The 57,671-nt window shown below is 54.5% G+C and carries 58 protein-coding genes, 1 riboswitch and 1 other annotated feature; of the genes, 8 read left to right on the top strand and 50 right to left on the bottom strand.

Going from position 1 to position 57,671, the window contains the following annotated elements:
* Window positions 1-273: 273 nt before the first annotated feature.
* From B4113_RS09765 to B4113_RS09715, 10 genes are all read right to left on the bottom strand, one after another.
* Window positions 274-789, bottom strand: a complete 516-nt coding sequence (locus tag B4113_RS09765) for a metallophosphoesterase family protein (RefSeq protein WP_061912438.1) — start codon at window positions 787-789, stop codon at window positions 274-276.
* Window positions 786-1,400: an XTP/dITP diphosphatase gene (locus tag B4113_RS09760; RefSeq protein WP_033020311.1), complete on the bottom strand. Its 615-nt coding sequence runs from the start codon at window positions 1,398-1,400 to the stop codon at window positions 786-788. The genes B4113_RS09765 and B4113_RS09760 overlap by 4 nt, the downstream gene beginning before the upstream one ends.
* Window positions 1,397-2,167 carry a ribonuclease PH gene (rph, locus tag B4113_RS09755; protein ID WP_033020364.1) on the bottom strand — a complete coding sequence of 257 codons (771 nt, stop codon included), beginning with the start codon at window positions 2,165-2,167 and terminating at the stop codon, window positions 1,397-1,399. Before rph ends, B4113_RS09760 begins: the two co-directional genes overlap by 4 nt.
* A 141-nt stretch (window positions 2,168-2,308) precedes the next feature.
* Window positions 2,309-3,382 carry a GerMN domain-containing protein gene (locus tag B4113_RS09750; RefSeq protein ID WP_033020313.1) on the bottom strand — a complete coding sequence of 358 codons (1,074 nt, stop codon included), beginning with the start codon at window positions 3,380-3,382 and terminating at the stop codon, window positions 2,309-2,311.
* 105 nt (window positions 3,383-3,487) lie between these two features.
* Window positions 3,488-4,282 carry a glutamate racemase gene (racE, locus tag B4113_RS09745; RefSeq protein ID WP_033020315.1) on the bottom strand — a complete coding sequence of 265 codons (795 nt, stop codon included), beginning with the start codon at window positions 4,280-4,282 and terminating at the stop codon, window positions 3,488-3,490.
* 9 nt (window positions 4,283-4,291) lie between these two features.
* On the bottom strand, window positions 4,292-4,735 hold the full coding sequence (locus B4113_RS09740) for a MarR family winged helix-turn-helix transcriptional regulator (RefSeq protein ID WP_033020316.1): 444 nt from the start codon (window positions 4,733-4,735) through the stop codon (window positions 4,292-4,294).
* Window positions 4,736-4,946: 211 nt separating this feature from the next.
* Complete coding sequence (locus B4113_RS09730) at window positions 4,947-5,171, bottom strand: response regulator transcription factor (RefSeq protein ID WP_033020318.1); 225 nt, start codon at window positions 5,169-5,171, stop codon at window positions 4,947-4,949.
* A 171-nt stretch (window positions 5,172-5,342) separates the two neighbouring features.
* Window positions 5,343-6,104 carry a succinate dehydrogenase iron-sulfur subunit gene (sdhB, locus tag B4113_RS09725; protein WP_033020319.1) on the bottom strand — a complete coding sequence of 254 codons (762 nt, stop codon included), beginning with the start codon at window positions 6,102-6,104 and terminating at the stop codon, window positions 5,343-5,345.
* Window position 6,105: 1 nt separating this feature from the next.
* Entirely contained in the window at window positions 6,106-7,863 is a 1,758-nt protein-coding gene (sdhA, locus tag B4113_RS09720; protein ID WP_061912436.1) for a succinate dehydrogenase flavoprotein subunit, read from the bottom strand.
* 185 nt (window positions 7,864-8,048) lie between these two features.
* Window positions 8,049-8,657 carry a succinate dehydrogenase cytochrome b558 subunit gene (locus B4113_RS09715; RefSeq protein WP_033020324.1) on the bottom strand — a complete coding sequence of 203 codons (609 nt, stop codon included), beginning with the start codon at window positions 8,655-8,657 and terminating at the stop codon, window positions 8,049-8,051.
* A gap of 241 nt (window positions 8,658-8,898) precedes the next feature.
* On the opposite strand from B4113_RS09715, the gene B4113_RS09710 reads away from it, so the two are divergent.
* Window positions 8,899-9,381 (top strand): YslB family protein, encoded by a 483-nt coding sequence (locus B4113_RS09710; RefSeq protein ID WP_033844256.1) that lies wholly within the window; start codon window positions 8,899-8,901, stop codon window positions 9,379-9,381.
* Between the two features lie 88 nt (window positions 9,382-9,469).
* On the opposite strand, the gene uvrC is transcribed toward B4113_RS09710, so the two are convergent.
* The 26 genes from uvrC to zapA all read right to left on the bottom strand — a co-directional run bounded on the left by uvrC (window position 9,470) and on the right by zapA (window position 36,674).
* Entirely contained in the window at window positions 9,470-11,242 is a 1,773-nt protein-coding gene (gene uvrC, locus B4113_RS09705) for an excinuclease ABC subunit UvrC (RefSeq protein ID WP_033844982.1), read from the bottom strand.
* A 10-nt stretch (window positions 11,243-11,252) separates the two neighbouring features.
* Window positions 11,253-12,680, bottom strand: coding sequence for a hypothetical protein (locus tag B4113_RS09700; RefSeq protein WP_033844985.1), 1,428 nt, complete (start codon window positions 12,678-12,680; stop codon window positions 11,253-11,255).
* Window positions 12,681-12,735: 55 nt separating this feature from the next.
* Entirely contained in the window at window positions 12,736-13,662 is a 927-nt protein-coding gene (locus B4113_RS09695) for an FTR1 family protein (protein ID WP_033020329.1), read from the bottom strand.
* A gap of 26 nt (window positions 13,663-13,688) precedes the next feature.
* On the bottom strand, window positions 13,689-14,450 hold the full coding sequence (locus B4113_RS09690) for a hypothetical protein (protein ID WP_033844257.1): 762 nt from the start codon (window positions 14,448-14,450) through the stop codon (window positions 13,689-13,691).
* Window positions 14,451-14,544: 94 nt separating this feature from the next.
* Window positions 14,545-15,306: a glycosyltransferase family 2 protein gene (locus tag B4113_RS09685; RefSeq protein ID WP_033844259.1), complete on the bottom strand. Its 762-nt coding sequence runs from the start codon at window positions 15,304-15,306 to the stop codon at window positions 14,545-14,547.
* Window positions 15,263-16,762: an alkaline phosphatase family protein gene (locus tag B4113_RS09680; protein ID WP_061912435.1), complete on the bottom strand. Its 1,500-nt coding sequence runs from the start codon at window positions 16,760-16,762 to the stop codon at window positions 15,263-15,265. The genes B4113_RS09685 and B4113_RS09680 overlap by 44 nt, the downstream gene beginning before the upstream one ends.
* Window positions 16,759-17,691 carry a lysylphosphatidylglycerol synthase transmembrane domain-containing protein gene (locus B4113_RS09675; RefSeq protein ID WP_082799308.1) on the bottom strand — a complete coding sequence of 311 codons (933 nt, stop codon included), beginning with the start codon at window positions 17,689-17,691 and terminating at the stop codon, window positions 16,759-16,761. Before B4113_RS09675 ends, B4113_RS09680 begins: the two co-directional genes overlap by 4 nt.
* On the bottom strand, window positions 17,681-18,625 hold the full coding sequence (locus B4113_RS09670; protein WP_061912433.1) for an NAD-dependent epimerase/dehydratase family protein: 945 nt from the start codon (window positions 18,623-18,625) through the stop codon (window positions 17,681-17,683). The genes B4113_RS09675 and B4113_RS09670 overlap by 11 nt, the downstream gene beginning before the upstream one ends.
* A gap of 303 nt (window positions 18,626-18,928) precedes the next feature.
* Complete coding sequence (locus B4113_RS09665) at window positions 18,929-20,128, bottom strand: hypothetical protein (protein WP_061912432.1); 1,200 nt, start codon at window positions 20,126-20,128, stop codon at window positions 18,929-18,931.
* Window positions 20,129-20,266: 138 nt separating this feature from the next.
* Window positions 20,267-21,385: an FMNH2-dependent alkanesulfonate monooxygenase gene (gene ssuD, locus B4113_RS09660; RefSeq protein WP_061912431.1), complete on the bottom strand. Its 1,119-nt coding sequence runs from the start codon at window positions 21,383-21,385 to the stop codon at window positions 20,267-20,269.
* Window positions 21,386-21,400: 15 nt separating this feature from the next.
* Entirely contained in the window at window positions 21,401-21,943 is a 543-nt protein-coding gene (gene ssuE / locus B4113_RS09655; protein ID WP_061912430.1) for an NADPH-dependent FMN reductase, read from the bottom strand.
* 213 nt (window positions 21,944-22,156) lie between these two features.
* Window positions 22,157-22,939 (bottom strand): ATP-binding cassette domain-containing protein, encoded by a 783-nt coding sequence (locus tag B4113_RS09650; RefSeq protein ID WP_061912429.1) that lies wholly within the window; start codon window positions 22,937-22,939, stop codon window positions 22,157-22,159.
* Window positions 22,940-22,972: 33 nt separating this feature from the next.
* Window positions 22,973-23,761 carry an aliphatic sulfonate ABC transporter permease SsuC gene (gene ssuC, locus B4113_RS09645; RefSeq protein ID WP_061912428.1) on the bottom strand — a complete coding sequence of 263 codons (789 nt, stop codon included), beginning with the start codon at window positions 23,759-23,761 and terminating at the stop codon, window positions 22,973-22,975.
* Window positions 23,762-24,046: 285 nt separating this feature from the next.
* Complete coding sequence (locus B4113_RS09640) at window positions 24,047-25,042, bottom strand: sulfonate ABC transporter substrate-binding protein (RefSeq protein WP_061912427.1); 996 nt, start codon at window positions 25,040-25,042, stop codon at window positions 24,047-24,049.
* A 223-nt stretch (window positions 25,043-25,265) separates the two neighbouring features.
* Entirely contained in the window at window positions 25,266-25,583 is a 318-nt protein-coding gene (gene trxA, locus B4113_RS09635; protein WP_033020343.1) for a thioredoxin, read from the bottom strand.
* A gap of 151 nt (window positions 25,584-25,734) precedes the next feature.
* The gene (locus tag B4113_RS09630; RefSeq protein WP_033020344.1) at window positions 25,735-26,712 is read right to left on the bottom strand and encodes an electron transfer flavoprotein subunit alpha/FixB family protein; all 978 of its coding nucleotides are present in this window, start codon (window positions 26,710-26,712) and stop codon (window positions 25,735-25,737) included.
* A 186-nt stretch (window positions 26,713-26,898) separates the two neighbouring features.
* Window positions 26,899-27,675: an electron transfer flavoprotein subunit beta/FixA family protein gene (locus tag B4113_RS09625; RefSeq protein WP_033020346.1), complete on the bottom strand. Its 777-nt coding sequence runs from the start codon at window positions 27,673-27,675 to the stop codon at window positions 26,899-26,901.
* 66 nt (window positions 27,676-27,741) lie between these two features.
* Window positions 27,742-28,515 carry an enoyl-CoA hydratase gene (locus tag B4113_RS09620; RefSeq protein ID WP_061912426.1) on the bottom strand — a complete coding sequence of 258 codons (774 nt, stop codon included), beginning with the start codon at window positions 28,513-28,515 and terminating at the stop codon, window positions 27,742-27,744.
* 27 nt (window positions 28,516-28,542) lie between these two features.
* Entirely contained in the window at window positions 28,543-29,130 is a 588-nt protein-coding gene (locus B4113_RS09615; RefSeq protein ID WP_061912425.1) for a TetR/AcrR family transcriptional regulator, read from the bottom strand.
* Window positions 29,131-29,190: 60 nt separating this feature from the next.
* The gene (locus B4113_RS09610) at window positions 29,191-30,891 is read right to left on the bottom strand and encodes a long-chain-fatty-acid--CoA ligase (RefSeq protein ID WP_061912424.1); all 1,701 of its coding nucleotides are present in this window, start codon (window positions 30,889-30,891) and stop codon (window positions 29,191-29,193) included.
* A 233-nt stretch (window positions 30,892-31,124) separates the two neighbouring features.
* Window positions 31,125-31,289 carry a hypothetical protein gene (locus tag B4113_RS20115; RefSeq protein ID WP_172418443.1) on the bottom strand — a complete coding sequence of 55 codons (165 nt, stop codon included), beginning with the start codon at window positions 31,287-31,289 and terminating at the stop codon, window positions 31,125-31,127.
* 14 nt (window positions 31,290-31,303) lie between these two features.
* Window positions 31,304-31,711 (bottom strand): DUF350 domain-containing protein, encoded by a 408-nt coding sequence (locus B4113_RS09605; protein ID WP_061912462.1) that lies wholly within the window; start codon window positions 31,709-31,711, stop codon window positions 31,304-31,306.
* Window positions 31,712-31,725: 14 nt separating this feature from the next.
* Entirely contained in the window at window positions 31,726-34,080 is a 2,355-nt protein-coding gene (locus B4113_RS09600; protein ID WP_348537085.1) for an endonuclease MutS2, read from the bottom strand.
* Between the two features lie 20 nt (window positions 34,081-34,100).
* A complete protein-coding gene (polX, locus tag B4113_RS09595) occupies window positions 34,101-35,825 on the bottom strand; it encodes a DNA polymerase/3'-5' exonuclease PolX (protein WP_033844270.1) in 1,725 nt (574 codons plus the stop codon).
* A gap of 41 nt (window positions 35,826-35,866) precedes the next feature.
* Window positions 35,867-36,406 carry a CvpA family protein gene (locus B4113_RS09590; protein ID WP_033844271.1) on the bottom strand — a complete coding sequence of 180 codons (540 nt, stop codon included), beginning with the start codon at window positions 36,404-36,406 and terminating at the stop codon, window positions 35,867-35,869.
* On the bottom strand, window positions 36,399-36,674 hold the full coding sequence (gene zapA, locus B4113_RS09585; RefSeq protein ID WP_033020359.1) for a cell division protein ZapA: 276 nt from the start codon (window positions 36,672-36,674) through the stop codon (window positions 36,399-36,401). Before zapA ends, B4113_RS09590 begins: the two co-directional genes overlap by 8 nt.
* A gap of 111 nt (window positions 36,675-36,785) precedes the next feature.
* Here zapA and rnhC point away from each other — a divergent pair, with 111 nt between their 5' ends.
* From rnhC to B4113_RS09570, 3 genes are all read left to right on the top strand, one after another.
* The gene (gene rnhC, locus B4113_RS09580) at window positions 36,786-37,721 is read left to right on the top strand and encodes a ribonuclease HIII (protein ID WP_033844272.1); all 936 of its coding nucleotides are present in this window, start codon (window positions 36,786-36,788) and stop codon (window positions 37,719-37,721) included.
* A gap of 156 nt (window positions 37,722-37,877) precedes the next feature.
* Window positions 37,878-38,120 (top strand): hypothetical protein, encoded by a 243-nt coding sequence (locus B4113_RS19530; protein ID WP_153017148.1) that lies wholly within the window; start codon window positions 37,878-37,880, stop codon window positions 38,118-38,120.
* 175 nt (window positions 38,121-38,295) lie between these two features.
* Window positions 38,296-38,904, top strand: coding sequence for a VanZ family protein (locus B4113_RS09570; protein WP_051962730.1), 609 nt, complete (start codon window positions 38,296-38,298; stop codon window positions 38,902-38,904).
* Window positions 38,905-39,218: 314 nt separating this feature from the next.
* On the opposite strand, the gene B4113_RS09565 is transcribed toward B4113_RS09570, so the two are convergent.
* Entirely contained in the window at window positions 39,219-42,383 is a 3,165-nt protein-coding gene (locus tag B4113_RS09565) for an MMPL family transporter (RefSeq protein ID WP_033844275.1), read from the bottom strand.
* Window positions 42,380-42,832: a MarR family winged helix-turn-helix transcriptional regulator gene (locus B4113_RS09560; RefSeq protein ID WP_033019522.1), complete on the bottom strand. Its 453-nt coding sequence runs from the start codon at window positions 42,830-42,832 to the stop codon at window positions 42,380-42,382. Before B4113_RS09560 ends, B4113_RS09565 begins: the two co-directional genes overlap by 4 nt.
* 352 nt (window positions 42,833-43,184) lie before the next feature.
* On the opposite strand from B4113_RS09560, the gene B4113_RS09555 reads away from it, so the two are divergent.
* Window positions 43,185-44,474: an alkaline phosphatase gene (locus B4113_RS09555; RefSeq protein WP_033844276.1), complete on the top strand. Its 1,290-nt coding sequence runs from the start codon at window positions 43,185-43,187 to the stop codon at window positions 44,472-44,474.
* 459 nt (window positions 44,475-44,933) lie between these two features.
* On the opposite strand, the gene crcB is transcribed toward B4113_RS09555, so the two are convergent.
* From crcB to modA, 3 genes are all read right to left on the bottom strand, one after another.
* Window positions 44,934-45,284 (bottom strand): fluoride efflux transporter CrcB, encoded by a 351-nt coding sequence (gene crcB, locus B4113_RS09550; RefSeq protein ID WP_033844277.1) that lies wholly within the window; start codon window positions 45,282-45,284, stop codon window positions 44,934-44,936.
* A gap of 17 nt (window positions 45,285-45,301) precedes the next feature.
* Window positions 45,302-45,667 (bottom strand): CrcB family protein, encoded by a 366-nt coding sequence (locus B4113_RS09545; RefSeq protein ID WP_033844278.1) that lies wholly within the window; start codon window positions 45,665-45,667, stop codon window positions 45,302-45,304.
* Window positions 45,668-45,713: 46 nt separating this feature from the next.
* A riboswitch (Fluoride riboswitch) is annotated at window positions 45,714-45,776 on the bottom strand.
* 180 nt (window positions 45,777-45,956) lie between these two features.
* Entirely contained in the window at window positions 45,957-46,748 is a 792-nt protein-coding gene (gene modA, locus B4113_RS09535) for a molybdate ABC transporter substrate-binding protein (protein WP_033844279.1), read from the bottom strand.
* A 545-nt stretch (window positions 46,749-47,293) separates the two neighbouring features.
* Between modA and B4113_RS09530 the strand changes: the two genes are divergently transcribed.
* Entirely contained in the window at window positions 47,294-48,217 is a 924-nt protein-coding gene (locus tag B4113_RS09530) for a helix-turn-helix transcriptional regulator (protein ID WP_033844280.1), read from the top strand.
* 237 nt (window positions 48,218-48,454) lie between these two features.
* On the opposite strand, the gene pheT is transcribed toward B4113_RS09530, so the two are convergent.
* The 6 genes from pheT to B4113_RS09500 all read right to left on the bottom strand — a co-directional run bounded on the left by pheT (window position 48,455) and on the right by B4113_RS09500 (window position 54,825).
* Window positions 48,455-50,869 (bottom strand): phenylalanine--tRNA ligase subunit beta, encoded by a 2,415-nt coding sequence (gene pheT, locus B4113_RS09525; RefSeq protein WP_033844281.1) that lies wholly within the window; start codon window positions 50,867-50,869, stop codon window positions 48,455-48,457.
* Between the two features lie 21 nt (window positions 50,870-50,890).
* Complete coding sequence (gene pheS, locus B4113_RS09520; RefSeq protein ID WP_031407773.1) at window positions 50,891-51,925, bottom strand: phenylalanine--tRNA ligase subunit alpha; 1,035 nt, start codon at window positions 51,923-51,925, stop codon at window positions 50,891-50,893.
* Window positions 51,926-51,965: 40 nt separating this feature from the next.
* Window positions 51,966-52,207 (bottom strand) — a binding site (T-box leader).
* A gap of 54 nt (window positions 52,208-52,261) precedes the next feature.
* Entirely contained in the window at window positions 52,262-52,633 is a 372-nt protein-coding gene (locus tag B4113_RS09515) for a hypothetical protein (RefSeq protein WP_033844282.1), read from the bottom strand.
* A 41-nt stretch (window positions 52,634-52,674) separates the two neighbouring features.
* On the bottom strand, window positions 52,675-53,430 hold the full coding sequence (locus B4113_RS09510; RefSeq protein ID WP_033844283.1) for an RNA methyltransferase: 756 nt from the start codon (window positions 53,428-53,430) through the stop codon (window positions 52,675-52,677).
* On the bottom strand, window positions 53,427-53,951 hold the full coding sequence (msrA, locus tag B4113_RS09505; protein ID WP_031407770.1) for a peptide-methionine (S)-S-oxide reductase MsrA: 525 nt from the start codon (window positions 53,949-53,951) through the stop codon (window positions 53,427-53,429). Before msrA ends, B4113_RS09510 begins: the two co-directional genes overlap by 4 nt.
* Before the next feature lie 130 nt (window positions 53,952-54,081).
* Entirely contained in the window at window positions 54,082-54,825 is a 744-nt protein-coding gene (locus tag B4113_RS09500; RefSeq protein WP_033844284.1) for an HI0074 family nucleotidyltransferase substrate-binding subunit, read from the bottom strand.
* A 140-nt stretch (window positions 54,826-54,965) separates the two neighbouring features.
* On the opposite strand from B4113_RS09500, the gene sspI reads away from it, so the two are divergent.
* Together sspI and B4113_RS09490 are read left to right on the top strand one after the other, a co-directional pair.
* On the top strand, window positions 54,966-55,175 hold the full coding sequence (gene sspI / locus B4113_RS09495) for a small acid-soluble spore protein SspI (protein ID WP_033019442.1): 210 nt from the start codon (window positions 54,966-54,968) through the stop codon (window positions 55,173-55,175).
* Window positions 55,176-55,336: 161 nt separating this feature from the next.
* Window positions 55,337-55,864: a hypothetical protein gene (locus B4113_RS09490; RefSeq protein ID WP_231559851.1), complete on the top strand. Its 528-nt coding sequence runs from the start codon at window positions 55,337-55,339 to the stop codon at window positions 55,862-55,864.
* A gap of 446 nt (window positions 55,865-56,310) precedes the next feature.
* Here the strand turns inward: B4113_RS09490 and B4113_RS09485 are convergent, their stop codons facing one another.
* From B4113_RS09485 to B4113_RS09475, 3 genes are all read right to left on the bottom strand, one after another.
* Window positions 56,311-56,595, bottom strand: coding sequence for a hypothetical protein (locus B4113_RS09485; RefSeq protein ID WP_033019443.1), 285 nt, complete (start codon window positions 56,593-56,595; stop codon window positions 56,311-56,313).
* Window positions 56,596-56,606: 11 nt separating this feature from the next.
* Entirely contained in the window at window positions 56,607-56,954 is a 348-nt protein-coding gene (locus B4113_RS09480) for a hypothetical protein (protein ID WP_033844286.1), read from the bottom strand.
* A gap of 91 nt (window positions 56,955-57,045) precedes the next feature.
* Window positions 57,046-57,671, bottom strand: a 626-nt coding sequence (locus B4113_RS09475; RefSeq protein WP_235597985.1) for a hypothetical protein, incomplete at its 5' end; no start/stop codon positions are given.

Raw genomic sequence — 57,671 nt, 5'->3', positions numbered from 1 at the left:
CTGCTTACGCCGCGAAAAAGCCGGTCATGAACGAAGCAGACGGCTTTCAGCGCCTGCAAAAATAGCGGCGAAAAGCAGACCAGACGGCTTTAACCACTTGGAAAAATAGCGGCCAAGGAGCGGCTGGCTTTAACCACTTGGAAAAATAGCGGCCAAGGAGCGGGCGACCGGCTTTAACCGCTTGCGAAAATAGCGGTGAAAAGCAGACCAGACGGCTCCGTCACGTCTGTTCGCGAAGCTTCTTCAAACGACATTTTTCGACTATCGGTCGCGTCATGTCCGTTCAAGCGAAACAGTTCGTTCCATTTCCGCGATCGGCCGCCCGCTGACATCATAAAACTGCACGTGAGCCCGTCCACCGTCGATCGAAAGCACCGCATATGTCTTTTCCGTTCTTCCCCGCGGCAGCGCAATGCTGCCGGGATTGATGAACAGGCGGCCGCCCATCTTCTCCACCCCGGCGAGATGGGAATGCCCGAAGCAGATGACGTCCGCCCCTGCTTCCTCGGCCCGATCGCTTAAGCGCGACAACGACGTTTTCACGCCGTATAAATGGCCGTGGGTGATCAAAAAACGGATGCCGGCCGCCTCCACCATGCGCTCATTCGGAAACGCTGCCCAGTCGCAATTGCCGCGCACGACGGCAAATGGGGCGATTTCTTCCGCTTCGGCCGCTAGTTCGGAATCACCGCAATGGATGAACATATCCGCTTCGTGGCGATGGCGGGCGGCGATTTGCGCCAGTTCGTCCGTCAGTCCATGACTGTCGCTGACAATGATCGCCTTCATTCGCTTTCCCCCTTCTCCCCGATGATGTCGTCCCACTGCTCTTCCAGCTTGGCCAGCGCTTTCGCCCGGTGGCTAATCACGTTTTTTTCGTCCGGCGCGAGTTCCGCCATTGTTTTCCCCCGTTCAGGCACGTAAAACACCGGATCGTAGCCAAAGCCGCCTTCCCCGCGCGGCGCCTCGGTGATATAGCCGTCGCACGTCGCCTCAACAACAGCGGTCGGCCGCCCGGGGATCGCGACGGCGAGCGCGCAATGAAAGCGGGCGGTGCGCTTTTCCATCGGCACCCCTTCGAGTTCACTGAGCAATTTGGCGATATTGCGAGCATCGTTTTTCTCTTCCCCCGCGTAGCGGGCCGAATAGACGCCCGGCCGACCGCCGAGCGCATCGACCGCCAGTCCCGAATCGTCGGCGATCACCGGCCGCCGCAAGCGATCCGCGGCCGCTTCCGCCTTGATTTTGGCGTTCTCAGCAAACGTGCTTCCCGTTTCTTCGACATCGGGAACATCCGGGAAATCAAGGAGCGATTTCACTTCGATGCCCCGCTTTTCGAACAAGGCGGCAAACTCCCGTACTTTACCGGCATTTTTCGTGGCGATGACGATTTCGGTCATTCCGCCCCCTCCTGTTCCGTTATTCGTTTCTCCCCGACGCGTGCCGCCCACTCTCCCAACGCCTGCCGCTGAACGGCGATCAGCCGTTCGATGCCGGCTTGCGCCGTTTCCAGCAGTTCATCGAGCTCGGCGCGCGAAAACGCCGCTTCCTCTCCCGTGCCTTGAATTTCGACAAATTGGCCAGCTCCCGTCATCACGACGTTCATATCGACTTTCGCGCGGGCGTCCTCGCTGTAATTCAAGTCAAGAATGACCCCAAGTTCGGGATCAATGCCCACGGACGTCGCCGCAAGAAAATCGCGAACCGGAAGCGATTCAAGCTTCCCGTCTTCGACCAGCCGGGCCAACGCCAACACAAGCGCGACGTAGGCGCCGGTAATCGACGCGGTCCGCGTTCCGCCGTCCGCCTGAATGACGTCGCAATCGATCCAGACGGTTCGCTCGCCGAGCTGTTGCAAATCGACGACGGAGCGGAGCGCCCGGCCGATCAGGCGCTGAATTTCCATCGTCCGCCCCGCCACTTTCCCTTTGCTCGCTTCCCGCGCGTTCCGCTGTTCCGTCGCCCGCGGCAGCATGCCATATTCGGCCGTAATCCATCCTTTTCCGCCGCCGCGCATGAACGGCGGCACCTTTTCCTCTAGCGTCGCCGTACAAATGACTTTCGTATCGCCTACTTCGATCAGCACAGACCCTTCGGCGTGTTTCAAATAGTGTGGATGTATATGCACCGGCCGCAGCTCACGGCTGCTTCGTCCATCGATTCTCATCGGCGCGACCTCCTTTTTCCGTTCCATGGCGGCGCCAAGCCGCAACGTTTTTCCAGCAAAAAAAGAAAGAGGCGGAATCCGTTCCCCCTCTTTGTTATACCATAATCGCCCATTCCTTTCCAACCTGCCGCTCCAGCGCGGCTAAAAGGCAGCCGTATTGACGGTTTGCGGCCGAGCCACCGGCTTGGTCAGCGGTTTGCCGTCTTCGGTGACGAGATTCGCCTTGCCGTTGACCGTAATGGCGACGCTTTCGATCCCTTTTTGCTCGGTGAGTGATAACACGAGCGAATTCAAGACGACATCGGAAATGACGTTTTTCTTGTTGCTTCCATAAATCGCCTCGTTGAAGTTAAGCGTCACTTTGCCGTCTTCATACTTTGGGGCGTCAACCAACTTGGCGTCCGGCTGGAAGACGCCGACCAGTTCGCTCCCTTCGTCCGGTCCTTGAATGAGCTCGTTGACAGCGGCGGCAATGTCGTCTTTTTCCCGATTCGATACGCGTCGCGTCACCGGCACGTAGTACGTGTTGCCCCCTTGTTGGGCGACAAAATAAACGGTGACGGGATGCGTGTTTGTAATATCCGGCACGCCGTTGGCTTCGATATTGATGCCATCGGCCCGGCTCACACCGCCTTGGATCGGCGTTTTATTGACCGGCATCACTTCTTGGTCATAGCCGTTGATGCGAATTTTGACGCGCTTAATGTTGTCGAATTGCGTCAACGTCCACGTAATGGCTTGCAAAATCCGCTTTTCATCTTCCGGTTTATAGTTTTTGAATTCCGGCGAAAAGTCGGCGATCAATGTTCCATCTTTCTCTAATTTTGTCCCAAGCACGGTGGTGCCGGCCGGAATGACCGCGCGAAAGCCGTTTGGCAGCACTTGCGAGACCGGACCGTCTTCAACCAAGTATTCAAGCACCTGCTTGGCGACAGCCTGCGTTTTCGGCAGCTCGACCGTTTGCGGCACAACGAAGCCGTTTTTGTCAATGAGATACAACTCTCGTTTCACCGTCTCCGTTGCTTTCGCTTGTTCGTTGGACTTGGTTTTGGTTTTGCCCGCTTCTTGCAGCGCTTGGCCGTCTTTGACATAGCTTGTGTGTTGCGGCGGATCGATTTCCTTCACCGCCCCATCCTTGCCGAACAACCCGCAGCCGCCGAGCAATAACACGGAAGCAAGCATCGGCGCCACCCATATGTGAGTCGTCCGTTTCATTGACGTTCCCTCCTACTCGTAGTTTGTACTACTATGTATACGAGCCGTTTGGCAAAATAGAATAAAAAAATCCTCCAGCGCAACACGCTGAAGGATTTTTCTTCGCTAAAGCCGGATCGCCCCGACGGTGCCGATCGGTTTTCCAAACCATTTGCCGGAAATTTTTTCGAACAGCTCTTTCGGCCCCGTCGTGAAAAACAAATGCTCCGGTTCACGCTCGCCGGTATAGAGGAGATGGCTATGGTGCAAAATCGCGCTCACCTCGCGGGCCGTTTCGCCGCCCGAGCAGATGAGCTTTACCGTTTTCCCCATATACGCGCGAATGAGCGGAGCAAGCAACGGATAATGAGTGCATCCTAAAATGAGCACATCCATCGGCAGCGGGCGGAGCGGAGCAAGCGATTCAGCGACGATTGCCATCGCCTCCTCCCCTTCAAAGTCGCCGCTTTCGACAAGCGGAACAAACTTTGGACAGGCCAAACTCTCGACGTGAACGCGCGGGTTGATCGACTGGAGCGCCGTCTCGTACGCCCGGCTGCGAATGGTGGCGACCGTGCCGATCACGCCGATATGCCCGCTTTTGGTCGCCTTCAAAGCGGCGCGGGCTCCGGGATGAACGACGCCAAGCACCGGGATATCAAGCTTCATCCGCACTTCGTCAAGCGCGACCGCCGTCGCCGTGTTGCAGGCGATAACCAGCATTTTCAACGGATATTGCTGCAAGTAATCGATCATTTGCCACGTAAACCGCCGGATGTCTTCCACCGGACGCGGTCCGTACGGACAACGGGCGGTATCGCCAAGATAGATAATTTGCTCTTTTGGCAGCTGCCGCATAATTTCTTTGGCGACCGTCAAGCCGCCGACTCCTGAATCGATGACACCAATTGCTCGTTCCAAGTGATCGCCTCATTCTTTCGTCATTTCTTGATGCAATTTGCGCAAACAGTGTTCAAACATAGTTATTTCGTCGTCTGAAAAACGTTCTAGCACTCGCGCCAAATCGCGCTGGCGTTTTTCAATCACCTCTTCGATAATCCGCTCTCCTTTTTCCAACAGATGAATGCGGACGACGCGGCGGTCGTGTTCATCGCGAACCCGGGCGACAAGGCCGTTTCGCTCCATGCGGTCAATCAAATCCGTCGTCGTGCTGCACGCCAAATACATTTTGTTCGATAACTCGCCGACCGTCAAGTCCCCTTCTTCAAGCAGCCACTGGAGGGCGACAAACTGCGGTGGGGTGATCGGGTAGTTCGTTAAAATTTCGCGGCCGCGCTGCTTTAAATTGGCGGCGATATAGCGAAGCAATTTCTCCAACTCGGCAACCGTTTTTTCATTCATCGCTGACGGCATACAATCTCCCCTTGATCATTTTCGCGGCCCAGCCCCGAACGGCGGCTTGCGCCAACGGCTCTCCTTTGTTTTTTATTTTACACCACCGCATCGTAGAAGCAAATAGAAAAATGCGGCCATCGCCGCACAGAAAGGCCGGCTTGGCATCGAGCCTCGTCCGGCCGCAATCGAACATAACAGCCGGCTGTCCTTCATGGAAAGCCGGCATCGTTTATAATTCAAGTTCGCCCATTCGAAGCAATTCGATGACCGCTTGTGAGCGCCCCTTGACCCCAAGCTTTTGCATCGCGTTCGAAATATGGTTGCGAACCGTTTTCTCGCTGATAAACAGCTCTTGGGCGATTTCCTTGGTCGTCTTGTCTTGCACGAGCAATTCAAACACTTCTTTTTCTCTTTTTGTCAAGAGCGGCTTCGCTTGAAACGATTTGTCCTTCAACGCTGGTAACCCTCCTTGCTCTCAATGGGCCGAACTGCCGGATGGGTATTTCCTCGCCATATCGTATGTGAGAACAAGAACGGCGGTGACGAAAATTTGTTTATCTAATAGAAAAATAGGAAAAAAATACGACCTCCCCTTCCTGCCGAACAAGAAGGGGAGGTCGTGCGGTTAGACTTCGTCGCTGCCAAAGAAGTCGCGGAACATTTGAATCGTTGTGTCCCGGTTTAAGGCGGCGATCGACGTGGTCAGCGGAATGCCTTTCGGGCACGACTGCACGCAGTTTTGCGAGTTGCCGCAGTTCGCCAGCCCGCCGTCGCCCATGATCGCCCGCAATCGCTCCGCCTTATGCATCGCCCCGGTCGGATGGGCGTTAAACAGCCGCACTTGCGACAGCGGAGCCGGGCCGATAAAGTTCGACTTGCTGTTGACGTTCGGGCACGCTTCGAGGCAGACGCCGCACGTCATGCATTTCGACAGCTCGTACGCCCATTGCCGCTTCCGCTCCGGCATGCGCGGCCCCGGGCCAAGGTCATACGTTCCGTCGATCGGTATCCACGCTTTGACCCGTTTTAAGGCGTCAAACATCCGGCTCCGGTCGATGACCAAATCGCGAATGACCGGAAACGTGCGCATCGGCTCGAGGCGGATCGGCTGCTCGAGCTTGTCAATGAGCGCGGCGCACGCTTGGCGCGGCTTGCCGTTAATCACCATCGAACAGGCTCCGCACACCTCTTCCAAACAGTTCATTTCCCAAGCGACCGGCGTCGTTTTTTCCCCTTTGGCGTTGACCGGGTTGCGCCGAATTTCCATGAGCGCGGAAATGACGTTCATGTTCGGGCGGTACGGAATGACGAATTCTTCTTCATACGGCGCGGAATCCGGACGATCTTGGCGCGTGATGATGAATCGAACCGTTTTGTTCTCGCTCATCTTACTTCACTTCCTCTTTCTTTTTGCTATAGTCGCGCTTGCGCGGTTTAATCAACGAGACGTCGACATCTTCGTAGTGGAACGCCGGACCGTCTGGCGTGTAGCGAGCCATCGTCGTTTTCAGCCACTCTTCGTCATTGCGCTCCGGAAACTCCGGTTTGTAATGCGCGCCGCGGCTTTCGTTCCGGTGGTAAGCGCCAAGCGTAATGACGCGGGCGAGCTGCAGCATGTTGTGCAGCTGACGGATAAACGTCGCCCCTTGGTTGCTCCATCTTGACGTGTCGGTGACGCTGATGTTTTTGTAACGCTCCATCAGCTCTTGAATTTTCTCATCCGTCTTCAGCAGCCGGTCGTTGTAGCGGACGATCGTCACGTTCGCCGTCATCCACTCGCCGAGCTCTTTATGCAGCACGTAGGCGTTTTCCGTGCCGTCCATCGCCAAAATGGCTTCCCACTTTTCTTGCTCCCGTTTTACATAGCTGTCATACAGCGTCGACGGCATGGCATCCGCCGATTTCTCAAGGCCGCGGATGTAGCGAACCGCGTTCGGACCGGCGACCATTCCGCCGTAGATGGCCGATAAGAGCGAGTTCGCCCCAAGGCGGTTGGCGCCGTGAATGGAGTAGTCGCACTCGCCGGCGGCAAACAGCCCTTTGATGTTCGTCATTTGATCATAATCGACCCATAAGCCGCCCATCGAATAGTGAACGGCCGGGAACACTTTCATCGGCACTTTGCGCGGGTCTTCACCCATGAACTTCTCGTAAATTTCGATAATGCCGCCGAGCTTAATATCCAGCTCTTTTGGATCCTTGTGCGACAAATCCAAATACACCATGTTCTCGCCGTTGATGCCGAGCTTCAAGTCGACGCACACATGGAAAATTTCCCGGGCAGCGATGTCACGCGGCACCAAGTTTCCGTAAGCCGGGTATTTTTCTTCAAGAAAATACCACGGTTTGCCGTCCTTGTACGTCCAGACGCGGCCACCTTCCCCGCGCGCCGATTCGCTCATGAGGCGAAGCTTATCATCGCCTGGAATGGCGGTCGGATGGATTTGAATAAACTCGCCGTTCGCGTAGTAAACGCCTTGCTGATAGGCGATCGAAGCCGCGGAACCGGTGTTGATGACCGAGTTCGTCGATTTCCCGAAAATGATCCCCGGGCCGCCGGTCGCCAAAATGACGGCATCGGCAGGAAACGCTTTAATTTCCATCGATCGCAAGTCTTGAGCGACGATGCCGCGGCAAATTTGCTCCTCATCCAAAACGACGCCTAAAAACTCCCAGTGCTCGTACTTCGTGACGAGCCCAGCCACTTCATGACGGCGCACTTGCTCATCAAGCGCGTACAAAATTTGCTGGCCGGTCGTCGCGCCGGCGTAAGCGGTGCGGTGATGCTGTGTTCCCCCAAAGCGGCGGAAATCAAGCAATCCTTCCGGCGTCCGGTTGAACATGACGCCCATCCGGTCGAGCATGTAAATGATCCCCGGCGCCGCCTCGCACATCGCTTTGACCGGAGGTTGGTTGGCCAAAAAGTCACCGCCGTAGACGGTATCGTCAAAATGTTCCCACGGCGAGTCGCCTTCCCCTTTTGTGTTGACCGCTCCGTTAATGCCGCCTTGGGCACAGACGGAGTGAGAACGCTTCACCGGAACGAGCGAAAACAACTCGACAGGCACCCCTGCTTCGGCGATTTTAATCGTGGCCATCAAACCGGCCAAGCCGCCGCCGACAACGATGATTTTCCCTTTTTTCATAGCTACTCACTCCCTAATAGATTGCTGCTTCTGCTTCTATGCCGCGCGTTTGGCCTTGCCGTCCCGCCATCGACCAAGCGATCGTTCGGCGAACGGCGAGGGCGCGATCCGTCACGAGCCCACGCAGCGATTCCCAACGAAAATGTCCGCGTCAAATCCGCTTTTCCCATCCAGCCAAGCTGTTTTTACGCGAACGCCAAAATGGCGCGAATGCCGACAATCGAAAGGGCGACAAAAATGAGCATCGTAATGTACGTGAACACTTGCTGCGAACGAGGGGTCACCGTCAAGCCCCAGCTGACGCAGAACGACCATAAGCCGTTGGCGAAATGAAACACGGTTGATAAAATTCCGATAATATAAAACCAAAGCATGAACGGATTATTTACAATATTCGCCATCATCTCGTAATTCACTTCGGCGCCAAACGCGGCTTGTACGCGCGTTTCATACACATGCCAGACGACAAAAATCAATGTGATGATGCCGGTGATCCGCTGAAGCATGAACATCCAGTTGCGGAAATAGCCGTACTGGCTCGTATTGAACTTGGCCGTAAACGCGATGTAAATGCCGTATACCGCATGAAACAATAGCGGAAGGAAAATGACGAAAATTTCAAGAAAATAGCGGAACGGCAAGTTTTCCATAAACGCCGCCGCCCGGTTAAACGCTTCCGGCCCACGCGTTGCAAAATGGTTGACGACCAAATGCTGCACTAAAAAGACGCCAACGGGAATGACCCCGAGCAACGAATGGAGCCGGCGGTAGTAAAACTCCCGATTCCCTGCCATATGGAAACCCCCTTCAGTTGATGAAAAATATGCCCTTCTCGCTCGCAGCGCGGAAACGGAAACAACTTCCATTCCCTCATTCGCTTTGTCACATTCATTGTACTCCCACAACGTACGAGCGTCAAGAAAACACCGCCACAAAATGTTCAAACATTCTCATAGTTGCGCTCTCCCGGAAAGAGGATGCACATCGGCGGCAATTCCGCTATAATGGGGAAATGGATAGAAAGAGGGGGCTGCAATGAAACTGCCGTCATTAGAGAAGCTGTATGAAACATTTGGATCGATTTCCGATTCGGCGTTTGGCGCTGAGCTGCTCCGCCATGCGCTTCTTCCTGAGCTGCTTGGCAAGGACGTTGACTCGCTGCTGTATTGGGCCGGCAAACAGCTGGCGCGGCGCTACCCGCTCGACACGCTCGATGAGGTCAAAACATTTTTTGAACGGGCCGGGTGGGGAACACTATCGATCGTCAAAGAACAAAACGACGGTCTGTCCGTCGAGCTGTCCGGCGCCATCATCGCCGCCCGCTGTTCCGTTTATGAGCGCTGCGCGTGCCAGCTCGAAGCCGGGTTTCTCGCCCAGCAGATTGAGCGGCAAACGCGATTGGTCACCGAAGCGATCGAATTGCCGCCAAAACGGGACGGCAAGGCGCGCATTTTCGTCAAATGGGACCGAAAGCAGCGAATCGATGAACAAGAAGCGCAAGCGAAGGGGGATGAATAAAGGCGAAAAGGGCGTCTCATCAAAACGCCCTTTTCGTCTATTCCCGTTTCTCCCCGCTTCACTCGTCTTCCCCTTCAAACGTTTTCGGCTATTCATGCAGCTTTTCGTAAATTTTCTCCGCCACCGCCCGCGGAATGTTCGCCTGCTGCAACTCTTCAATCGACGCTTCTTTCATCTTTTTCACCGAGCCAAAATAGTTTAATAGCGCTTTTTTCCGTTTGGCGCCGACACCGGGGATGTCATCGAGCACCGAATGGAACATCGTCTTCTGCCGCGTCTTTCGGTGGAAGGTGATCGCAAACCGGTGCACTTCATCTTGAATGCGCTGCAGCAAATAAAACTCTTGGCTTTGCCGGTCAAGCGGCACAACAGCGGGCGGGTCGCCGGCCCAAAGCTCCGATGTGCGATGTTTGTCGTCCTTCGCCAGCCCGGCGAGCGGCACATCGAGGCCGAGCTCGTTTTCGAGCACGTCGCGCACCGCCGACAAATGGCCCTTGCCGCCGTCGATAATGATCAAATCGGGAAGCGGCAGCCCCTCTTTCAGCACGCGCGTATAGCGGCGGCGCACGACTTCGCGCATCGACTCGTAGTCGTTCGGCCCCGCGACCGTTTTCACCTTATATTTGCGGTACTCTTTTTTCGCCGGTTTGCCGTCTAGAAAGACAACGAGCGCCGAGACCGGATCGGCCCCGTAGATGTTTGAGTTATCGAACGCCTCGATGCGGCGCGGCGCCGGAATGCCGAGCCGCTCGCCGAGACGCTCGATGGCTTTGATCGTCCGTTCTTCGTCCCGCTCGATGAAATAAAATTTTTCTTTCAGCGCAATGGCCGCGTTTTTGCTTGCCAGTTCGACAAGCTCTTTTTTCTTTCCTCTTTTCGGCTGGACGACATGGACGCCAAGCAGCGCGCGGGCGAGTTCGCCGTCGATGTCGGCCGGCAAGACGACTTCCTTTGGCTTCAAATGGTGCGCTTTCGCGTAAAACTGACCTAAAAACGTCAGCATCTCCTCATCCGGATCCTGATAGAGCGGAAAGATCGACACGTCGCGCTCGATCAGCTTCCCTTGGCGGAGGAAAAACACTTGCACGCACATCCAGCCTTTGTCATAGGCATAGCCGAACACATCGCGGTCGATAAAATCGTTGAGCATCATTTTTTGCTTTTCCATCGTCATCTCAATCGCTGCGATTTGGTCGCGGTATTCTTTTGCCCGCTCAAACTCGAGCGCCTCCGCCGCCTCGTGCATTTTCTGGCTCAGCTCCCGCTTCACTTCTTCATGGCCGCCGTTTAAAAAGCGGACGATTCGCTCGACGATCGCCTTGTTTTGCTCGTCTGACACCGGATGGATGCACGGGGCGAGACATTGCCCCATATGGTAATACAAACACGGACGCGCCGGCAGCGTCGAACATTTGCGGAGCGGATACAAACGGTCGAGCAGCTTTTTCGTCCCGTTCGCCGCCTGCACGTTCGGGTACGGGCCGAAATATTTGCCGCCGTCTTTTTTCACTTTACGGGTGATCAAGAGGCGCGGATGTGTTTCCGCGGTAATTTTAATAAACGGATAGCTTTTATCATCTTTCAGCATGACGTTGTATTTCGGATCATGCTTTTTGATCAAGTTCATTTCCAAAATGAGCGCCTCGGCGTTTGACGAAGTGACGATGTATTCAAAATCGGCGATATCCTCGACGAGCCGCTGCGTTTTGCCGTCGTGCGTCCCAGTAAAATACGAGCGGACGCGCGCTTTTAGCGACTTCGCCTTGCCGACGTAAATGACCGTTCCGTATTTGTCTTTCATTAAATAGCAGCCCGGCTGTTCCGGGAGCACGGACAGCTTTTCCTTCAGCCGGTCGTTCATGGCCACCACCTCACTGCTCCATCCATTCGTACAGCGTAATCGTTCCGTACACCGGATCGGCAAGCGGACTGGAACGATACGTTTTCACTTGGCGCACATGGCGGGAAACATCGACGCCTTGGGCGCGAAACCCGTCAACAACATGATTGGTCATATAAATTGTAGCATGGCGATAGTTTTCTTTGTCTTGCAAAAAGAAGGAAAAATGGAACACCTCTTTATGCGGAAACGGCACATGCAAATAGTCGAACACGCGCGTTTCTTCCCACGTATATACCACAAACGATTGCCGTTTGTCACGCAACTCGTCCGCCAACTGGTATACAGCCGGCGGCGTCGCCACTTGCTCGCGCAGCTGTCCGATGCCGACGGCCGCCTGCAACAGCACGACCGCGGCCGCCAACGCTAATCCCCATCTCCGCGGCGCGGCCAACAAGCGGCCCCACACATACAACAGGGTAAAATGGATCAACGGAAGAAGGTGGCGGGGCTTTTCGATGTTTTGCGCCAATAACGCCCAGACGGCATATAGCAGGGCGGAAACGACGAGCGCGCGCGGCAGCCGAAACCGACCGGCGCGCCAAGCGATGGCTCCGATTGCCGCATAGGTGGCGAGCAGCCAAGCGTTTTGGCAGCCGATGCCGGTCCAAAGAAAGTTATCGAGCAAAAAGCGGCGCACCCGCTCGGAAAACGGAAGCGGGCTCACCGCCGCCGTTCCGCCCCACTCGCTGAAATGGCCATGGACAAACGCCCAGCCGAGCTTGAAAAACGGGAAAAGGCCGCCTTCCGTGCGCGCCACTGCCGCCACCCAAATCAGCTGAAACAACGCGGCCGCCAAAACGGAAGCCGCCACCCGGCCCAAGCGGCGGTGCGTGTTCCAGTCCTCATACCAAAGGAACAACAGCGCGGCGCCGAATGGGGCATACGACAGGCGCACTCCCATCAGCACGCTGAACAAGGCGGCCGGGAACAGCTGCGCCTTCCATGTCGTCTGTCGGTGCGCCCATTCCACCGCCCACATGTACCACCAGAGCACGCCGAGCGCCGCACCGTCGGACATCGGCCGGGCGGCGGCGAGGAGCGCATAGCTTGAAGAGAGCACGGCCAAAGCGGCGAGCAGCGCCGCCGGCAGCGCCATCTTCCGGCGCAGCAGCCACACGAGCGGAAAAACGGCGGACAAGAGAACAAGAACATTCAACACGGAAAGCGCCTTAGCCGGATTGGCGACGACCGCGTGCACCGCCATGCCCCCGAGGACGAAATACGGATAGCCTGGGAAATGCGGCTGCATGGCTAACACGTCATAGCGCTGAAGCGCCAGGGAAAAATCGACTTCATCCCATGTGGCCGCATACGGGCTCGCCCAATACAGCCCGGCGCCGGCCAAAACGGCGGCCAGCCCGATACTGAAACAAATCCAAAGCCGGTCGGGCAACATTCGTTTCACGAGCTTCCCTCCAAAGAAAAAATACAAGGCGCAGCTGCCTTGTACGTTACATGACGTTTTTTGCTTTTTCCTCCAAAGCGGCAATCGCCGGTTTCTCGACCACAGCGCTCTTTTGACCGCGGCGGCTCGTCACGAGCAAGAAAACGACGACAAAGTAGCCGATATAGGCGATTACTTCCTCGAGCGACGGCATCGACGAGTAGCCAAACAATGCTTTGAAAAAGACACCGACTTCACCGGAGAAAATGGGAGCGACGCCGTGGTCACGCACATAGTGCTCATAATCGATCGGGTGTTCCGGAAGCAGCCAAGTCAAATCGTACACGTGCGGCATGACGCTGCCGATCAGACCGATGTCTTGCATCATGGAAATGGCTTGCACGAGCAAGCCGGCGGCGATCAAGACGATAAAAGCGCCGGTCACTTTAAAGAATGTCTTGAGCGGGATGCGCATCGTTCCTTTAAAGAAGAAATAGCTGACCAACGCGGCGACGGCGATGCCTGTCGCCGCTCCCCAGCCTTGCAGCGCCGCACCGATGTTGCCGTGCGTGATGGCGGCGAAGAAGAAGACGGTTTCCACGCCTTCGCGCAAGACGACTAAAAACGAGTGGATGACCATGCCGGCGACATTGCCGGCGGTGATGAACCGATCCATTTTCCCTTCGACACTTTTTTTCATGTCGCGGCTATGCTCGGCCATCCAGAACACCATTTGCGTCAACAGCAGCGTCGAAATGATCATGATGCCGATTTTCAAGTACGTTTCGCTGCCCATGGCGGCAAACCCGGTAAAGACAAGCTGAAACAACATGGCGACACCGACGCTGGCGGCCACTGCCAAGGCGGCGCCAAGCCACACGTATTTCGTATACTCGCGATGGTTCACCCGTTTCAAATACGACGTAATAATTCCGACGATCAGCAGCGCCTCGAGCGCTTCACGAAACGTAATGAGCAGCGCTTGAACTTCCATGCCCCCGTCTCCCCTTCACATGTAGACTAAATCCGTTTCCGCCGTCGTACGTAAATCCAACCAGCGCCAATGATGATGGCAACGATAACGATGAGAGGGACCCAGTTTTTCGAGTTTGACAAATCGGTCCATTCCTTTTTTTTCACTTCATCCGGTTTTTCGGTGGCGCTTTCCGAAAAATGGCCAACTTCTAAGCTTTTCAAACCGAATTGCTTTTGCAGCGTTGTTAAAATCGTCTCTTTGCTTTTCTTAAAGGCGTTGATGTCCGATTTTTTCTCGCCGACGCCGAACAGCCCCGGGTTGCCAAGCGACTGCAATGCGTTGTCAAACTCGGTGCGCAGCTGTTTGTCAAGCGCTGCGTCTTTTCCTTGAATGATCGGCGACAGCGCCTCATACGTGGCAAACGCCTTCGCCAACAGCCGCTTGCTCGTATCGTACTGGTCAAAGTTTTTCTCAATATTGTCTAAGCGGCGGGCGATATTGAGCACTAAAATTTTTTCCATATTTTCAGTCACCGCTTGGCGGTCTTTGGCTTCGAGGGCTCCAAGCACCGCTTTGGCCGGCTCCGGCCCCATATGCATGTCGATCTCTTCTTTTACCGTTTCAAAAATTTCTTTAGCCGCGGCAAAATTCGGCGGCTCCTCATTCAGCTTTTCCTTCATCTGCTTGTAAGCTTCAGCGACCGCCTCTTTGTTCGGATCCCCGTATGAATAAGCGAACACGTTGAGCGGGATGAGATTGAAAATAACTATCATTGCTATGTAAAAAAAGAAACGCGGCCTTTTCACTTTTTCGTTCCTCCCATCAAGACTAATGATAATCATTATCATCCTTTCTGTCAATACAGGGACATCAAAAATGCGACCGCCGGAGACGGCGGCCTCACGAACAATGCCGGGCCCGCTCCGGGGAGCGATCGTGCGCCTCGCGGTCGCCGGCGACTTTGGCAACCGGGCGGCGCATTTCCTTCCATATGGCCGGGATGACCGCGGTCATATAGGCGGTGAACTTGATGAACGAACGGCCGGTCGTCCGCACTTGATAGCGGATCGGCACTTCTTGCAAGCGAAATCCTTTGCGCACCAAGTTGAGCGTCAGCACTTGGGCATAGTTGTAATCGTGGATGATTTCCGCCTCCTCCATCGCTTGGCGCGAAAAGGCGCGCATCCCTGACTGTCCGTCATAGAGCCGCTGTCCGAGCAGCAGCGACTGCAGCCAAGTGAACAAATAATTCCCGAGGCGGCGATGCCATTTCATGCCGCGAATCGTGCCAAGGAAGCGCGAGCCGATCGTATAATCGGCCTCGCCGGCAACAATCGGCGCCAACAGGTCGGGAATTTGTTCCGGCGGATATTCGTTGTCCGCGTCGATCATCACGCCGATATCGGCGCCGAGGCGGACACACTCTTCAAGCCCCCGCCGCACCGCCGCACCGAGGCCGCGGTTTTCCGGCAAGCGGCAAATGATATCGGCCCCCGCTTCTTTCGCCACTTCGACCGTTCGGTCCGTCGATCCATCATCCATGACCAAGACGATGACCTCTATATCGGGATGAAAATGACGCGGAATGCGGCGGATGACGTCGCCAATCGCTTCTTCTTCATTGTGCGCCGGCAAAAAGACGATGACGCGCTGCTTCTTCATCGCGCTCCTCCTTTCGGACCGCCTCAATTAACACCGGGCCGCGGCTATGGCTCGGATACGGCGCCCCAAGCAAATAGGCGATCGTCGGCGCCAGCGAAACGAGGCTTCTTTTCTCGTCGATTCGTTTTCCTCGCTCAATCGCCGGACCGTATAGAAAAAACGGCACATACCGCTCCCCTTCATCGAGGTGGCCGTGGCCGCCGATGCCATCCGCTTGGCCATGGTCGGCGCAGACGATCAATGTCGCGCGCTCGAGCTCGCCCCGTTCCGCAAGCCAGCTGACAAACTCAGCGATCAAGGCGTCCGCTTCTTCAATTTTTTCGATATACTCATCATACAAGACACCGCGGCTATGGCCGGTCTGATCGGTGGCGATCAATTGCACGACGAGCAAGTCCGGGTTTTGTTCCTCGACGATGCGCTTCGCCCGCTCGATAATATAACGATCGGCCAGGTCGTTCGGCATGACGGCCGTCACCGTTTCGACATCGTCGCCGAACGAATCGACCAAATGGGCGATGCCGAGCAAGCGGCCGGTTTTTCCGATTTTCCGAAGCGAATCGAAAATCGTCTCCACTTTCGCCCCAAGCTTCCATACCATATTGGACCGGATGCCGTGCTCAAACGGATACGTCCCCGTCAGCATCGAGGTGAAGCAAACGACGGTGCGCGCCGGATAGACGGTTTCCATTTGCGCAAATTCCGTTCCTTGCGCGCGCAGCCGTTTCAAAAACGGGGCGTTCGCCGCTTCAAACCGGTCTTTGCGCATCCCGTCAATCACGATGACGTACACTTTGTCACTGACCGGCGCGGTGGGACTCGGCACGTTGCTCGTGTAAGTCGGAATGATCTCCGGCTGCCAGTCAAACAAATGACGGTGCAAAATCGATGAAAACAGCCACACCGCAGCGGCAAACAGCCAAAACGGCCCGCACAGCGACAACCAATCGGCTCTGCCTTCCGCCAAAGACGCCGCATATTCCCACACCGACAGCAAAAGGAACAATTTCGGCAGCTGCTCTTGGGCGTTGCCGCTCGTCGAATCGCTGTTTTTCAACACCAGTTTCCAAAAGCGGGTGAAATTCCACCATGACGTGCCGATGCGCAAATGGTAATACAGCGTCCCCCAAAAAAAGACGGTAAAGAAAAAATAGAGCGCGGCCGAAAGCAGCAATAAGGCCACATCGGCAAACGACCAGACGATGAGAAAGACGATATACGGAATCCATAAATAATTGCGCAAAAACAGCGGATAATCGTAAACGTAGTAGACAACAAAAAGCGGCAGCGCCGCCGCCAAGCCGAGCAGCCAAGCCGAGGCATGGCCATGAATGAGGTCGGCGGCATGACTGATGACCATCACCCCGACAGCGAAAATCGGCGTGAACGGCTTGCCTTCATTCAACAAATTCCAGCAGCGCGCCGCAATTTTTTCGAATCGTGATGCTTCTTTCATCGCTTCTCCCTTCCCTTTTTCCACACGCCCTGCACCACCTGCCAGTCGGACCGCCAAAATGCGAGCACAACGGCCCCAGCCGCGTAGGAAAATAGAAATTTCACCGCATGGGTGACGACGGCCGCCGCATAGGCGCGTTCTCCTGAGGCCCCCAACGTCGTCAGCGCAAACGCCATCACCGCCTCATACGTTCCGAGCCCGCCGGGAGCCACTTGGACGATTTGGCCGGAAACGGTCGCGCTGTTGACCCATACCGCCTGCCAAAAGGAAAGCGAAAGGCCCACCGTCTCAGCGACCGCGCCAATGACCGCCGCCTCGCACAGCCAGCTCGCCGCCACCGCCGCGACGATCCCCGCTCCGCGACGGCCCTGAAACACCGTCCGCCAGCGCCGCCATAACCGCTCGAGGCGGAGCGGGCGGCGAAGCACGACCACGGTCAGCGCGAACGCGGCGGCAACGGCCGCGGCCAAGAGCGGAACCCGGGGAATGTGATGGCGATACGCATACGTCCCAATGACCGTCCATCCGCCCAGCATCGCCATATCAAGGAACCGCATCACCGCCACCGATTCCACCGCCTCGCCGAGCGAAACGCCGGGCTGGCGGGCGAGCACGGCGACACGGGCGGCATCGCCGATTTTCACCGGGGCGACATGATTGACAAACAAACTGAGGAGCACGGCGCGCCCATAGACCGACAGCCCAAGCGGCTTCCCGACATATTGCTTCCACGCCCACGCCCGCAGCCAAAACGAAGCGCCATACACAACTAGCACAGCGGCGAAGCGAACGGGCTGGCGGGCCAGTTCTGCGAGAGGGGCAAGCAAGAGGCGGCCGTCAAAATAGCGATGCGTCAGCCAGGCGAACAGCACGATGAGCGCCGCGCCAACCATGGCGCGCGCCAAACGGGCCGCCCGCTTACCGTTCATGTTCGCGCGCCCACGCCACCGTCCGCGCCAACCCTTCGGCAAACGGCACGTTGGGCTCATAGCCAAACGCCTGCTTCGCCTTCGTAATGTCCGCCCACGTCGCTTTCACATCCCCTTTCCGCTCCGGCGCCTGCACGATTTTCAGATCGGGAAAGTGCTTCCGCAGCTCAGCGAGCAGCTGCTCCATCGTAACGGGCGCCCCCGCCCCCAAGTTGAACACTTCGCTTCGTCCGCCGCCGCGGTGAAGCGCTGCGATCATGCCGGCGACGATATCATCGATGTACGTATAATCGCGCGCCGTCCCTTGGCCATATACGACAATCTCCTCGCCTGCCAACAACCGGCGCAAAAACGTGCCGATCGCCATATCGGGCCGCCCCCACGGGCCATACACCGTAAAATAGCGGAACATCGTCATCCGGTATCCGTACAAATGCGCGTACGCGTGACAAAACGACTCCGCTCCGTATTTCGCGGCTGCATACGGCGAGACGACACGGCCGTCCGCCATTTCTTCCTTGAGCGGGACATTGCCGCGGTCGCCGTACACCGATGACGACGAGGCGAACAACACATGGCCCGCCCCCGCCTCTCCCGCCGCCGTCAAAACGTTCACCGTCGCCTTAATGTCATAATCGATGTAAGCGAGCGGATGCGCCAACGAATACGGCACGCCCGGCAGCGCCGCCAAATGAAAGACGACATCGGGACGAAACTGGCTGAACCAGCGCTTTGTCGCTTCCCCATCAAGCAAGTCGAAGCGAGCTAGCGGCACCCGGCCGCCGGTGAGCGCGTGAAACTGCCGCTCCTTCCGTTCGGCAGGATAATACGGATGAAAACAATCGATCGCCGCCACTTCATGTCCTTGTTCGTGCAGACGAGCGGCCAAATGGCTGCCAATAAACCCCGCACCCCCGGTCACCACCACTTTCATTGCCTTCACCTCATCCTTTTCCATTGTCCATTAGCATCTTACCATAAACCGCCGGGGAACGTCGTGGCGAATCGGCAAAAACCAAATGTTTTCATTTCCCGCCTTGGCTTGAGCGTTTCCCCATTCGCCATGACGCCATCCTCAAAACCATTCCACCTTTGGCGCGGTGAAGCAGCAGTTTAGCCAGCGCGGCCTTCGCCCCGGATGGACGCCTGCAAAAAAAAGGGCGCCGCGCCGGACACCCTTGCCGATCAGTTTGTTCGCGTTTGGGAAACAGGAGAAAACCGAAGCTTTGCTGATCGTTTAGTTCGCTTTCTGAATCACTTGCTGAAGCGCAGCCTCGATTGGAGGCAGCCATTTGTCGGCCTCCGCTTTGTTTTTCGCCTTCGCCGCTTCTAAGTAACGTGTCGCTTGATCGTTCAAATCAGCGTACGCTTTGTCGCCGAGCAGCGTTTTGATATCCTGCTCGATCATGTGAATAAAGAGCGCGCCTTCCAAAGCGGTAATCACCGATTTGTCCTGCCCCCAATTTTCTTTGCTTTCTTCATATTCGTGAAGCGCCACTTTCGCCCAGCCGCGCACGAACGCGTGGTTTACCGCTTTCGGGTCGAGCGTTTTGACGTCCGTCTGCAAGTCGAACTGTTTCAAAATATAATCGGCTTCCTCGGCCGCATGCCGTTTCATATACGGGTAGACGGACTGATAAAACGCCCAGCCTTCCGCCTGCTCCATTTTGGCTTCCTCGGCGTTTTCCTTGGCCGCAGCCGCCGCCTTCGCCGCATAGCCGTGCGGGAGCGCTCCGCTCGCTAAGTAGAATGTTTTCATCAATGTTTTGTCCACCACTTGCTTGCCGAGGGCAAATGAGAGGGCATCATCGTTTTGGACGGCTTGCTCCATTTGCGCAAACGCGCCGTTGATCGCGTCAGCGAGCTTCGTTCCATACGCCGCATCGCGTTTTTCCACGGTCGGCTGCAAAATCGCATAAAACGCTTTTGCTTCCTCGATCTCTTCTTTCACTTCTTCTTTGTCGGCCCAATGCTCCTCTGCCTCGGTAAACTCGTGTTTGATCGTTGTGTAAAACGCCTTTTGCATCAACTTGTCAAAAATTTGCTTGACGACCAACGGCTGAAGCGACCTGTCCTTGCCGGCGGCTAGGGCGGTAGTAATATGTTCGTCAACCGCATCCTCAAATTCGGCGTCGCGTTTTTGCACAAGCGGCTGCAGCGTTTCTTTGTAGATGCTCTCCACCTTGCCAAAGTCAACCGCCCCGCCTTGCTTCGCTTTCTCAAGCTCGGCCAACGCTGCGCTGAACGCACCGGCGTAATCCACTTTCGCCTGTTCGTTTTCCTCCTCTGCTTTCGTCTCCGTGCTCGGCTTTTCTTGTTTCTCGGCGGCCGTTTTGTTTTCTTTTTCTGTCCCTGCCGTCTGTTCACTTTGACCGCATGCACCAAGTGCCAACGTTGCTACGGCGAATACGGTCATCCACTTCCCCTTCAATGTCATGATGTATCCCCCGTTCGTTTATAAAAATGATAATCAATATCAATGCAGTAAGATTATAAGAGAAAATGAATTTCAATGTCAATATAAATTGACAAAGAGAGGACCCCCTTCTTCCCAGGTCCTCTCTTTCTCGATCGGTCACACTTTAATCACATGAGGGAAAAATTCATTGCCTACGACCTCACCGCGAATTGATGAAGACGGAATATTCACAGGCAACAATGGGAATAACAGCTCCGCCACTCGATACGCCTCTTCCAGATGCGGGTAGCCGGATAAAATGAAGTAGCGGATGCCCAGCTGCTCATACTCGCGAAGGCGCGCGGCCACGGTTTCCGGATCGCCGACAAGAGCGGTGCCGGCTCCGCCGCGCACAAGTCCAATGCCCGCCCAAAGATTTGGACTGATCTCCAACGCTTCTTTTCTGCCGCTGTGCAGTTGCCGCATCCGTTGCTGCCCGACCGAATCGTAGCGGGCAAAGACCCGCTGTGCTTCTTCAATCGTCCGCTCATCCACGTAGCGAATCAATCGCTCTGCCGCTTCCCATGCTTCCGTTTCCGTTTCGCGCACGATAATGTGAAGGCGAATGCCAAATTCGATGTCTCTTCCCGCTTGGCGGGCAAGTTCTTTGACTTGTTCGATTTTCTCTTTCACTTGTTCCGGCGGCTCTCCCCAAGTCAAATATACATCCGCATGGCGGGCCGCCACCCGTTGCCCCGCCTGTGACGATCCGCCAAAAAAGACGCGCGGATACGGTTTTTGCACCGCTGGAAACAACAGCTTCGCTCCTTGGACGGACACATGCTTTCCCGTCAACGTCACTTCCTCTCCCGCGAGCAATCGACGCCAAACGGTCAAAAACTCATCTGTTGCCTCGTAGCGTTCATCATGGGATAAAAACAAGCCATCGCCCGCCAGTTCAACCGGATCGCCCCCGGTGACCACGTTGACGAGGAGCCGCCCGCCTGAAAGGCGATCCAACGTCGACGTCATGCGGGCCGCCAACGTCGGCGTCATCAGTCCGGGACGAACAGCGACAAGAAAGCGCAATCGTTCCGTTTCGGCCGCCAATGCCGAAGCAAGCAGCCACGGATCTTCGCATGATTTGCCGGTCGGAATGAGCACCCCCGTATATCCTAAGCGGTCAGCCGCTTGAGCCACTTGTTTAAAATAGCTGTATTCCGGAGAGCGGCCGCCTTTTGTCGTCCCTAAATACCGCCCATCCCCGTGAGAAGGAATAAACCAAAGCAATTCCATCGTAAATCGCCTCCTTTATGAAACGGCTCGATCTTCGTTCAATTGAGAAACCGCCTGAATCACTTCCTGCATGCGCGATAGCAAGTCATCGGAAAGCACGAGCCGACCTTCATCATCATGACCCAACGTCCAATCTAAAATAAAGACGCCATGCAAAATGGTTCGCGCTCCCAAAATGGAGAAAATCGGTTTAAGCGCATATTCGAGCGCCAACAAATGAGCAATGGTTCCTCCGGTGACAATCGGCACGACGAGTTTTTCTTTCAACGCTTTTTCCGGCAGCAAATCCAAATATGCTTTTAAAATGCCAGTATAACTCCCTTTATACACAGGGCTTAACACAATGATCGCTTTCGACTGCCGGATCCACTCATGGGTTTGGGCGATCGGCTCACTTGAGTCGTTCGCATACAGCAAATCTTCAGCAGGCAGATCGCGCAAACGAACGAGATGAACGGTGTGACCAAGCCGTTGCAGCTGCTCTTTCACCCATTCCGCTACCCGGTTCGTTTTGGAAACACGTGATGGGCTTCCCGAAAGGATGGTCACCGTTATCATTGGCCTTCCCCCATTCTTTTTCCTCATTGTCTGAGCAGGACGTTTCCCGCTCATCGTTCAAGCCCCCAACTTTGGTCCATGAAACGGCTTGGATCGATGAATGCATGCGTCATTTTGTCTTCTGCTCTTCCTTGACAACCACAACCGCCTCGTTTACATTGACTCGTTTCGAAACCAATCCGGCTTTATAAAATTGATCGGCCGCTTTTTCATCTATAACGCCCTCCTTTTTTCACCGAGCGAACCGGTAGCGATCGCGCCCCGTTCGGATTCAGGACCCAAAATGCGGCGCAAAATCGCCTCCACCAAATCCGCAAACGCCGCATCGCCGCGCTGCCGCGGCCGCGGCAGGCGCACCGGCCAATCAAACGCACACGTTCCGTTTTCAATCAGCACCACGCGGTCCGCCAACATCACTGCTTCATCGACATCGTGCGTGACCAACAAAGCGGTGAAATGTTGTTCTTGCCATAGCCGCTCGATCAACCGTTGCATGTCAATTCTCGTCAAGGCGTCAAGCGCACCAAGCGGTTCATCGAGCAACAATACTTGCGGCTGACTGATCAGCGCACGGGCGAGCGCCACCCGTTGCCGTTGGCCGCCGGACAGCACCGACGGCCACTCGTTGGCGCGCTCTGCTAACCCGACTTGTTCAAGCGCCTTGGCCGCCTGTTCCCGCCAATTCCCTTTCAAACCGAGACCGACGTTGTCGATGACGCGCCGCCATGGCAACAGACGAGCATCTTGAAACATGACCCGGGCTTTCGTATTGATTCCTTCGAGCGGCTCACCATCGAGTTGAATGATTCCCGATGTGGGCTCCTCCAAGCCGGCAGCCAAGCGCAATAACGTGCTTTTGCCGCAGCCGCTTCGTCCGATGATGGCGATAAACTCCCCCCGTTTCACCGTCAAATCGATGCCGCTTAACACCGATTGAGCACCAAATCGCTTGGCCACTTGAACAAAGACCAGTTCTGCTCCTTGCCCTGCCCCCATTTTTGCCTTCCCCTTTCCTCGCAGACTTGCACCCTACGGCCGATGTTGATAGTTCACATTCCAGCGAAGCAAACGGCTTTCCAAAAAACGGGCGATGCTGTCGGCAAGCTTGCCAAACAGCGCGTAAAGCAAAATACTGAAGACGACGACATCGGTTTGCATAAACTCGCGCGCATTCATGGCCAAATACCCGATGCCGCGGTCGGCAGCGATCGTTTCCGCTACGATTAAGGTCAACCACATGATGCCGAGCGCATAACGCACGCCAACCAAAATCGCCGGCAACGCGCCCGGCAGCCAGATGCGCCAAAACAACGCCCACGGCCCCAATCCATAGACCCGCCCCATTTCCAGCAAGCCCGCATCCACATTGCGAATGCCATGGCACGTGTTGACATAAATCGGAAAAAGAACGCCAAGCGCGACGAGAAACACTTTCGCCTCTTCACCGATGCCAAACCATAAAATGACGAGCGGAATCATCGCCAAATGCGGAATATTGCGAATCATTTGGATCGATGTGTCCAACAAACGCTCCGCCGGGCGAAACACCCCGTTGACTAGGCCAAGAAGAAACCCGATAGACCCGCCGATCGCGAATCCAGCCACCGCTCGCCCAAAACTGATGGATAAATGCTGCCATAGCTCCCCGCTCGACCCGAGGTGCCAAGCGGCCGCCATGACGGCGGTCGGCGCCGGCAGCACTCGCGAAGACAACCAACCGGTTTCTACAGCCGTTTGCCATGCCACAAGCAGAGCAACGGGCAACACCCACGGCACCGCCTTCCCCCAAGTCCATTCTGTCCATCTCGACGATTTCATCGCGTTCCCCCCGACTTCCTAGTGTGGTTTCTCATCCGAGCTGCCGCCCTGCGTTCTTGTTGACGGATGACGCTGCCAACGAAGCTGACCGATGACTTTTTGTCACGAATCACCCCCGTTTTCTTTTTGTCCCCGTCGCCCTTGACGACTCTTCCGCACCTTTGGCGGATGTTGGTCAAGGGCGAATCCGGCTCTCCGCATGCCCCACGATGCTCAATGGGATGGTGTGTGTGGAGTTTTCATAGAACTTTTGACGCTACCTTCTCTTCCCATTCCGTCTCCGCTTCATTTGGCTTCACGCCAAACCGCTTCGTTTACATCGATTTTCTTTGGCAACAACCCTAGCTGGTAAAATTGATCTGCAATCGTTTGCTGTTGGGCGATGACCTCGTTTGTGATCGATTCCAGGCCATACGTGCGGCGTTTGGATGCGACTTCAAGCGCCGCTTCATCAATGCCGAGTTCCGGCGCCAAAAACGTTGCCACCCCTTTCGGATCGCGGTTGGCCCACTGATCGACTTTCTTCAGCTCCTCTAAGATGACATGCACGACATCGGCATGCTTTTGCGCAAATGAACGCGAAGCGAAGAAAAACTCACGGTTCGCCACCAACCCTTGGCCGTCAGCGAGCACGCGAACCTTTCCCGTTTGTTCGGCCGCGGCATAAAACGGATCCCAGATCACCCAAGCGTCAACGCTTCCTTGCTCAAAGGCGGCACGGGCATCGGCGGGCGGCAAATAAACGGGACGAATGTCAGAAAGCGTCAATCCAGCCTTGCTGAGCGCCTGGACAAGCAGATAATGGACGTTCGACCCTTTGTTTAAGGCCACTTTTTTCCCTTTCAAATCGGCCACCGTCCGAATCGGGGAATCACGCCGAACCAAAATCGCTTCCGCCTTTGGGTTTGGCGGAGTCGTTGCCACGTACAGCAACGGCGTCCCAGCCGCTTGGGCGAACACGGGTGGCGCCTCACCGGTATGGCCGAAATCAAGGCTGCCGGCATTCATCGCCTCCAACAATTGCGGCCCGCCCGGAAATAATGACCATTGCACCGTATAACCGAGCTGTTTTAATCGTTGTTCCAAGTCGCCGCGCGCTTTCAACATATTGAGCGTGCCGTATTTTTGATAGCCGATGCGGATGACTTCACCCTCTCCCTTCTTGGTGGGAGATGGTTTCTGGGCATTGGCGGATTCGCTATGTCCTCCGCATCCCGAGACCATCCCTAACAAAACCGCCATGAGCACGAGCCATTTCCCCATTTTCCATTTGTTCATCATCGTTCCCCCTCGTTTCTAGATTTCGTAATTTCGCAAACGATTCTCACCTCCTAAACAAACTAAATCGATGTGAAAACTATGGATAATGCCAATAAAAACCTACATATCCAATAGGATTTATTGGTTATTACTATAAAAAAATCATCCCCGTCTGTCAATCTTTTTTTCTGCAAAAAGAAAAAATCCAGAGGTTTCTTCCCCTCTGGATTTTCCTGTTTCTCGTTCATGATACATACTTGCCAACAAGCTCTGCTAATGCCTCTTTCGGTTGATAGCCGATCGCTTTATCGACGAGCTCGCCGTTTTTGAACACAAGCAGCGTCGGAATGCTCATGACGCCGAATTTTGCGGCCGTTTCTTGATTTTCGTCGACATTCACTTTGACGATTTTCACTTTGTCGCCCATTTCTTGGTCGAGCTCCTCAAGCACCGGGGCGATCATGCGGCACGGACCGCACCATGGCGCCCAGAAGTCGACGAGCGTGACGCCGTCTTTCGTTTCCGCGGCGAACGTTTGATCTGTCGCATTGACAATGGCCATGCGGATTTCCCTCCCTGTTCGAAAATGCTGCAAGCAAAGTATACCATGGAAATCGACAGCGGTGCGAATGTTTTGCTTTCGTTTCTAATATTCGCTCCGCACCGGAATTTATCCAAGAAAAACGGGCGGCGCGCGCCGCCCGTTTCAGCGATTACGAATGCACTTTCAGTTTTTTGAATTCTTCCGTGAGAAGCGGAACGACTTCGAACAAATCACCGACAATGCCGTAATCGGCGACTTTGAAAATGTTCGCTTCCGGGTCTTTGTTAATCGCTACGATCACTTTTGAGTTCGACATGCCCGCCAAGTGTTGGATAGCGCCAGAAATGCCGCAGGCGATGTACAGATCCGGCGTGACGACTTTCCCCGTTTGCCCGATCTGCAGCGAATAGTCGCAATAGCCGGCATCGCACGCCCCGCGCGATGCGCCAACCGCGCCGCCCAGCACTTCGGCCAGCTCTTTGAGCGGCTGGAAGCCTTCGGCGCTTTTCACCCCGCGGCCGCCGGCGACGATCACTTTCGCTTCCGTCAAGTCGACGCCTTCCGCCGTTTTGCGGACGACTTCTTTGATGATCGCGCGTAAGTCTTTAATCTCCACGGCGAGCGTTTCCACGCTGCCGGTGCGCGACTCATCGCGCTCGAGCGGCGCGATGTTGTTCGGGCGCACCGTCGCAAAAAGGATGCCACTTGTGACGATTTTCTTTTCAAACGCTTTGCCGGAGTAGATCGGGCGCGTAAACACTATGTTGCCGCCCGCTTCTTCGACCGCGATGACGTCGGAAACGAGGCCGGCGTCGAGCTTGATGGCCAATTTCGGCGATAAGTCTTTGCCGAGCGCCGTATGGCCGAAGACGATGCCTTCCGGCTGTTCTTTGTCAATCACGGCTTTTACTGCCTGCGAATACCCGTCGGATGTATAAAATGTCAAATTCGGATGTTCAACGACAACGACGCGATCCGCACCGCGGTAAATGAGTTCGTTCGCATGCGCTGCGACTTGATCGCCGACGAGCACCGAGACGACTTCCCCGCCTTCGGCGATCGTTTTGGCTGCTGCGATCGCTTCAAACGAAACGTTCCGCAGCGATCCGTCGCGTACTTCCGCCAATGTCAACACTTTGCGTGCCATTCTTTCAGTCCCCCTATTCTTTGATTCCCCGTTGTTTTTCAGCCAAACGCCAGCAGCAGTTCTCGCTTATACCGCTTTCGCTTCAGAACGGAGCAGCTGAACGAGTTCCTTCCCTTGATCGGCGATTGCGCCTAGCCAAATTGTTCCTCGCCTCGCGCTTCGCCGCTAGGAACCATTCGGCCGTTCTTACACAACTTTTGCTTCGGAACGAAGCAAGTGGACAAGCTCTTTTACTTGGTCGGCTAGCTCACCTTGCAAAATTTTCCCTGCCTCGCGCTTCGGCGGCAAGAACACTTCGATCGTCTTCGTTTTCGCTTCGACGTCGTCTTCGTCAAGATCCAAATCGTCAAGCTCCAGCTCGTCAAGCGGCTTTTTCTTTGCCTTCATAATCCCCGGCAGCGACGGATAGCGCGGTTCGTTCAGCCCTTGTTGCGCCGTGACAAGGAGCGGCAGCGACGTTTCGATGATTTCCTCATCCCCTTCGACATCACGCACAACGGTCACTTTGCCGCCGTCGGCAATCTCCAGTTTCGTGATCGTCGTTACATACGGAATGCCGAGCAATTCCGCGACGCGCGGCCCGACTTGCCCCGAACCGCCGTCAATGGCGACGTTGCCGGCCAAAATAAGGTCGGGATTTTTGTCCTTCAAATATTCGGCAAGCACTTTCGCGACCGTGTGTTGGTCTTGTTCCTCCACATCATCGTCAATGTTGATGAGCACCGCTTTATCGCAGCCCATGGCGAGCGCCGTGCGCAGCTCTTTTTCCGCCTCTTCATTGCCGACCGTGACAACGGTTACTTCTCCGCCGTGTTGGTCGCGCACTTGAATGGCCTCTTCGATGGCGTACTCATCGTACGGGTTGATGATGAACTCAGCGCCTTCCTCATTGATCTTGCCGTTAGCGATCGAGATTTTTTCCTCTGTGTCAAAGGTGCGTTTCATGAGGACAAAAATGTTCATGTCGTTTTCCCTCCTCAGTTTGATCCAACATTGTTTCAGTTTCTAACATTCAGACATCGATGGCGATTATTTCCCTTGAAAGACGGGCGGCCGTTTTTCCAAAAACGCCTGCACGCCTTCTTTCGCATCCTCGGATACAAACACGCGGCCAAACCATTCCGCCTCGTCGCGCACCGCTTCAGCGAACGGCTTTTCCTTCGCGGCGTTGAGCAATTCAATGACCGCGCGGACGGAAATCGGGCTTTTCTCGGCGATCTTTTTCGCCAACGCTTTTGCCTCGTCAAGAAGCCGCTCTTCCGGCACCGCCTTGTTGGCCAGCCCCCATTCGACCGCTTCGCTCCCGGTGATCGGCTCGCTCGTCCACATCATTTCCGCCGCCTTGCCGAAGCCAACGAAGCGCACGAGCCGCTGTGTGCCGGCAAACCCAGGAATGAGTCCGAGCTGCAGCTCCGGCAAACCGAGCTTGGCGTTTTCGGCGACAAGGCGAATATGGCAGCTCATCGCCAGCTCCAGTCCCCCACCTAACGCCGCCCCATGAATCGCCGCGATCACCGGTTTCGGGAAACGTTCGATCCGCTCCATCACCAGCTGGCCGTCGCGCGACAACGCCGACGCCTGCTCGGCGGAAGCGATCGCCGTAAACTCTTTAATGTCGGCGCCAGCCGAGAAAAACCGCCCCTCGCCATGCAGCAGGACGACCCTGACCTCTTGGTCGGTCTCAAGTTCATCGAGCAAGGCTGAAAACTCTTTCAAGACAGCGGATGAAAGGGCGTTCGCCGGCGGACGCGAAAACGTCACGACCGCAACGAACCCCTCTTTCGTCAGACGAAATGAGTCCATAAACCCTCTCCCCTTTCTGCGTCTCGGTCAGCGCCCGGCAGCGCACCCTTTGATGAGCAGCTCATATACCGGGTCGGCGAGCGCCGCCAAATCGTATTTTTGTTCGTTCATCACCCACGTCGTCACCGTCTCGTCAAGGGTGCCGAAAATCATTTGCCGAGTGAGACGAATGTCTAAGTCGCGGCGAAACTCCCCTTTTTCCATTCCTTCGACGATGATTCGATCAATGAGCCGCAAATAGCCTTTCAGCACCTCGTTGATGCGATGGCGCAGCTCTTTGTTTGACTGCCGCAGCTCAAGCTGCGTCACGACCGCCATGTGCGGATCGGCGGCAAAAACCGAAAAATGGGTTTTTACCAATACGTACAATTTCTCCAATGAGCTTGAAATTCCTTCTGTCTCTTGTTCAATTTTCTCAATAAACGAGCCCATTTTTTCCTCGAATAACGAGATTAAAATATCTTCTTTGTTTTTGAAATACAAATAGATCGTGCCGTCGGCGACACCGGCCTGCTTGGCGATTTTCGACACTTGCGCCTGATGGTAGCCGTGCTCGGCGATGACGACGACGGCCGCATCAATGATTTGCTTAAATTTCGGTTTTTCTCTGCGCAACCTTAGATTCTCCTTTTCTTGATCGCCAATCATCGAGTGAATGAATGATCATTCATGTTTTTATTTTACGGATCGTTCTGACGATTTGTCAAGCTTCTTTTTCTCTTCTTCCACGAGCGTCCGGCGCAAAATTTTTCCGACCGCTGTTTTCGGCAGCTCGCTGCGAAACTCATACAAACGCGGCACTTTGTAAGCGGCGAGCCGCTCGCGCATAAACGCATCCAACTCTTGTTCACTGCACGTCTCCCCGGCTTTGAAGACGACAAACGCTTTCACCGTCTCACCCCGGTACGGATCAGGCACGCCGATCACCGCCGCTTCCTGCACTTTCGGATGTTGATACAGCGCCTCTTCGACTTCGCGCGGGTAAATGTTGTAACCGCTTGCGATGATGATGTCTTTTTTCCGGTCGACGATGTAAAAATAACCGCGCTCATCCATATAGCCGATGTCGCCCGTATACAGCCATCCATCGCGCAGCACTTGCGCGGTTTCTTCCGGCTGATTCCAATAGCCTTTCATCACTTGCGGCCCGCGCACGACCAGCTCGCCAATCTCTCCCGACGGCACTTCCTCGCCCGTTTCCAAGGAAATGATTTTCGCTTCGGTATCCGGCCAAGGAACGCCGATGCTTCCTTTCACCCGCTCCCCGTCCCAGACAAAATTGCCATGAGTGACAGGGGACGCTTCTGTGAGACCGTAGCCTTCAATAAGCTTCCCGCCGGTCGCCCGCTCAAACTGCTCCTGCACCTCGACCGGCAATGGGGCCGAGCCGCTGATGCACACATTGATGGAAGACAAGTCATACTTCGACAAATCCGGGTCATTCAGCAGCGCGATATACATCGTCGGCGCACCTGGAAACATCGTCGGCCGGGTGCGCTCGATCGTTTTCAGCGTTTGTTTCACGTCAAAGCGTGGGAGCAGCACCATTTTGCTTGCCATCATCACGGACAAATTCATGACCGTTGTCATGCCGTATACGTGGAAAAACGGCAGCACGCCAAGCACGGTCTCTTTTCCTTTTTCACATTTGTACACCCAATGGGCGCACATCAACGTATTGGCAATCAAGTTGCGATGTGTGAGCATCGCCGCTTTCGGACGTCCCGTCGTTCCTCCGGTGTATTGCAACAAAGCGATGTCTTCCTGAGGATCGATGGCGACTGGAAGCGGTGCTCCCTCGTTCTGCCCGACAAGCGAACGGAACCAATGAACCGCATCGTTCTCCTCAATCTGAACGGACGGCATCTTCTGTTTCCGTTGCACAAGCGGATACAGCCATTTTTTGACTGTCGGCAAATAGTCTTGCATTCTCGTGACGACCCAGTGTTTCACCGGCGTTTTTCCTCGCAGCGCTTCCGCCTTTGGGTAAAGCAAGTCAAGCGTCACGAGCACAGACGCGCCGCTGTCGTTCAGCTGGTACTCGAGCTCGTGTTCAGTGTAAAGCGGATTCGTCTGCACGACGATGCCCCCCGCCAAGAGCGCTCCGTAGTAGCTGATGACCGCCTGCGGGCAGTTCGGTAACATGATGGCGACGCGGTCTCCTTTTTTCACTCCGAGCGCCTGCAGCGAACGGGCAAACGCTTGAACGCGTGTCCATAATTCGCGGAACGTTATCGTCTTTCCTAAAAAATCAATCGCCACCCCATCACCAAACTGTTCTGCGGTCTCGCGCAAAGAATCCGGAAGCGTTTTCACCGGATATTCCAATGTGTGCGGAATTTCCGGTGGGTAATGCGCAAGCCATCGTTTTTCCATCCTCATCCCCCCTTATTTCTATTTTATCGTTCGATTCGTAATTTTTCATCAAAAAAAGAGACTCATCACCACAACTTGGACTTAACAGACGATACACTTCTCTGCACAAGTGTCTGCAAAACATGATTGGTTTCCTCGTCTTTCTTGGATGCATCAGCAAGGGAGGTGCTGAAAAAATCAAGTACAACTTTTGGTGAAGAGCCAAAAAAAGAACACCGGAATCAAATCCGGTGTCACCAAAACCAATACGCCAATCCCATCAGCAAAAAACAAGCGCAAACGACAAACAACATTTTCGCCAACACATCGACCGAGCGGTTGCGGACCGCCATATACACAATGCCGGCGACCAGCAGCAGCCCGACCGCAATCAGCAGTCCTTTCACGGCTTCCTCCATCGCGTCGTTCCCCTTTACTGAATGCCTTCGCCGATCACAAACGACAACCCGATCGAAATGACCATCGAAATCAGGCCGACCGCCCGATTGTCGTTGGCGATCTCCTCATCAATGTTAAACTTTGGCGTCAAAAACTCGTAAATAAAATACGCAGCCAGCAAAAGCAAAAACCCATACATTCCCCAGCCGATCATCGACAACAGCGATTCATGGCGCTCAAGGGCATAGCGAAAAATGTTGGCGATGCCAAAGATTTTTCCACCCGTCGCCATCGCCACCGCCACATTGCCTTTGCGGATTTCTTCCCAATTTTTATATTTCGTGACCAATTCAAACACCGCTAAAAAGATGACGAGGCACAACACGGCGACGCTGAAATTGGCCGCCGTTTTCACCATGTCGTGCTCCCAAAACGCCGCCATTGCCATCGCCCCCATCATTTCAGTTCCACGATCGTCACCCCGGTGCCGCCTTCATTCGCCTCTCCGAACCGGAAGCGTTTCACCGCTCGATGTTGTTTTAAAAACTGCTGCACTCCTTGCCGGAGAGCGCCCGTCCCTTTGCCGTGGATGATCGACACGCGCGGGTAGCCGGCGAGCACGGCATCATCCAAGTATTTCTCAAGCCGAATGAGAGCGTCTTCGTACCGTTCGCCGCGCAAGTCCAGCTCGAGGCTCACATGGGCGTCCTTGCCTTTCACCGTCGCGATCGGTGTCACTTCGTTCGCCGGCGCGCTGCCGATATACTCCAAATCGCGCTCATGAATTTTCATTTTCAAAATGCCAAGCTGCACTTGCCATTCGTCGTCCGACACTTTTTCGATCAAATAGCCTTTTTGGTTAAGGCTCGTGACTCTCACTTCATCACCCGGCTGGAACACATGGCGCGCCGCCGTTTTTTTCGCCTTTTTCCGTTTTTCCACCGTCGGCATAGCAGAAGCGAGCCGTTGTTTCGCCGCGGCGAGCTCCTGCTCGTTTACTTCCGCCCGCTTTTCTTTTTGCAAGCGGCGCAGCTCGTGGATGATCCGCTCAGCCTCACGCTCGGCGGCGCGGATGATGTCAGTTGCCTGCTTCGCCGCTTCCGCAAGCCGCTCTTCTTTTTCCTCTTCCAGCGCCGCGAGCGTTTGCTCCCACTCAGCGCGCATCCGCTCGGCTTCCTCAAGCGCCGCGCGCGCCCGCGCTTCGTCTTCCTCGGCTTGCTTTTTGCTTCTCTCCAGCGAGGCGATCATGTTTTCCACGCTATGGCTTTCCGCGCTCACTTGGGCTTTCGCCCGCTCGATCACCCGCTCATCCAACCCTAAGCGGCGTGAAATATCAAAGGCGTTGCTGCGTCCGGGAATGCCGATCAACAGTTTATACGTCGGGCGGAGCGTTTCGGTGTCAAATTCGACGCTCGCATTCACCACCCTTGGACGGTTGTAGCCGTACGCTTTCAACTCGGGATAATGCGTCGTCGCCACCGTCCGCGCCCCGCGGCCGCGCACTTCATCCAAAATGGCGATCGCCAGCGCCGCTCCTTCCTGCGGGTCGGTGCCGGCCCCAAGCTCGTCAAACAACACGAGGCTTTCGCCATCGACATGGCGCAAAATGTCGACAATATTGACCATATGGGACGAGAACGTGCTCAAGCTTTGTTCAATCGACTGCTCATCGCCAATATCAGCGAAAACCGAACGGAACACCGCCGCTTCCGATCCGTCGGCCGCCGGGATGAACAGCCCCGCTTGCGCCATGACCGTCAACAAGCCGATCGTTTTTAACGTCACCGTTTTCCCGCCGGTGTTCGGTCCGGTGATGACGATCGTCGTATAATCGCCGCCCAGCTCAATGTCGTTTGGCACCGCCTTCTCTTGATCAAGCAGCGGATGGCGCGCCTGCAAAAAGCGAAGGTAGCCGCGGTTGTTGACGGCTGGTTTGGTCGCCTCAATGCGGCGGGCGTACTTCGCCTTGGCGAACGCAAAATCAAGCGCCGCGAGCGCTTCGACCGCCCGCGCAAGCGGCTCAGCCTGTACGGCGACTTTGGCCGAAAGTTCGCGCAAAATGCGCTCGATTTCCTGCTTTTCTTTCATCCGCGCCTCGCGCAGCGCGTTGTTTAACTCGACAACCGCCTGCGGCTCGATAAACAGCGTCGCCCCGGACGCCGACTGGTCATGGACGATGCCGCCGTAAGCGCTCCGATACTCTTGTTTCACCGGGATGACGTACCGGTCGTTGCGGATCGTAACAATGGCGTCCGACAGCCGTTTTTGCGCCGCTGGCGAGCGGATGATGCTTTCGAGTTTTTCGCGGATGCGCGCTTCCGCTGACCGAATTTGCCCGCGCAGCGAGCGCAGGCGGTCGCTCGCCGCATCCAATACTTCGCCATGATCGTCGATCGAGCGGCGAACGTCATGCTCGAGTTCCGGCGCTTCGGCAAGCTCAGCGGCATACGAAGCCAAGCGCTCTAGGCCGCCATACTCCTCTTGCAGATCGGTGATCAGCCGCTTCATTTGCCGGCTTGCGGCCGCTGTCGCCGCCACTTCCAGCAGCTCTTGTGGGCTGAGCGTGCCGCCGATCGCCGCCCGCTTCAAATGCGGACGAACGTCGACCACCCCGTCGAGCGGCGCATAGCCGGCCAGCCGCAAGACCGCCGCGGCTTCATCCGTTTCCTCGAGCCAAGCGGACACTTCCTTCCAGTCAGATGACGGTATGAGCGCATCGATTTTTTCCAAACCGAGCGGCGAGGACGCATGCTCGGCCAACTGCGTTTTCACTTTATCGAATTCTAGGGTGTGAAGCACTTTTTGTTGCACGTATCTAACCCCCAGCTGATTCATTTCTTTCGTTTGGCGCGCAAAAACTGTTGCAGCTTCTCAAGCGGCCATGTGTTGACGACCGTGTCTTTCTTGATCCAGCCTTTTCGGGCCGTGGCCACCCCGACCGCCATATCGTCAAGCATGTCCAAATGGTGGGCGTCCGTGTTGATGGCGATGTACGCCCCTGCTTCCTCCGCTTTTTTCACGTAAGCCGCCGACAAATCAAGCCGGTTTGGATTGGCGTTCAGCTCAAGGATCGTCTCTGTCTCCGCCGCCAGCTCGATCAGCCGCTCGATATCGACATCATAGCCGGCGCGCTGGCCGATCAGCCTGCCGGTCGGGTGGGCGATGACATCGACATACGGGTGGAAAAGCGCCGCTTCCAACCGCTTCATGATCGTCGCGCGCGGCTGTTTGAACCCGGAATGAATGGCGGCGATGACAAAATCAAGCTCCTCGAGCACATCATCATCATAATCGAGCGTTCCATCCGGCAAAATATCCATTTCGACGCCGGCCAAAATCGTCAAATCCGAATAGCGCGCGTTCAGCCGCTCAATTTCCTCACGCTGGCGCCGCAGCCGCTCCGGCGTCAAGCCGTTGGCGACTTTCAAATAGCGCGAATGGTCGGTAATGGCGATATACCGGTAGCCGCGGCGGCGGCACGCCTCGGCCAGCTCCTCGAGCGAACACGCGCCGTCGCTCCATGCCGAATGCATATGCAAATCGCCTCGCACGTCTTCAAGGCGCACAAGCGGCCAATCAGCGGAAAACCGCTCCACCTCCGTGCCGTCTTCACGCAGCTCAGGCGGAATATACGGCAGCCCGAAATGGGCGTAAAACGCCGCTTCATTCGGGAACGTTTTCACCTTGCCTGTCGTTTGGTCTTCGACGCCGTATTCGCTGATTTTTTCCCCGCGTTCTTTGGCGAGCTGGCGCATCCGCACATTATGGTCCTTCGATCCGGTGAAATGGTGAAGCGCGGTCGCAAATTGCGCTTCGCTGACCAGCCGAAAGTCCGCGGCGATCTCATCCTCATACCGAAACAGAAGCGACACTTTCGTCTCCCCGGCGGCGATCACCTCGTGGATGTGCGGCAGCCGAAGCAGCGCCTCGCGCACCTCCATTGGGCGGGCGGTGGCAATGACATAGTCCAAATCTTTCACCGTTTCGTTCCAGCGCCGCAAACTGCCGGCCCGTGAAAAACGGATCACCCCATCCATTTCGGCAAGCCGGCGCTCGATATCGGCCGAAATCGGCAACACCCGGGCCAGCGGCAGCCGCTCGGGGCGTTTGCCCGCCTCTTCGATGGCCATCAGCAGCTTTTCCTCTGTTTTCGCGCCGAAGCCGGGAAGCGCCCGCACTTTTCCCGCTAGGCACGCTTCCTTCAATCCGTCCATATCGACAATGCCCAGCTCTTGATGCAGCTTGGCGATTTTTTTGCCGCCAAGCCCTGGGATTGTAAGCAAGGCGAGCAGCGTTTCCGGAATGTCGCGCTTTAATTCTTCGAGCACCGACGATGAACCGGTTTCGACAAACTCGGTGATGATCGCCGCCGTGCTTTTGCCGATGCCGGGAATGGCGGTGAAATCGCCGATCTCCGTCAGGCTTCGCTCGTCCGTTTCCAAGGCGTTCGCCGCTTTGCGAAACGCCGTCACCTTAAACGGGTTTTCCCCTTTAATCTCCATATACAATGCGATCGTCTCAAGCAAGCGGATGACCTCTTTTTTATGGACGCTCATCCCCGTCCCTCCCTTTCCCAAAACACCGCGGCCGCGCTCGGTCAGACGCGGCCATGAATCCACCAATGGTCAAGCATCTCCGACAACACCGGCGTATGTTTCACAATCGCGGTTGCCATGAGCGAACGCTGCAGCTGCTCTTGGACGCTGTCAATCGGCACAAGCGCGCCGATATACAAAAGCAAAAAGACAAGCAAATACACTTCCGCAAATCCGAGCGCCGCCCCGGCCAAGCGGTTGACGCTGCGCAACAGCGGCAGCTGAGCGACGAAATCGAGCATCGAGCCGATGATCTGAAGAACAATTTTCACCACAAAAAATAAAAGTGCAAAAGAAATCGCCCGATAATACGCATCATCCAAATGCGCGCTCTGAAACAACAGCTTCACCGTCTCCGGGTCGCCAAACGTCGGATACGGAATCCAAAGGCGCAAGGTCGGCACAAACCGCTCATAATAGCGGTAGGCGAGGAAAAAAGCGATGAAAAACCCGGCCATATGAATGAATTGGAGAATAAAGCCGCGCTTTAAGCCAATCATCGCTCCGAGCAACAGGACAAACAGCACGATGACATCAATCATCCGGCTTCCCGCCTTTTTCCATGTTCATCTTTTCGACAAGTCGCTGATACTCTTCCTTCAACTTCAAATATTCGCTGGCGATGTTGACAGCTGTCAACACGGCCAGTTTCGGCACATCAAGCATCGGATGTTTCTCACTGAACTCCTGCATTTTATCGTCAACGAGCGCCGCCACAAGCCGGATATGGGCCGGACTTTCCGTGCCGACGATCGTGTAGTTTTGACCGTAAATGCGGACGCTCACCCGCGTTTTTGGCTGTTCTGTCAAGCTTTCTCCCCCATTTCGCCAAATCCTACTGTTTATCATATCACGAACGCTGGTATAATGGAAAGATGCGACACAAAGGGACCAAGAAGAGGAGAAAGGAGAGAGCGAACGTTGTCAAACTATGTGATTCAAGCCGACCAACAGCTGCTTGCCGCCTTGCGCGCCCACTACCAAGACACCTTGTCCGACCGGCTTCCACCCGGAGCGTTGTTCGCCGTCAAGCGCGCGGATGTCGCGATCACCGCCTACCGCTCGGGGAAAGTGCTCTTTCAAGGGAAAGCGGCGGAACAAGAAGCGGCGAAATGGATGGGGGAGCAGGGAGCTGACCTAGCCAAACGACAGGAGAGAGAGAGCACCTCGCCCCCATCGGAACATAGGCTCGCGAAGCTTTCGGCCATCGGTTCGGATGAAGTCGGCACCGGGGACTATTTCGGCCCGATCGTCGTCGCCGCCGCCTACGTTGATCGGCCGCATATCGCCAACATCGCGGCGCTTGGCGTCAAAGATTCAAAGCAGCTAAGCGACGAGGCGATCAAGCGGATCGCACCAGCCATCATGGAAACCGTGCCGCATGCGGTCACCGTGCTCGACAACGCCGCATACAACCGCTGGCAGCAAACGGGCATGCCGCAGACGAAAATGAAGGCGCTCCTTCACAACCGGACGCTCGCGAAACTCGTTGACGTCATCGCACCGATCGAACCGGAAGCGATCATCATCGACCAATTTTTAGAGCGCGAATCGTATTTCCGCTACCTCGCGGATGAAACGCGCATCGTCCGCGAGCGGGTGCATTGCCTGCCGAAAGCGGAAAGCGTGCACGTATCAGTCGCCGCGGCTTCGATCATCGCCCGCTATGTGTTTTTAGAAGAGATGGCGCGATTATCCCGCACCATCGGCCTCCCGCTTCCGAAAGGGGCCGGTGCTGTCGTCGATGAAGCCGCGGCTCGAATCATCCGCGTGCGAGGGGAAAAGGTGCTCGAGACGTGCGCCAAGCTTCATTTCGCCAATACGAAAAAGGCGCTTGCCATCGCCAAGCGCCGGTAGGGGTGTCCATCACTCCCATGGGAAACGACAGCGTTGGCTCCATCGTACAGACCCGCAGCAACGAAACGCCGCTGTTTCCCGTCCTTTCCGGCTTGACAAAAAAAAAAAGTTACTATACCCTATTATTATAAATTTTCCGTAAAAGGACGTTTTGAGATGTTTAGGAAAATATTAGCTTTCAGTTTTTTAGCTGTTGTTTTATTCTCCTCGGTATTAACAGCTTTTGCAGCAAGCGGTACGTACGAATCAACGTACAGTTTGACCGGAGGGCTTAACAGCCGCACGTTTGATGCAAGTGCGACACCAAAGTTTGTTGTGACAACATATCCATCAAAAGGATTAAAGGGAACAAACATGACTTTATATTCTGAAGAAAGAAGGATTTTTTGGAGATTCTGATATTGATAGCGGCACGGTTTCATCAACAGAAGTGGATAGCGTCACCCTTTATAAATCGGGCTCAGGTTCCGGTAAATATTATATCAGATTCAGAAACTTCACCGGGAGCTTATTTGAGGGAAAAGTAAAAATTGATTACAGCTGGTAAATTCATGAACCGGGATGGGTGACATGCATGAAAACGATTGGATTCTCAGTTGACTTACATCCCCCGCTATTTATGATCGTTTTTGTCATATTATGTGGTATCACTTGCTTCATTTTGAAAAAAAGGAAAGCGAATATAACCTTGAAACAACTCTTTTTTGTCGCAGCTACGATATTTTATTCTTTGTCTGTTGTCAAACTAACCTTACTCCCGATCACAATCAGCTTTGATAAAACAAGCGTTCCGGACATGCCTTGGAAATACTATTATCAGTTGATCCCGTTTCAAACCATTATCTCTACGTGGAAGCAAGGCAACCTTTTGCAAGTGGTGGGGAATATTGTTCTCCTTCTCCCGTTGCCGATTTTAATAGGACTATTGAAAAAACGCAGCATAGGCTTTTTTCGAACATTGACTGTTGTCATTTCCGTAAGTTTGGGCATTGAATTGACCCAATTACTCATTAATTGTTTAACCGGAATTCCAAACAAAGTAGCGGACGTAGACGATTTTATATTAAATTCCATTGGTGGTTTGGTTGGATGGGCAACCATAAAACTATATTTTGTTTTGATAAGGGAGAAGAACGATCCATCTTTTCACCTTCCCAATTCAGTGGACAACTCGACTCACTAATATGAGTCGTTCGTCGTGACAACAAAATAGGTTGCGCCTGATGACCGGTTTCAAGAAGTAAAGCGCCACCCCAACGTCATGAAAAATGGGTGGATTCCTTGATGATGTGCCCATCAATTTATGAGACATGAACCTCCTTGTAGATAGTTGGTAGCACAGCGATTCTAACCAAGGAATCGGGTTCATGTCTCCTTTTTTTATCTATAAATTTATGTCAGCGAATTTACTCATCTACAGTTAATAAAGTGAAAAAATGAGGGGCTCCAAAAAGTCAGTTACCCTGACTTTTTGGACAGCCCCAGCAGCCGGTCATTTTAACTAATTTTCTGCTGTTCAAGCCCATCCGCTTCGCTCACCGGCTGCCCAAACGGCCACCAGTTGGCGCGGCCGAACGTGCGGACCATGACCGGGACAAACAGCGGCAGGACGACAAGAGCGTAAAGCAAAAGCCCTGTCAATACAATCGTCGCGATTTGCAAGAGCGACAGAACGCCGGACGGATACATCGCAGCAAACGTCCCGCCCAAAATGACGGCGGCCGAGATGATGACCGTCCCCATATGGCCCATCGCTGACAGCATCGCTTCTCTCACCGGCCGGTCGCGGTATTCGTTGAACCGGTCCATCAGGAAGATGCTGTAGTCGATGCCGAGCGCCATAAGCAGGACGAAGGCGAAAAACGACACCGCCCAGTTCAAGCCGGCATAGCCGAGGCCGTTGACGAAGATGAGCTCGGTGACGGCCATCGACGTGTAATACGTCAACACAAGCGACAAAATTAAGTAGAGCGGCATGATCAACGACCGGAGCAGGGCAGCCAGCACGATGGCGATCCCCGCCAGCATGAGCACCGCGGTGTGCCGATAGTCGGCGTTCGAAATCGCCCGCAAATCGGCATACGTGCTTGTGACGCCGCCGACGGCGATGCTCACCCCGTCCAGTTTTGCTTCTTTCACCGCCCGTTTGGCCGCGGCGCGAATGTCATCGATGCGGCCGAGCGCCGATATAGAATACGGATTTTCTTTGAAAATGACATCAAATGTGACGATGCGCCGGTCTTTTGACATATACGCGTCTTTCGCCTGCGCAAATTCTTTGCTTTCAAGCGCCGCTTTCGGCATATGCCAGCCGGCCATGTCCTTCGCCGGCGCCGATGACAAATCGGTCAAATACGTTTCCGCCGTTCCCAGACCGCTAGCCACCTTCTGCAAACCGGACGCGCTTTGGTCCAAGCCGTTGACAAGCTGGCCGAGCTGGCCGCCAAGGGCCGAGAAGTGCTCAAGCAGCTGCCGCTGGCCGCCGTTGACTTGCTCGAGGCCGGACGCGAAGCGCGGCAGTTGATCAACGGCTTGTTGTTGGCCGTCGGCCGCTTTCGTCAAGCGGGCTTCAAGCTCGCCAAGCCCGGCGATGATTCGATCCAAACCGCCGTTGATCGCGGCTTGCCCGGCCGCCAGTTGGGCAAACGACTCATTCGCTTTCGCTAGGCCGGTGCGCGTTTGGTCAAGAACCCCGTTCAACTTCGCCACACCTTTAGCCATTTCGTTCGTCTGGCCGACTAAGGAGGCGACGGTCATTTTCGCTTGTTGATATTGCGCGTCTTGGGCGAGCTCCGGATGCGACTGCTCGACTTGCGCAAGCAGCGTTTGCACGGCGGCGAGCTGATCGGCGATCGCTCGGAGGCCCGTTTCGACTTGCCGGTATTGGCCGCTGATCGCCGCCAAGCCTTGTTCGGCTTGTTTGTAACCGCTAAGCAGCTGCGTGGCGCCGTCTTGCAGTTTTTTCGCATTGGCGCGCAAAGTCGCCAAACCGTTTTTCAGCTCGCCGGCCCCGATCGCTCCGCGGCGCACGCCTTGTTCAATTTGGCTCAAGCCGCTTTGCAGCTGGCGCAGGCCGTTCTCAAGCCGCTCCGTTCCCGAGACGAGCTGGCCGATGCCGGATGACGCTTGCTTTAGCTGCGGCGCGGAAGCGGAGAGCCGATTGCTTGCCGTCTCGAGCCCGGCGCCGATTTTCTCGATGCCGTCTTTGCCGGCGCCAAGGCCGTTTTTCAGCTGTTTCGCCTGCTCGGTGACAAACAGCTCTTTGATCGGTTCGCCTGTGGGCCGCGTTGCCGAGCGGACGCTCGCCACACCGTCGACGGTTTCGACTTCGCGGCTGATTTTTTCGATGAGCGCCATCCCTTCTTTGGAATCAAGCGGCTCTTTGCTTTTCAACACAATTTGTGTCGGCATGGCGTCTCCGGGATGAAAGTGGTCGGCAATAATGTCAAACGCTTTGACCGAGCGATAATGGTCGCCGATCTCTTCCATTGAATCAAACGACAGTTTGCCATCGTACGTCACGAGCACCGGCACCGTTACCGCTGCGACGATAGCGAGCGCGAGCAGCGGACGGGCGAACGCAAACCGTCCAGCCGCCAGCCAAAGCCGGCTTTGTCCGTGCTCAAGCTTTCCGCGAACCGGCCAAAACAGCTTCTCGCCAAGCACCGCCATGAAAAACGGCACGAGCGTCATAAGCGCCATAAGCAGCACCGCCACCCCGACGGCGACGGCGGCTGCCGATTGGTACAACTGAAATGTCGACAGTCCGATCGCGGCAAAACCGATCATGACCGCCAATCCGCTCGCCGCCACTGTTTTTCCCGCCGTCCGGTATGTGGCGATGACCGCTTCCGTGCGGTCACCGTGTTTCGCTAGTTCTTCCTTAAACCGGCTTAAAAGCAAAATGCAGTAATCCGTTCCGATTCCGAACAACACGGCCACCAAAAATGTTTGCGTAAACGTCGACAGCGGAAAGTTGGCCTCATCGACCAAAAACGCGACGATCGACTGGGAAACGACGTACGTCGCTCCGACCGTCAACAACGGAATCAACGACGCGACCGGCGAACGGAATACGGCCAACAGCACGATCAAAATAAAGACAACGGTAATTCCTTCCGTCTTCTTCACGCCTTCAAGCGAGCTGGTCACCACATCTTCATCGATCATCCACCCACCGGTGAAATAATGCTCGACCTTGACGCCGTCCACAGCCTGATAGAGCGCGTCCGTTAACTGTTTCGCCGCCCGTCCGGCCGGGTCGATGCTGATCGAAATGAGCATCGTCGTCCCGTCTTTGGACACGAGCTTTTTTTCCAGCTCCTTATTGGACAGCGGCGAAACGATTTCGGTAATATGCAGCTCGCTTTTTTTCTTTTCCAGCGCTTGAACCGCCTGTTCGATTTCCCGTTTGTCTTGTGCCGTCAATCCGTCTTTCTGATAAAAGACGAGCACGGCGGAGCGCTCATGTTCTTTGTTTTCCTGTTCGTTCGCCTCTTTGATCCATTTGGCCGCCAATGACGACGAATAGCCGTCCGGCACGCTCAGCTGCCCTTTCTCCCGAACAAGCTCGCCCATGTTCGGCGCGGTCATCATGAGCACCGCCGCGATGATGATCCAGCCGATGAACACGAACCATTTTCCTTTGATGATCGCTCTCATTTCGCTTCTTCCACCTCCTGCAGCACGCGGGCCAGTTTTTCATACGTGCGGATGAACGTTTCAATTTCTTCTTCCGGGAAGCGGGCGATCACTTCTTCCACGAGCCGATAGACGCCGCGGTCCATCTCCGCCACCCATTCCTCTCCTTGCGGCGTCAACGATAAGGCCACAACACGTCGGTCGCTTTCATCACGATCACGGCGCAGCCAGCCTTTGTCGACGAGGCGGTTCGTCATCGCCGTCACCGCGCTTTTGTTCACGCCGAACATCGCCGCCAGCTCGGTTGACGTGCACGTCCCCCGCCGGCGAATATAGCGAAGCAAATAATATTGGTCGTGCGTCATCTCTTCGCAAAGGCTGTCTTTGACGAGCGCCGCTCCGCGCTTCATCACGAGAAACGAGACGGACAAATAACGGTCGATCCACTCGTCGATGTTTCGCCTTGCCACTTCTTCACCCCCAGTCGTTGTATCCATCTCGGATCGTCCATTTGGTTCAACAATTGAACTATTAATTAATGTATCAGGCTAAAGAAAAAAAGTCAATGAAAGAGGGCGATAAAAACCGCTGATTCCCTTCACTAATGGGAAAATGAGTGAAAAACAGCACCGATGCAACAAGGTTTTTCTACTTGAGAAATGAGATGATAAAGCCATATCGACGATTCACTCCACAGCCTCAAAGAGAAGGGGAACGTTTGGAACCATTCTTTACAAAACCGTTACATGGAATTCATCCCCATTTCATATGCCGCTTGTACAATCAAACTGACAAAATCATCTGAAAAGGGAGAGGAGAACGATGTTCCGAATGAAACGCCGCACGGCTTTGCTTATGGCCGGACTGAGCGCCGGGCTGACGCTGTATGTCGCCGGACAACAAACATGGGCGGCAACGGATCAGCTGGACAAGCCAGCCGGGTCACCGGCAGTGAAAAATGTCATCCTTTTTGTCGGCGACGGCATGGGCACCGCCCATCGCGACGCGATCCGCTTGGCCACGAAAGGGATCACGGGAGAATTGGAAATGGACAACATGCCGTACAGCGGGCTCATCCATACGAACTCCGCCGATCCGAAATCGTTTATCACCGATTCCGCCGCGGCAGCGACAGCGATAGCGACGGGCGTCAAAACGTACAACGGCGCCATCGCGGTTGATTTGCAAGGAAAACCGGTGGAAACGATTCTCGAACAAGCGAAAAAAGCCGGAAAAGCGACCGGGCTCGTCACGACCTCCCAAGTGACAGACGCCACCCCAGCGGCGTTCGGCGCCCATACCGCCAAGCGCTCGGCGCAAAGCGATATTGCCAAACAGTACATCGAACAAACGAAAGTGGACGTCATATTGGGCGGCGGCGAAGACTACTGGTATCCGGCCGGACAGCCCGGTTATTATCCCGACCATCCCGCTGAAGATCCCGAAGAAGAAAGCAAAGGGACGCAAGGAAACTTAGTGGAGCGCGCCAAGCAGCTCGGCTATACGTACGTCCGCACCGCCGATGAGCTGAAACAGGCAGCGGGCCGCAAGCTGCTTGGGCTGTTTGCCAACGAGGAGATGTTCCAACAACGCCCCGAAGGAGAAGGGGATGTGTACAATCCTGCCGTGCCGCTGCCCGATATGACAAAAAAAGCGCTTGACGTGCTGTCGCAAAATAAAAAAGGCTTTTTCCTCGTTGTTGAAGAAGAAGCCATTGATGAAATGAGCCATGAAAACAACGGACCGCTCATGATCAAAGCCGGCCAGCAGCTTGACGAAGCGGTCGCCGTGGCGAAACAGTACGCCAAGCGCCATCGGGATACGCTCGTCCTCGTGCTCGCTGACCATGAATGCGGCGGCTTGACGGTGGAAACGCCAGGCGGCACCGATGAGTCGGGAGACGGCAAAACGATTTCTGGCGAAGACGGTCCCTTTTCCATCGCTCATTCTTCACAAACGTTCGCCTTGGACTGGACGACCACCGGCCACACCGCCGCCGATGTGCCGCTGACTGCCATGGGGCCGGGAGCGGAACGGTTTGTCGGCGTTTATGAAAATACGCGTATTCATGACATTCTCGAACAAGTATTGTTTGCGAAAACTAGAAGATAACGCCGCCTCCCTTTCGCTCGTTTCCCCGCTCGTTCCTTGCTTGTGAACCGGGCGGGGAAAATTTTTGGATCCACCCAACCGGCGCTTCTTCACCCATGCGCCGTTGCGTTTGCCCCTATCTTCCGCGCCGGCCCGAACCGAAGAACAAGACCGCGCCGCTTTTCCTCTGGCGGCTCATCGATCGACAGGGGCTGCCCATTTGCCCTAGTGCCAGCCAAACGGCAAGCGCGGCGGAAAAAGGCTTTCAAGCTGACGTTCCTGCCTCATTGTCCTTGCTGCCAATCAAACGGTAAACAATGGAAAAAAGCTTTAAGCTGATGTTTCTGCCTTATCGCCCTAGCTGCCAATCAAACAGCAAGCAACGGAAAAAAGCTTCCAAGCTGACGTTCCTGCCTCATTGTCCTTGCTGCCAATCAAACGGTAAGCAATGGAAAAAAGCTTTAAGCCGATGTTTCTGCTTTATCGCCCTAGCTGCCAGCCAACCCATGCCAGCAGGATCCCGCACGAGTAAGTGACCGCCACATAACCGCTCACCTTCGCCCATTGGCGTTGCTGCATCATTTGCACGCTTTCCCATTTGAACGTGGAAAACGTCGTGAACGCGCCCATAAAACCGGTGCCGACAAGCAATTTTTCAGCATCGGCGGCGCCGCTTCCAGCCAGCCAGCCGAGCAAAAACGAGCCAAGCAAGTTCACAATGAGCGTCCCGAGCGGGAGGCGCGGCGAGCGCCGGGCGCCCCAGCGGCTGACGGCGTAACGGCAGATGGCGCCAAAAAAACCGCCGATCATCACCCATAGCGGTGCCATCATCGGGCCATTTCCCCCTTTCACTTTGACTGGGCGGCAGCGGAGCCCGCCCATGCCGCGGTTAGACCGCCGAACAAACTGGCGGCGATATAACCAGCGGCCATACCCCATCGCGCTTGTTCCAGCAATTCGATACACTCGACGCTAAGGGTGGAAAACGTCGTATACGAGCCGACAAAACCGCTCGTCACCGCCGTTTGCAGCCATGGCGGCCACGCCGGGCGGCGGGTGAATGTGACCGTGAGCCAGCTGAGCAAAAACGAGCCTGTCCAGTTGATGAAAAGCGTCGCAAACGGAAAGCCATGGGCGGCGGGAACAAGCAAACCGAGCCCATAACGGACAAGCGCGCCGATCATGCCGGCAATGCCGACGGCGAGATAGACCAATCAGACCCCCTCCTTCCGAAAAATGAACAGACTCCTGCCGCTTCCATTCGCAGCAGGAGTCATCAGCCGGAAACCGGCGGTTATGGCGAACTCCATCGCCTATGAAGTTCAGTTTTTCTTCATTGTACCATATGTCTTGGTTCGCTGTGAAGACCGACCTAGAAAGATGAGGAGTAAAGCCGGCATGTTGCTTCCCCGCATCGTTTCTCACATAGACCCTTATAGTGTCGGTGCTGCTTTTCCCACCTTCCCGATCGATGGAGGGAAACAGTAGGCTTTCCCGCGCTTTCTACCGGGCGCGGCGGAACCCGTGTTGTTCGAAAGTGTGGAGCGCCTGTTCACTCGTCAAATAAGAGTAAAACTCCCGTGCCTCCTTGAGATGTTTGCTCGTTTTGACCACACCGAGCGGGTAGACGATCGGACCGTGCATACGGCTTGGCACCGCGGCGGCGATGTTGACGTTGTCGGACACGAGCGCATCCGTCCGATACACAAAGCCGGCGTCGACGTTGCCGGTTTCCACGTAGGTCAGCACTTGGCGCACGTCTTTCGCGTAGACGAGCTTCGGTTTGACTTGCTTCCACAGCCCAGCCTGCTCTAGCGTTTGTTTCGCGTACATGCCGGCCGGCACCGACTCCGGAATGCCGATCGCCACCCGTTTGGCGCGGATCAGGTCACCGAGCGACCGAATCGCTCCTTCTCCTTGTTTTGGAACGATGAGCACCAGCTCGTTGGCGAGCACCGTTTTTTCGTGCTCGGAATCGATCAGCCCTTCTTGTTTCAGCTTCACAAACGGCTCGACCGCGGCGGAAAAAAAGAGATCGACCGGCGCCCCTTCAGAAATTTGTTTTTGCAAAGCGCCCGATGCGCCAAAATTATAGTGAATGCGGATGTTCGGGTGCTTTCGTTCAAACGCCGTTTTCGCTTCTCCCAGCGCTTCTTGCAGACTGGCCGCAGCCGAAACAATCAGCTCTGTTTGGTCCGCTGATTCCATTCGCTCGGCGCGTTCTTTTCGATCGCCGCCGCAGCCATACAAACCGAACAACAAAAACACCGCGATGAGCCATGCCATGTTTCGCATTTGCATCCCCCTTATCTTCGCCTAGAAGGTTGGTGATGGAAGGAAACAGACCGCCTATCAGCCTTGTTTCTCAAATAGAAAAGCCCTGTCGCATCGGGAGCATCTTTCGCAAGCTCCCCCCATCGTCCAAATGGAACAACCGTTTTTTACCAGTCTTCTAGGAGGCTGGTAATTTAAGGGAGCAAGCCGCTTGTCAGGTCCATTCTTCCAATAGAAAAGCCTCGTCGCATCAGGATCTCCTTTCAAACGATCCCCCATTGCTCAACAGAAACAACCGTTTTTTACCATCCTTCTAGAAAGATCAGTGATTTCAGCAAAAAATCAGCGTAAACCTGGCCTTTCGCCAAAATTGAGAAACCTTGCAAAATCCTCTTTATTTTCCTTACTAGAACGGCTGTTGGTTTCATCCCCCTCATCTTTCATCAACCTTCCAGAACTATTATATCTAATTATATCTAATTATTATTAATGATAACTAGTTATAAAAGAAAACTTTTTTCACTTCCCTCTCTTTACGCTACAATAAAAGAAAGGGGGATTGTCGAATGACGGAACCGCGGTCCTACACGATTGAAGAAATCGCTTCCTTACTAAAGGTGTCCAAACTAACGGTGTACGACTTAGTAAAAAAAGGGAAATTGCCTGCCTTTCGTGTCGGACGGCAAATGCGGGTCACCGCGGACGATCTCGAGCGGTACATCGCTGGGCAAAAAGGGGAGGTAGCCGCCACTCCCCCTGCCGTCTTGCGTCCGACCGAAACCGCTCTTCGCCCTGTCATTATCAGTGGCCAAGATGTAGCGCTCGATTTGCTTGGGGCTCATCTCGACAAAAGCGGCCGTTATCGATCGCTTCGCACCTATACGAGCAGCCTCAATGGGTTAATCGCGCTGTACAAAGGGCAAGGGGACATCGTCAGCGTGCATTTATTTGACGGGGAAACAGGCGAGTACAACCGCCCGTATGTCGAAAAACTGCTGACTGGGCATGCGTACATCATGGTGAACGTAATGCGCCGGCTCATTGGATTTTACGTGCAAAGAGGAAATCCGCGCGGCATTCAAACGTGGAGCGACTTGGGAAGGAACGATGTCACGATCGTCAACCGAGAAAAAGGAGCGGGGGCGCGTGTGCTTCTAGATGAACAGCTGCGCCGGCATGGGCTATCTCCTTCCGCTGTCCACGGGTATGAACGGGAAGAAACGAGCCACGTAAGCGTGGCTTCCGCAGTGGCGGCGGGCTTGGCGGATGTTGGCATCGGCACGGAAAAAGTGGCACAGATGGGCGGCGTTGAGTTTATTCCGCTCGTGAATGAGCAATATGATGTTGTCATGCTGCGGACCGCCGAGAACGAGCCGCTCATCGCCGCTGTCTTGAACGTGCTTCGCTCCGATTCGTTCCGCACCGAACTCGAGGCGCTTGGCGGATACGATGTGTCGCAAACCGGGCGCATCATCGCCGAGCGCAGCTGACCGAACGGCCGCCCCGTGTCGTCGATTTAGCCCTTTTTTTGACCGATACGCTGTTTTTTGACTATCCAAAGCTCGTCTTCCCAATGTCCAGATGCGATGAAGAACGGCAACATGAACAGCGGCGTTGGATTCGCTAGGTGATGAGCCTCCCCTCTCTTTTCCTGACGTTTGCTGGCATACACGTCAAAACAAAACTGGCCCGAAAAGCGAATTCGCTTTTTGGGCCAGTTTTTCCTATCACCCGCGCAGCACCGCGCCAAACTGCTCTTCGACCGCGGCGAGCACCCGCTCGTGAACGGCCGTGACTTCTTCATCGGTGAGCGTCCGCTCCGGATCATAGTAGCGGAGCGAGAAGGCGAGCGATTTTTTCCCGGCCGGCAGACGGTCGCCTTCGTAGACGTCAAAGAGGGCGACGTCTTTCAGCAGCGGCTTCCCGGCTTCTTCGATCACCTGCTTGAGGGCGCCGGCTTCGACGTTTTCGTCGACGACTAAAGCGATGTCGCGCACAACCGACGGGAAGCGCGGAATCGGTTCGTAGCGGACCGCTTCGCTTTCCGCGTTCAACAGCTCGGCCAAGGCGAGTTCAAAGACGTACGTTTCTTTCAAATCGTACTCTTTTTGCACGGCTGGGTGGAGCTGGCCGACAAAGCCGATCACCGTTCCGTCAAGCGCGATCTCGGCCGTCCGCCCCGGATGCAAGTCGGCGCGCTTCGCCGGGCAGTAGCTGATGCGATCAGACAGCCCAAGCAGGTCGAACAAGCCGTCAAGCACGCCTTTTGCAACATAGAAATCGGCCGCTTTTTTCTCTCCTTGCCAAAGGTGAGCATGCCATAAACCGGTGATGACGCCGGCGAGCCGCTCGTTTTCCGCCGGCTGAACGTTTTCCCCGCGCGACAAATAGACGGAGCCGATTTCGTACAAGGCGACGTTCTCGACTTGGCGGGCGCGGTTGTAGCTCGCCGCTTCAAGCAGATGCGGAATCAAGCTTTGCCGCAAAACGCTCCGCTCCTCGCTCATCGGCAGCGCCAAGCGGATTGGTTCGGCGGTCTCCAAAGCAAACCGCGCCGCTTTGTCCGGGCTCGTCAATGAATACGTGATCGCTTGGAACAAGCCGGCTCCTTCCAAATAGCGGCGGACGCGGCGGCGCTTCGCCTGGTACGGCGTGAGCCCGCCCGGTTTCGCCTCGGCCACCGGCAACGTCGCTGGCAAATGGTCGTAGCCGTACAAGCGGGCGACTTCCTCGATGATATCTTCTTCGATGACAATGTCACGGCGGCGCGATGGGACATGAACGGTGAACGTTCCGTTGTCTTCGGTGAACGGAAATTGCAAGTTCGCCAAAATCGCGGCCACTTCCTCTTTCGACATCGCCGTGCCGAGGACGCCGTTGATCCGTTCAAGCGTGACCGTCACGACCACCGGCTCTTCTTTCCATGTGCTGGCTTCGACGATGCCGCCGACGACCTCACCGCCGGCGTATTCGGCCATCAGCGCCGCGGCGCGCTCGAGCGCTTCTTTCGTCCGCGCCGGATCGATCCCTTTTTCAAAGCGGGTGCTCGCCTCGCTGCGCAGCCCGTGGTCTTTTACCGCCTGGCGGATGACCGGGCTCGCAAAATACGCCGCTTCGATGAACACCGTCTTTGTGTCATCGCGCACTTCCGAATTGGCCCCGCCCATTACGCCGGCTAAGGCGACCGGCTCGCGGCCGTTCGTGATGACGAGATGATTGTCGGTCAGCTTCCGTTCGACATCGTCAAGCGTCACGATCGTTTCGCCTTCCTTCGCGCGGCGGACGACGATCTCCCGCGAACCGAGGCGGTCGTAGTCAAACGCGTGCAGCGGCTGGCCGTACTCAAGCAAAATATAGTTCGTAATGTCGACGACGTTGTTGTGCGGGCGAATGCCGGCGGCCATCAAGCGCGCCTGCATCCAAAGCGGCGACGGGCCGATCCGGACGTTTTTCACGACCCGTCCGGCGTACAGCGGATTGTCTTCCGGCGCTTCGACGCGGACGGAAATGTAGTCGTGGATCATTTCATCGTTTTCTTTAACCGCCGCTTCCGGCAGCTTCACCGCGCGGCCGAGAATGGCGGCCACTTCATAGGCGACGCCGATCATGCTTAAGCAGTCAGCGCGGTTGGGCGTTAACGAGAGTTCGAGCACCTCATCGTGCAAGCCGAGCCATTCCAGCGCATCGGCGCCGACCGGCGCGTCGCTCGGGAAAACGAAAATGCCGTCGGCGTATTCTTTTGGCACGACTTTCGTTTCGATGCCGAGCTCTTGGAGCGAACAAATCATGCCGTTTGACTCTTCGCCGCGCAGCTTCGCCCGTTTGATTTTAAAATGGCCCGGCAGCACCGCGCCGACTTTGGCGACAGCGACGTTTTGCCCTTTGGCGACGTTCGGGGCGCCGCAAATGATTTGCACCGGCTCTCCTTCGCCAAGATCGACAAGACACTTTCGCAGTTTGTCGGCGTTCGGATGCGGCTCGCATTCGAGCACGTGACCGATGACGACTCCTTTCATTCCCCGGTTGAGCGCTTCGACCCGCTCGACTTCAATGCCGCTTTTGGTGATGCGCTCCGCGAGCTCTTTGGCAGTGATGCCGGTCAAATCGACATACTCGCTTAGCCAACGGTAAGACACGAGCATTTAGAACCCCTCCTTTTTCTGCTATACACGCAAAAATTGCCGCAAGAAACGTAGATCGTTTTGATAAAAATGGCGGATGTCATCAATGCCATACTTCAGCATCGCGATCCGCTCCGGCCCCATGCCGAACGCAAAGCCGGTGTACGTTTTCGAATCAAAGCCAGCCATCTCAAGCACGTTCGGATGCACCATGCCGGCGCCTAAAATTTCGATCCAGCCCGTGCCTTTGCAGACGCTGCAGCCGTGCCCTTCACAGCGGAAGCAGGACACGTCGACCTCGACGGACGGCTCGGTGAACGGGAAAAAGCTCGGCCGGAAGCGGATGTCGCGCCCTTCCCCGAACAGCTTGCGGGCGAATTCGCGCAGCGTCCCTTTCAAGTCGCTCATCCGGATGTGGCGGTCCACCACCAAGCCTTCAATTTGTGTAAACTGGTGCGAATGGGTCGCATCGTCGGTGTCGCGGCGGTACACTTTGCCCGGGCAAATGATTTTCACCGGGCCGCGGCCGCGGTGCTTCTCCATCGTCCGCGCTTGCATCGGCGATGTATGGGTGCGAAGCAAAATCTCTTCGGTGATGTAAAACGAATCTTGCATGTCACGGGCCGGGTGGCCTTTTGGTAAATTGAGGGCTTCAAAGTTGTAGTAGTCGGTCTCGACTTCCGGCCCTTCGGCGATCGTGTAGCCCATGCCGATAAACAAGTCTTCGATTTCCTCGATCACGCGCGTCAGCGGATGCGCATTGCCGAGCCGCACCGGCCGGCCCGGCAGCGTCACATCGATCGCTTCGGCCGCCAGTTTTCGTTCGATTTCTTCTTCTTCCAGTTTCGTTTGTTTCGCCTCGAGCGCCTGTTGAATCGCCTCTCTCACTTCGTTGGCCAGCGCGCCGAGTTTCGGGCGTTCCTCCGGCGGCAGCGCCCCCATGCCGCGCAGCACTTCGGTAATCGGCCCTTTTTTGCCTAAGTAGGCGACGCGCACCTCATTGAGCGCTTTTAAATCGCCAGCTTGTTCAATTTTGGCAAGCGCTTCTCGCTCGAGTTCATGCAACCGTTCTTTCACACCAATCCCTCCTCGTTTCAAATAAAAAAAACCCGCCCCAGTAAGGGACGAGTTGTTGCTCGCGGTACCACCCTTGTTAACAGCGCCAATGAAGACGTGCTGTTCGCTTCCTTGCCATAACGGCCAAAAGCCGGACCACCTTTACATCCCGCGCTGGGATGGTCCCGGTGTCAACTCGGGAGGTGAACTTCACTTGCGTCAGCCATAAAAACGCTCCCAGTCTATGGCGTTTTCTCCCTGGATGGCGAGCAGCAAGCTACTTTTCTCCGTCATCGTTGTTGTCGGTATGGGAAATGTCGCTATTCATTATACGAAAATGGGCGGGCAAAGGCAAGGTCAGGCCGAGATTTCTTTGCGCAGCTCATCGATTTCCGCTTCCTGTTCAATCGAGCGGATCGCAAGGCGCTCCATAATTTTTTCCTGCCGCACTTGCCCTTCCTTGAGCGCGGCAACATCTTTTTTAACCCCTACCATGTCTTTTTTCATGGCATCCATGTCTTTTTTTATGGCGTCCATGTCTTTTTTCATGGCATCCATGTCTTTTTTCATGGCGTCCACATCACGTTGCAGGCGATCGACTTTGTCTTCAAGTTGCTTCACGCTTCCTTGCAGCTTGACGATATCGATGCGCATTTGTTCGATGTATATCCCTCGAACGTCAAGGCGCTCAAGCACCGCGTTCAACAGCGCCCGCAGTTCGTCATCCATACGCCTCCGCTCCCTTTTCCGATTGATTTTCAAATTTTATTTTACCGCACCACCCGCAAAGAATAAAGCAAAATTCCGGCCGCCACCGCGACGTTGAGCGACTCCGCCTGGCCGTAAAGCGGGATGCAGACGTTTTCTGTCGTCATCTCGAGCAGCTCGCGCCGGACGCCGCTTCCTTCGTTGCCGACAAGCAAGGCGAACGAAGACGACGGACGAACGGTGCGGTAATCGGCAGCGTTCTCCAAGGCGGTGCCGTACACCGGAATGCCTTGCTTTTGGAAACGCGCGATCCACTGCGCCAGATCGCCTTTGACAACCGGAAGGTGAAACAGCGATCCTTGCGTCGCACGGACGACTTTCGGGTTGTACAAATCGGCGCATCCTTCCCCTAAAATGACCGCATCAATGCCAGCCGCATCAGCCGTGCGAATCATCGTGCCGAGATTGCCGGGATCTTGCACGGCGTCAATGAGCAGCGCCGTGTTCACATCGCCAAGCTCGGCCGCGGCTTGCCGGCAGACAGCCATGATCCCTTGCGGCGTTTCCGTACTGCTGATCGCCTGCATCACCGCTTCCGTTACGATCACCACCGGCACATCGCTGACGTCCCAGCCGGGCGGAATCGCGGCCCGCTCGTCCACAATCAGCTCGACAAGCGGCGCTTGGCTTTTTAGCGCCTCTTCGATGAGATGAAACCCTTCGAGCAAAAACCACCCGGTTTCGTCGCGCCCTTTTTTCGTCAGCAACTTTTTCCATTGCTTCACGCGCGCGTTTTTTGGCGATTCGATCCGCTTCACCGCTTCGTCCCCCAATGTTTGGCGATAAATTCGTCGCGGCCGGAAGCGGCCCGGTCTTGCTTGTAATGGTCCGGATTTTTCTTATGATAGTTTTGATGGTACTCTTCTGCCGGATAAAACGTCGTGGCCGGCAAAATTTTCGTCACGATCGGCTTCGAGAAGCGCCCGCTTTCTTCCAACGCCCGCTTCGACTGCTCAGCGAGCTGGCGCTGTCTTTCGTTATGGTAAAAAATCGCCGTCCGATATTGCGGGCCGCGGTCGTGAAACTGGCCGCCGTCATCGGTCGGATCGATTTGACACCAATACAGCTCCAAAAGCCGCTCATATGGGAACACGTCCGGGTCAAACGTGATTTGCACCGCCTCGTAATGGCCGGTCGTCCCGGTTTTCACTTGCTCATACGTCGGGTTTTCGACATGCCCGCCCGTATAGCCGGAGACGATGCCGTAAATGCCGTCGAGTTCTTCAAACGGCGTCACCATGCACCAAAAGCAGCCGCCGGCGAATGTCGCTTTTTCCATTTGTGTCGTCACCTCATGCGTCAAGTTTCTTCTTTCTGATTATAGCAAACGGTGTACAATTGTCATCTTTCACGCCCAAAGCCAAGTTCCTTCACCAAACTAGACGCGTTCCGTTCCGCACGCCAGCCGCTCATGTCTCCGAGTCAAGCCGTTGTTTCATTTCGGCAAGCAAGCGGTCAAACAGCGGGATATAGTCGGTGCGAATGCGTTCATAAATGTCCATCGCCGTTTCTTCATCATACGTATGGGACGTCCGGTTGCGGTCTTCCAGCATGCGAAGCCATGTCTCTCCGTCTTCAATCAACCCTTCCCGAAACGCCTCGCGAATCGTTTTTCTTGGGCTCGTCACTTCGGAGTATCCTTGGTACTCCAAATAAAGTTTCATCCATTTCCACGCCAGTTCGTACGTGAATTCAAACCGTTGAATGGTCGCATCGACAACAAGGTCATCCGTTTGCGCGTCTCTTGCGGCGCTTTGCCGGAGTTTGGCGAGCGCCCGTTCGAAATCGTAATATCGATCCATCAGCCGGCTCATTGTAACCATCACCTTTCCCCGCTCATTCGTTTGGAAAATCGTCTTCCCTTCCTTGTCAATCGCTGTTTTTAACCGCTCGTTGCCGATCTCATCATAATCAATCAGATCGATTCGATAAATGATGGGCAATTCATCCAAATCTGATTGCAAGCGGTGCAACAACTCGTTTGATTTTCTAAATTTGATGGCTATATCAATATCCGACGTTTTCTTATCATCGCCTCTCGCCCTTGAACCAAACAAAATCACTTCTTCAACGGCATCGGCGTAGCGCTGAAACAGATGAATCAGCTGGCGAAACACCGCTCGCTCGAATCCGTATCTCGTTTGAGCCGCCATCGTCTCTTCCCTCGTTTCCAAGATCGTTGCCTTCATTATACCATAGTCTGGCAAGCGCAACGACTTCGACCGCCGATGCATAAATCCGCCGCCAGTGGCAAACGATAACGATGTACTATACGAATAACGAGGTGAGACAGATGGATTTGAACTTGCGGAAAGCCATTATGCACAATGTCGCCAACAATTCGAAAGACCAGCTTGAAAACACGATTGAAGACGCAATCCAACGCGGTGAGGAAAAATATTTGCCCGGCCTTGGTGTCCTGTTTGAAGCCATTTGGACGCATGCCACCGAGCAGCAAAAAGACATGATGCTCACGACACTCGAGCAGGCGGTGAAACAATAACCGCCTGCTTTTTTCGTGTCGGAACGTCTCACACATCAAGTTCCTCATGAATGATGACAGAAATCGTTTCCTCCCCCTATTTACCAACTAAATAAATAACTGGAATGACGACAAGAAGTTATGATAAAATAGACAAAAGAATACAGAAAGGGGAGATTATTTTGAAAAGGTGGACAACCATTGTTCTTTTCATGCTTTTGCTTTTCGTTCCGCTTCGCGTATCCGGTGCCGGTTCATCCGCTCTGACGGAAGCGGTAAACAAGCAGTTTAAAGACACGCTGACTTACTACAAAAATGGTTCTGTCCAAATCCTCGACAGCATGACCACATCAACGGAAGTAACCGAAAACGACACGAAAACGACAAAAACCGTGAAAGTCGTGCTCGCTCAAGGGAGCGAGATCCGAGACAACCTGTTCGTTTTTGATACCAAACAAATTTTCTATTACGACGCTGATAGCCAAAAGCTGCTGGATTCCGCTTCCCTTTCCAAAAATGAGGACATCAAGCAATTTGAGAAAAAGCATAAAGGGGAACTAGGCAAAAAGCTAAGCCCGCTCTCCTTTACCGTTCTGCTCGTTGCTTTGCTGCTGACCATCACGTTTCCGCCGCTTGTGGCCATTTGGTTCTACGGCGATGCTTCGATCTCGCATCGCTATACATCCAAAGCGGTGAGCATGAAAGCTTGATCTTGGCAGCAGTAATGGATACCGTCAACCCTTTTGTGTGATGTAATGGAGTAGGGGTTCTCGGAAATGGATTTGGAATGAATAGGGAGGGAACGAGTTTCCTCCACACAGGGGACTGAACGTTCAGTCTTCTACGTGGAAAGAGACATAGGTAAGGTTCTCCTTTCTCTACGATTTTTGGTCCAATCAGAGAATCCCCTACCTTTTTCTTTTGGGCTAGCAAAATGCTTGACACAAAATTTTATACATCATCGCCAAATGCTTGACAAAAAATGTTATACATCATCTCCTATTGTGCTTTCACTGATATATGACAACATATGCACAAGAATTTATTAGAAAATTACCCAAAAATAATAAACGCGAACAGCGCGAGGCATTGTTCGCAAAAATCTATTAGTCCTCATCATGCTAGTCGAGTGCTAGGGTTCGACTAGCAGGACAAGTTACGTATCATTTTTTCCAAATTTTATTTCGATCTCATCTTTCATTTTCCTCTTTGTATTTCTAAAACCAACTAAAATAAGCAACATGTATACAATAACAACAATCCCAATACGTAGATAAGGATGAATAAATTCAAAAAGAGTTGTGTAAATAAAGATAAACATTAGTAATATAGGAGCAACTACATAAATAATACGGCTAGTATCCTTTTTCTTAACAGCATAAAATAGTTGCCAATAGATTAAGATCACGAGGAAAATTCCGTTTATTTCGTAAGCCTCCATTATAAATCCCCCTAGTTGCCTGCAACTGAGTACCCTTTTCTAAAACCATTGGCAAAGATAACGATATCAGGTATGAATCCCCATATCCCTATCGCTTTGATAGCCCCTTTAGCTGCACCTTTGATCATCATTTGCGTTGCTGCCTTTTCAATTCTCCCAGCTGCTAATCGCGTTTCAGCCTTGGATATCTTAGTTTTCACCTCTTCTTCTGTTTCTCTCCAACCATTACGGGCACCTACTGTAGCCGGACCTACCTTACTAGCAGTATTAGCAGCACCACTCCAATTAATTCCATACGAAGCCGCTACATCCTTTAATCCTTGTTTAATTCCTGATTCGATTCTGCTCCATGTAGACATGTCTAACCATCCTTTCCACTAGAAATGAAATTTAGTGCTAAGTAATGAATAACTGTACCCTATGAATATAAGAAAGATCCAAACAGTAGTCTCATGTTTTTTGATCAAAATGATAGCTATCACAATTAAAATACTTCTTACCATATGAAAGCTTTTCCCGCCTTATACGAAAAACACCCTCAGCCAGCCTCCTACCATTTAACAAATACACGAAAAATTTATATTCACTCGCTTTCTGAACATGCTCTAAGAGCTGATTGTGTTCAAATAAAATAACGTGTGCAAAAGTTCTATGATAACCCCCACCCTTTCCAGCCGGTATAACGTCTATATTACCGTATACCATTGTATTATTTTGTTCAATAACGATGACAACAGGCAGATCTTTTTTTACATAAAGAAATTCCATAAACAGACATAATGCCCGATCATAAATGCTAAAATCACTTGTTGGCTGTAATGGAAAAAGCACACCTTGATGATTTTTTTCCACCCCCATGCATGTCAAACATTTTACTAAGCAAGCATCCTTAAAATCCTTTTTCATTTTTGTCAATAGGTCGATGCTTATTTCTAGAATTCTCTGCTTCCTAAAGAAAATGCTTAATCTATTTTCTTCCTCCCCCTTTTCTATTAAATGACTCAAATCAAAAAACCCATCAGTCGACTTGATACAACAAAAATTCTCCTTGAATTTCACCTCAATCTCGCGTAAAA

It is taken from the genome of Geobacillus sp. B4113_201601 (genome assembly GCF_001587475.1).
Classification (GTDB): Bacteria; Bacillota; Bacilli; order Bacillales; family Anoxybacillaceae; genus Geobacillus; species Geobacillus icigianus.
The sequence above is the reverse complement of the archived record's forward strand: the minus strand, read 5'-3'. Positions and strand labels throughout refer to the sequence as shown.

Coding starts and splice junctions, on each gene's coding strand:
- B4113_RS09700 (WP_033844985.1), bottom strand. CDS start 12,680: ATGTTGCCCGACCGGCTTTGGATTTGTTTCAGTATCGGGCTGGCCGCC.
- B4113_RS09480 (WP_033844286.1), bottom strand. CDS start 56,954: ATGTCTACATGGAGCAGAATCGAATCAGGAATTAAACAAGGATTAAAG.
- B4113_RS09685 (WP_033844259.1), bottom strand. CDS start 15,306: ATGAAGAAGCAGCGCGTCATCGTCTTTTTGCCGGCGCACAATGAAGAA.
- pheT (WP_033844281.1), bottom strand. CDS start 50,869: ATGCTCGTGTCTTACCGTTGGCTAAGCGAGTATGTCGATTTGACCGGC.
- B4113_RS09530 (WP_033844280.1), top strand. CDS start 47,294: ATGACGGAACCGCGGTCCTACACGATTGAAGAAATCGCTTCCTTACTA.
- B4113_RS09765 (WP_061912438.1), bottom strand. CDS start 789: ATGAAGGCGATCATTGTCAGCGACAGTCATGGACTGACGGACGAACTG.
- B4113_RS20115 (WP_172418443.1), bottom strand. CDS start 31,289: ATGGAGGAAGCCGTGAAAGGACTGCTGATTGCGGTCGGGCTGCTGCTG.
- B4113_RS09630 (WP_033020344.1), bottom strand. CDS start 26,712: ATGGCACGCAAAGTGTTGACATTGGCGGAAGTACGCGACGGATCGCTG.
- B4113_RS09515 (WP_033844282.1), bottom strand. CDS start 52,633: ATGGATGACGAACTGCGGGCGCTGTTGAACGCGGTGCTTGAGCGCCTT.
- polX (WP_033844270.1), bottom strand. CDS start 35,825: ATGAGCGTCCATAAAAAAGAGGTCATCCGCTTGCTTGAGACGATCGCA.
- B4113_RS09650 (WP_061912429.1), bottom strand. CDS start 22,939: ATGGGGGCAGGGCAAGGAGCAGAACTGGTCTTTGTTCAAGTGGCCAAG.
- B4113_RS09640 (WP_061912427.1), bottom strand. CDS start 25,042: ATGATGAACAAATGGAAAATGGGGAAATGGCTCGTGCTCATGGCGGTT.
- B4113_RS09710 (WP_033844256.1), top strand. CDS start 8,899: ATGAAACTGCCGTCATTAGAGAAGCTGTATGAAACATTTGGATCGATT.
- B4113_RS09590 (WP_033844271.1), bottom strand. CDS start 36,406: ATGATTGATGTCATCGTGCTGTTTGTCCTGTTGCTCGGAGCGATGATT.
- B4113_RS09565 (WP_033844275.1), bottom strand. CDS start 42,383: ATGAGAGCGATCATCAAAGGAAAATGGTTCGTGTTCATCGGCTGGATC.
- B4113_RS09620 (WP_061912426.1), bottom strand. CDS start 28,515: ATGGACTCATTTCGTCTGACGAAAGAGGGGTTCGTTGCGGTCGTGACG.
- sspI (WP_033019442.1), top strand. CDS start 54,966: ATGGATTTGAACTTGCGGAAAGCCATTATGCACAATGTCGCCAACAAT.
- B4113_RS09670 (WP_061912433.1), bottom strand. CDS start 18,625: ATGAAAGTGGTGGTGACCGGGGGTGCGGGGTTTATTGGCAGCCATTTG.
- B4113_RS09665 (WP_061912432.1), bottom strand. CDS start 20,128: ATGACATTGAAGGGGAAGTGGATGACCGTATTCGCCGTAGCAACGTTG.
- ssuE (WP_061912430.1), bottom strand. CDS start 21,943: ATGATAACGGTGACCATCCTTTCGGGAAGCCCATCACGTGTTTCCAAA.
- B4113_RS09760 (WP_033020311.1), bottom strand. CDS start 1,400: ATGACCGAAATCGTCATCGCCACGAAAAATGCCGGTAAAGTACGGGAG.
- B4113_RS09605 (WP_061912462.1), bottom strand. CDS start 31,711: ATGGCGGCGTTTTGGGAGCACGACATGGTGAAAACGGCGGCCAATTTC.
- B4113_RS19530 (WP_153017148.1), top strand. CDS start 37,878: ATGTTTAGGAAAATATTAGCTTTCAGTTTTTTAGCTGTTGTTTTATTC.
- ssuD (WP_061912431.1), bottom strand. CDS start 21,385: ATGGAATTGCTTTGGTTTATTCCTTCTCACGGGGATGGGCGGTATTTA.
- trxA (WP_033020343.1), bottom strand. CDS start 25,583: ATGGCCATTGTCAATGCGACAGATCAAACGTTCGCCGCGGAAACGAAA.
- sdhB (WP_033020319.1), bottom strand. CDS start 6,104: ATGAGCGAGAACAAAACGGTTCGATTCATCATCACGCGCCAAGATCGT.
- B4113_RS09675 (WP_082799308.1), bottom strand. CDS start 17,691: ATGAACGGTAAGCGGGCGGCCCGTTTGGCGCGCGCCATGGTTGGCGCG.
- B4113_RS09750 (WP_033020313.1), bottom strand. CDS start 3,382: ATGAAACGGACGACTCACATATGGGTGGCGCCGATGCTTGCTTCCGTG.
- B4113_RS09485 (WP_033019443.1), bottom strand. CDS start 56,595: ATGGAGGCTTACGAAATAAACGGAATTTTCCTCGTGATCTTAATCTAT.
- B4113_RS09570 (WP_051962730.1), top strand. CDS start 38,296: ATGAAAACGATTGGATTCTCAGTTGACTTACATCCCCCGCTATTTATG.
- B4113_RS09500 (WP_033844284.1), bottom strand. CDS start 54,825: ATGGCGGCTCAAACGAGATACGGATTCGAGCGAGCGGTGTTTCGCCAG.
- B4113_RS09610 (WP_061912424.1), bottom strand. CDS start 30,891: ATGGAAAAACGATGGCTTGCGCATTACCCACCGGAAATTCCGCACACA.
- B4113_RS09680 (WP_061912435.1), bottom strand. CDS start 16,762: ATGAAAGAAGCATCACGATTCGAAAAAATTGCGGCGCGCTGCTGGAAT.
- B4113_RS09740 (WP_033020316.1), bottom strand. CDS start 4,735: ATGCCGTCAGCGATGAATGAAAAAACGGTTGCCGAGTTGGAGAAATTG.
- modA (WP_033844279.1), bottom strand. CDS start 46,748: ATGCGAAACATGGCATGGCTCATCGCGGTGTTTTTGTTGTTCGGTTTG.
- B4113_RS09715 (WP_033020324.1), bottom strand. CDS start 8,657: ATGGCAGGGAATCGGGAGTTTTACTACCGCCGGCTCCATTCGTTGCTC.
- ssuC (WP_061912428.1), bottom strand. CDS start 23,761: ATGAAATCGTCGAGATGGACAGAATGGACTTGGGGGAAGGCGGTGCCG.
- sdhA (WP_061912436.1), bottom strand. CDS start 7,863: ATGAAAAAAGGGAAAATCATCGTTGTCGGCGGCGGCTTGGCCGGTTTG.
- B4113_RS09625 (WP_033020346.1), bottom strand. CDS start 27,675: ATGAACATTTTTGTCCTCATGAAACGCACCTTTGACACAGAGGAAAAA.
- msrA (WP_031407770.1), bottom strand. CDS start 53,951: ATGGAAAAAGCGACATTCGCCGGCGGCTGCTTTTGGTGCATGGTGACG.
- crcB (WP_033844277.1), bottom strand. CDS start 45,284: ATGATGGCACCGCTATGGGTGATGATCGGCGGTTTTTTTGGCGCCATC.
- rph (WP_033020364.1), bottom strand. CDS start 2,167: ATGAGAATCGATGGACGAAGCAGCCGTGAGCTGCGGCCGGTGCATATA.
- B4113_RS09695 (WP_033020329.1), bottom strand. CDS start 13,662: ATGGAAGTTCAAGCGCTGCTCATTACGTTTCGTGAAGCGCTCGAGGCG.
- uvrC (WP_033844982.1), bottom strand. CDS start 11,242: ATGAACGACCGGCTGAAGGAAAAGCTGTCCGTGCTCCCGGAACAGCCG.
- B4113_RS09555 (WP_033844276.1), top strand. CDS start 43,185: ATGTTCCGAATGAAACGCCGCACGGCTTTGCTTATGGCCGGACTGAGC.